Annotated in this window: 58 protein-coding genes and 1 pseudogene (1 of these 59 running past the window's edge); 37 read left to right on the forward strand and 22 right to left on the reverse strand. The window is 46.1% G+C overall.

What is annotated here, in order from left to right:
* Positions 1 to 137: 137 nt before the first annotated feature.
* Positions 138 to 2,186, reverse strand: a complete 2,049-nt coding sequence (locus KB186_RS03065) for an exo-beta-N-acetylmuramidase NamZ domain-containing protein (protein ID WP_232773251.1) — start codon at positions 2,184 to 2,186, stop codon at positions 138 to 140.
* A gap of 223 nt (positions 2,187 to 2,409) precedes the next feature.
* Between KB186_RS03065 and KB186_RS03070 the strand changes: the two genes are divergently transcribed.
* The 7 genes from KB186_RS03070 to KB186_RS03100 all read left to right on the forward strand — a co-directional run bounded on the left by KB186_RS03070 (position 2,410) and on the right by KB186_RS03100 (position 11,030).
* Positions 2,410 to 3,249, forward strand: coding sequence for a copper amine oxidase N-terminal domain-containing protein (locus KB186_RS03070; RefSeq protein WP_330873249.1), 840 nt, complete (start codon positions 2,410 to 2,412; stop codon positions 3,247 to 3,249).
* 57 nt (positions 3,250 to 3,306) lie between these two features.
* Positions 3,307 to 3,930, forward strand: coding sequence for a YhcN/YlaJ family sporulation lipoprotein (locus KB186_RS03075; RefSeq protein ID WP_173609806.1), 624 nt, complete (start codon positions 3,307 to 3,309; stop codon positions 3,928 to 3,930).
* Between the two features lie 122 nt (positions 3,931 to 4,052).
* Positions 4,053 to 7,259, forward strand: coding sequence for an AfsR/SARP family transcriptional regulator (locus tag KB186_RS03080; RefSeq protein ID WP_221867241.1), 3,207 nt, complete (start codon positions 4,053 to 4,055; stop codon positions 7,257 to 7,259).
* Between the two features lie 127 nt (positions 7,260 to 7,386).
* Positions 7,387 to 7,968: a TetR/AcrR family transcriptional regulator gene (locus KB186_RS03085; RefSeq protein WP_173609804.1), complete on the forward strand. Its 582-nt coding sequence runs from the start codon at positions 7,387 to 7,389 to the stop codon at positions 7,966 to 7,968.
* A 28-nt stretch (positions 7,969 to 7,996) separates the two neighbouring features.
* Complete coding sequence (locus KB186_RS03090; RefSeq protein ID WP_221867240.1) at positions 7,997 to 9,187, forward strand: HlyD family secretion protein; 1,191 nt, start codon at positions 7,997 to 7,999, stop codon at positions 9,185 to 9,187.
* Positions 9,177 to 10,361 carry an ABC transporter permease gene (locus KB186_RS03095; RefSeq protein ID WP_232773085.1) on the forward strand — a complete coding sequence of 395 codons (1,185 nt, stop codon included), beginning with the start codon at positions 9,177 to 9,179 and terminating at the stop codon, positions 10,359 to 10,361. Before KB186_RS03090 ends, KB186_RS03095 begins: the two co-directional genes overlap by 11 nt.
* A 156-nt stretch (positions 10,362 to 10,517) precedes the next feature.
* Complete coding sequence (locus KB186_RS03100) at positions 10,518 to 11,030, forward strand: DUF3907 family protein (protein ID WP_221867239.1); 513 nt, start codon at positions 10,518 to 10,520, stop codon at positions 11,028 to 11,030.
* A 99-nt stretch (positions 11,031 to 11,129) separates the two neighbouring features.
* Here the strand turns inward: KB186_RS03100 and KB186_RS03105 are convergent, their stop codons facing one another.
* The gene (locus KB186_RS03105; protein WP_173609800.1) at positions 11,130 to 11,291 is read right to left on the reverse strand and encodes an anti-repressor SinI family protein; all 162 of its coding nucleotides are present in this window, start codon (positions 11,289 to 11,291) and stop codon (positions 11,130 to 11,132) included.
* A 195-nt stretch (positions 11,292 to 11,486) separates the two neighbouring features.
* Positions 11,487 to 11,816 (reverse strand): helix-turn-helix domain-containing protein, encoded by a 330-nt coding sequence (locus KB186_RS03110; protein WP_048032327.1) that lies wholly within the window; start codon positions 11,814 to 11,816, stop codon positions 11,487 to 11,489.
* 783 nt (positions 11,817 to 12,599) lie between these two features.
* Here KB186_RS03110 and KB186_RS28395 point away from each other — a divergent pair.
* From KB186_RS28395 to KB186_RS03150, 9 genes and pseudogenes are all read left to right on the forward strand, one after another.
* Positions 12,600 to 12,737: pseudogene (locus tag KB186_RS28395) on the forward strand (HEAT repeat domain-containing protein); the annotation flags it as partial.
* 93 nt (positions 12,738 to 12,830) lie between these two features.
* The gene (locus tag KB186_RS03115) at positions 12,831 to 13,244 is read left to right on the forward strand and encodes a hypothetical protein (protein ID WP_229088024.1); all 414 of its coding nucleotides are present in this window, start codon (positions 12,831 to 12,833) and stop codon (positions 13,242 to 13,244) included.
* A gap of 22 nt (positions 13,245 to 13,266) precedes the next feature.
* Positions 13,267 to 14,670 carry a glycosyltransferase family 2 protein gene (locus KB186_RS03120; protein WP_173609798.1) on the forward strand — a complete coding sequence of 468 codons (1,404 nt, stop codon included), beginning with the start codon at positions 13,267 to 13,269 and terminating at the stop codon, positions 14,668 to 14,670.
* Between the two features lie 27 nt (positions 14,671 to 14,697).
* Positions 14,698 to 15,501 carry a response regulator transcription factor gene (locus tag KB186_RS03125; protein WP_221867236.1) on the forward strand — a complete coding sequence of 268 codons (804 nt, stop codon included), beginning with the start codon at positions 14,698 to 14,700 and terminating at the stop codon, positions 15,499 to 15,501.
* Between the two features lie 27 nt (positions 15,502 to 15,528).
* Positions 15,529 to 16,890 carry a nucleotide sugar dehydrogenase gene (locus KB186_RS03130; RefSeq protein WP_232773086.1) on the forward strand — a complete coding sequence of 454 codons (1,362 nt, stop codon included), beginning with the start codon at positions 15,529 to 15,531 and terminating at the stop codon, positions 16,888 to 16,890.
* Positions 16,891 to 16,932: 42 nt separating this feature from the next.
* On the forward strand, positions 16,933 to 18,765 hold the full coding sequence (glmS, locus tag KB186_RS03135) for a glutamine--fructose-6-phosphate transaminase (isomerizing) (RefSeq protein ID WP_232773087.1): 1,833 nt from the start codon (positions 16,933 to 16,935) through the stop codon (positions 18,763 to 18,765).
* A 113-nt stretch (positions 18,766 to 18,878) separates the two neighbouring features.
* A complete protein-coding gene (locus KB186_RS03140; protein WP_157966782.1) occupies positions 18,879 to 19,037 on the forward strand; it encodes a YwzD family small protein in 159 nt (52 codons plus the stop codon).
* A 22-nt stretch (positions 19,038 to 19,059) separates the two neighbouring features.
* A complete protein-coding gene (gene glmU / locus KB186_RS03145) occupies positions 19,060 to 20,436 on the forward strand; it encodes a bifunctional UDP-N-acetylglucosamine diphosphorylase/glucosamine-1-phosphate N-acetyltransferase GlmU (protein WP_232773088.1) in 1,377 nt (458 codons plus the stop codon).
* A gap of 90 nt (positions 20,437 to 20,526) precedes the next feature.
* Positions 20,527 to 23,517: a hypothetical protein gene (locus KB186_RS03150; protein ID WP_232773089.1), complete on the forward strand. Its 2,991-nt coding sequence runs from the start codon at positions 20,527 to 20,529 to the stop codon at positions 23,515 to 23,517.
* Positions 23,518 to 23,638: 121 nt separating this feature from the next.
* Here KB186_RS03150 and KB186_RS03155 read toward each other — a convergent pair whose 3' ends face one another.
* From KB186_RS03155 to KB186_RS03175, 5 genes are all read right to left on the reverse strand, one after another.
* Positions 23,639 to 25,039, reverse strand: coding sequence for a S8 family peptidase (locus KB186_RS03155; RefSeq protein WP_173609792.1), 1,401 nt, complete (start codon positions 25,037 to 25,039; stop codon positions 23,639 to 23,641).
* A gap of 85 nt (positions 25,040 to 25,124) precedes the next feature.
* Positions 25,125 to 25,895 carry a Cof-type HAD-IIB family hydrolase gene (locus KB186_RS03160; RefSeq protein WP_173609791.1) on the reverse strand — a complete coding sequence of 257 codons (771 nt, stop codon included), beginning with the start codon at positions 25,893 to 25,895 and terminating at the stop codon, positions 25,125 to 25,127.
* 112 nt (positions 25,896 to 26,007) lie between these two features.
* Positions 26,008 to 27,123: an ABC transporter ATP-binding protein gene (locus KB186_RS03165; RefSeq protein WP_232773090.1), complete on the reverse strand. Its 1,116-nt coding sequence runs from the start codon at positions 27,121 to 27,123 to the stop codon at positions 26,008 to 26,010.
* 112 nt (positions 27,124 to 27,235) lie between these two features.
* Complete coding sequence (locus tag KB186_RS03170) at positions 27,236 to 28,243, reverse strand: PucR family transcriptional regulator (RefSeq protein WP_232773091.1); 1,008 nt, start codon at positions 28,241 to 28,243, stop codon at positions 27,236 to 27,238.
* A 42-nt stretch (positions 28,244 to 28,285) separates the two neighbouring features.
* On the reverse strand, positions 28,286 to 29,185 hold the full coding sequence (locus KB186_RS03175; protein WP_173609847.1) for a metallophosphoesterase: 900 nt from the start codon (positions 29,183 to 29,185) through the stop codon (positions 28,286 to 28,288).
* A gap of 162 nt (positions 29,186 to 29,347) precedes the next feature.
* Between KB186_RS03175 and acsA the strand changes: the two genes are divergently transcribed.
* A complete protein-coding gene (gene acsA, locus KB186_RS03180) occupies positions 29,348 to 31,063 on the forward strand; it encodes an acetate--CoA ligase (RefSeq protein WP_173609789.1) in 1,716 nt (571 codons plus the stop codon).
* Positions 31,064 to 31,130: 67 nt separating this feature from the next.
* Here the strand turns inward: acsA and KB186_RS03185 are convergent, their stop codons facing one another.
* The 3 genes from KB186_RS03185 to KB186_RS03195 form a co-directional block, all read right to left on the reverse strand.
* Entirely contained in the window at positions 31,131 to 32,132 is a 1,002-nt protein-coding gene (locus tag KB186_RS03185; protein ID WP_232773092.1) for a cation diffusion facilitator family transporter, read from the reverse strand.
* A 27-nt stretch (positions 32,133 to 32,159) separates the two neighbouring features.
* Entirely contained in the window at positions 32,160 to 33,200 is a 1,041-nt protein-coding gene (locus KB186_RS03190; RefSeq protein WP_221867228.1) for a flavin-containing monooxygenase, read from the reverse strand.
* Between the two features lie 142 nt (positions 33,201 to 33,342).
* Positions 33,343 to 33,732, reverse strand: coding sequence for an ArsR/SmtB family transcription factor (locus tag KB186_RS03195; protein WP_026133948.1), 390 nt, complete (start codon positions 33,730 to 33,732; stop codon positions 33,343 to 33,345).
* A 253-nt stretch (positions 33,733 to 33,985) separates the two neighbouring features.
* On the opposite strand from KB186_RS03195, the gene KB186_RS03200 reads away from it, so the two are divergent.
* The 6 genes from KB186_RS03200 (at position 33,986) to KB186_RS03225 (ending at position 39,220) form a co-directional block, all read left to right on the forward strand.
* Entirely contained in the window at positions 33,986 to 34,912 is a 927-nt protein-coding gene (locus KB186_RS03200) for a permease (RefSeq protein ID WP_232773252.1), read from the forward strand.
* Positions 34,913 to 34,922: 10 nt separating this feature from the next.
* On the forward strand, positions 34,923 to 35,921 hold the full coding sequence (locus KB186_RS03205; RefSeq protein WP_173609784.1) for a TIGR03943 family putative permease subunit: 999 nt from the start codon (positions 34,923 to 34,925) through the stop codon (positions 35,919 to 35,921).
* 17 nt (positions 35,922 to 35,938) lie between these two features.
* The gene (locus KB186_RS03210; RefSeq protein WP_047068668.1) at positions 35,939 to 36,388 is read left to right on the forward strand and encodes a GNAT family N-acetyltransferase; all 450 of its coding nucleotides are present in this window, start codon (positions 35,939 to 35,941) and stop codon (positions 36,386 to 36,388) included.
* Positions 36,355 to 36,627 (forward strand): alpha/beta hydrolase family protein, encoded by a 273-nt coding sequence (locus tag KB186_RS03215; protein ID WP_232773093.1) that lies wholly within the window; start codon positions 36,355 to 36,357, stop codon positions 36,625 to 36,627. The genes KB186_RS03210 and KB186_RS03215 overlap by 34 nt, the downstream gene beginning before the upstream one ends.
* Before the next feature lie 540 nt (positions 36,628 to 37,167).
* Positions 37,168 to 38,667, forward strand: a complete 1,500-nt coding sequence (locus KB186_RS03220) for an Ig-like domain-containing protein (protein ID WP_221867227.1) — start codon at positions 37,168 to 37,170, stop codon at positions 38,665 to 38,667.
* A gap of 373 nt (positions 38,668 to 39,040) precedes the next feature.
* A complete protein-coding gene (locus tag KB186_RS03225; protein WP_232773094.1) occupies positions 39,041 to 39,220 on the forward strand; it encodes a hypothetical protein in 180 nt (59 codons plus the stop codon).
* 426 nt (positions 39,221 to 39,646) lie between these two features.
* Here KB186_RS03225 and KB186_RS03230 read toward each other — a convergent pair whose 3' ends face one another.
* From KB186_RS03230 to KB186_RS03240, 3 genes are all read right to left on the reverse strand, one after another.
* On the reverse strand, positions 39,647 to 40,051 hold the full coding sequence (locus tag KB186_RS03230) for an SET domain-containing protein (RefSeq protein WP_012685826.1): 405 nt from the start codon (positions 40,049 to 40,051) through the stop codon (positions 39,647 to 39,649).
* A gap of 81 nt (positions 40,052 to 40,132) precedes the next feature.
* Entirely contained in the window at positions 40,133 to 40,780 is a 648-nt protein-coding gene (locus KB186_RS03235) for a response regulator (protein ID WP_173609779.1), read from the reverse strand.
* Complete coding sequence (locus KB186_RS03240; RefSeq protein ID WP_173609778.1) at positions 40,777 to 41,583, reverse strand: sensor histidine kinase; 807 nt, start codon at positions 41,581 to 41,583, stop codon at positions 40,777 to 40,779. Before KB186_RS03240 ends, KB186_RS03235 begins: the two co-directional genes overlap by 4 nt.
* Before the next feature lie 108 nt (positions 41,584 to 41,691).
* Between KB186_RS03240 and thiD the strand changes: the two genes are divergently transcribed.
* Positions 41,692 to 42,486, forward strand: a complete 795-nt coding sequence (gene thiD, locus KB186_RS03245; RefSeq protein WP_232773095.1) for a bifunctional hydroxymethylpyrimidine kinase/phosphomethylpyrimidine kinase — start codon at positions 41,692 to 41,694, stop codon at positions 42,484 to 42,486.
* A 59-nt stretch (positions 42,487 to 42,545) separates the two neighbouring features.
* On the opposite strand, the gene KB186_RS03250 is transcribed toward thiD, so the two are convergent.
* Entirely contained in the window at positions 42,546 to 43,877 is a 1,332-nt protein-coding gene (locus KB186_RS03250) for a DUF4179 domain-containing protein (protein ID WP_173609776.1), read from the reverse strand.
* 5 nt (positions 43,878 to 43,882) lie between these two features.
* Positions 43,883 to 44,428: a sigma-70 family RNA polymerase sigma factor gene (locus KB186_RS03255; RefSeq protein WP_173609846.1), complete on the reverse strand. Its 546-nt coding sequence runs from the start codon at positions 44,426 to 44,428 to the stop codon at positions 43,883 to 43,885.
* 108 nt (positions 44,429 to 44,536) lie between these two features.
* On the opposite strand from KB186_RS03255, the gene KB186_RS28400 reads away from it, so the two are divergent.
* The 4 genes from KB186_RS28400 to KB186_RS03270 all read left to right on the forward strand — a co-directional run bounded on the left by KB186_RS28400 (position 44,537) and on the right by KB186_RS03270 (position 47,443).
* On the forward strand, positions 44,537 to 44,764 hold the full coding sequence (locus KB186_RS28400) for a hypothetical protein (RefSeq protein ID WP_370646644.1): 228 nt from the start codon (positions 44,537 to 44,539) through the stop codon (positions 44,762 to 44,764).
* A 74-nt stretch (positions 44,765 to 44,838) separates the two neighbouring features.
* Positions 44,839 to 45,912: a spore photoproduct lyase gene (gene splB / locus KB186_RS03260; protein WP_232773097.1), complete on the forward strand. Its 1,074-nt coding sequence runs from the start codon at positions 44,839 to 44,841 to the stop codon at positions 45,910 to 45,912.
* Between the two features lie 154 nt (positions 45,913 to 46,066).
* A complete protein-coding gene (locus KB186_RS03265) occupies positions 46,067 to 46,708 on the forward strand; it encodes a deoxynucleoside kinase (RefSeq protein ID WP_221867225.1) in 642 nt (213 codons plus the stop codon).
* Positions 46,709 to 46,750: 42 nt separating this feature from the next.
* Positions 46,751 to 47,443 (forward strand): deoxynucleoside kinase, encoded by a 693-nt coding sequence (locus KB186_RS03270; protein ID WP_232773098.1) that lies wholly within the window; start codon positions 46,751 to 46,753, stop codon positions 47,441 to 47,443.
* Between the two features lie 69 nt (positions 47,444 to 47,512).
* Here the strand turns inward: KB186_RS03270 and KB186_RS03275 are convergent, their stop codons facing one another.
* Together KB186_RS03275 and KB186_RS03280 are read right to left on the reverse strand one after the other, a co-directional pair.
* Entirely contained in the window at positions 47,513 to 48,103 is a 591-nt protein-coding gene (locus tag KB186_RS03275) for a TetR/AcrR family transcriptional regulator (RefSeq protein WP_232773099.1), read from the reverse strand.
* A gap of 33 nt (positions 48,104 to 48,136) precedes the next feature.
* Positions 48,137 to 48,562 (reverse strand): VOC family protein, encoded by a 426-nt coding sequence (locus KB186_RS03280; RefSeq protein WP_232773100.1) that lies wholly within the window; start codon positions 48,560 to 48,562, stop codon positions 48,137 to 48,139.
* A gap of 176 nt (positions 48,563 to 48,738) precedes the next feature.
* Here KB186_RS03280 and KB186_RS03285 point away from each other — a divergent pair, with 176 nt between their 5' ends.
* The 7 genes from KB186_RS03285 to KB186_RS03315 all read left to right on the forward strand — a co-directional run bounded on the left by KB186_RS03285 (position 48,739) and on the right by KB186_RS03315 (position 52,904).
* A complete protein-coding gene (locus KB186_RS03285; RefSeq protein ID WP_221867223.1) occupies positions 48,739 to 49,476 on the forward strand; it encodes a class I SAM-dependent methyltransferase in 738 nt (245 codons plus the stop codon).
* A gap of 76 nt (positions 49,477 to 49,552) precedes the next feature.
* Entirely contained in the window at positions 49,553 to 49,837 is a 285-nt protein-coding gene (locus KB186_RS03290; RefSeq protein ID WP_048032351.1) for a 4a-hydroxytetrahydrobiopterin dehydratase, read from the forward strand.
* Between the two features lie 111 nt (positions 49,838 to 49,948).
* On the forward strand, positions 49,949 to 50,269 hold the full coding sequence (locus KB186_RS03295; protein WP_232773101.1) for a hypothetical protein: 321 nt from the start codon (positions 49,949 to 49,951) through the stop codon (positions 50,267 to 50,269).
* On the forward strand, positions 50,266 to 51,030 hold the full coding sequence (locus tag KB186_RS03300; protein ID WP_173609769.1) for a DUF3109 family protein: 765 nt from the start codon (positions 50,266 to 50,268) through the stop codon (positions 51,028 to 51,030). The genes KB186_RS03295 and KB186_RS03300 overlap by 4 nt, the downstream gene beginning before the upstream one ends.
* A gap of 56 nt (positions 51,031 to 51,086) precedes the next feature.
* On the forward strand, positions 51,087 to 51,596 hold the full coding sequence (locus tag KB186_RS03305) for an acyl-CoA thioesterase (protein WP_173609768.1): 510 nt from the start codon (positions 51,087 to 51,089) through the stop codon (positions 51,594 to 51,596).
* Positions 51,597 to 51,672: 76 nt separating this feature from the next.
* Positions 51,673 to 52,593, forward strand: a complete 921-nt coding sequence (locus tag KB186_RS03310; protein WP_173609767.1) for an aldo/keto reductase — start codon at positions 51,673 to 51,675, stop codon at positions 52,591 to 52,593.
* A 14-nt stretch (positions 52,594 to 52,607) separates the two neighbouring features.
* A complete protein-coding gene (locus tag KB186_RS03315) occupies positions 52,608 to 52,904 on the forward strand; it encodes an RNA polymerase alpha subunit C-terminal domain-containing protein (RefSeq protein ID WP_232773102.1) in 297 nt (98 codons plus the stop codon).
* Between the two features lie 60 nt (positions 52,905 to 52,964).
* On the opposite strand, the gene KB186_RS03320 is transcribed toward KB186_RS03315, so the two are convergent.
* The 3 genes from KB186_RS03320 to KB186_RS03330 form a co-directional block, all read right to left on the reverse strand.
* The gene (locus tag KB186_RS03320) at positions 52,965 to 53,405 is read right to left on the reverse strand and encodes a thiol-disulfide oxidoreductase DCC family protein (RefSeq protein WP_173609765.1); all 441 of its coding nucleotides are present in this window, start codon (positions 53,403 to 53,405) and stop codon (positions 52,965 to 52,967) included.
* A 79-nt stretch (positions 53,406 to 53,484) separates the two neighbouring features.
* Positions 53,485 to 54,999, reverse strand: coding sequence for a histidine ammonia-lyase (gene hutH / locus KB186_RS03325; protein ID WP_232773103.1), 1,515 nt, complete (start codon positions 54,997 to 54,999; stop codon positions 53,485 to 53,487).
* Positions 55,000 to 55,526: 527 nt separating this feature from the next.
* Positions 55,527 to 56,081, reverse strand: coding sequence for a hypothetical protein (locus KB186_RS03330; RefSeq protein ID WP_221867256.1), 555 nt, complete (start codon positions 56,079 to 56,081; stop codon positions 55,527 to 55,529).
* A gap of 86 nt (positions 56,082 to 56,167) precedes the next feature.
* Between KB186_RS03330 and KB186_RS03335 the strand changes: the two genes are divergently transcribed.
* Entirely contained in the window at positions 56,168 to 56,479 is a 312-nt protein-coding gene (locus tag KB186_RS03335) for a hypothetical protein (protein ID WP_221867222.1), read from the forward strand.
* Here KB186_RS03335 and uvsE read toward each other — a convergent pair.
* Positions 56,438 to 57,364, reverse strand: coding sequence for a UV DNA damage repair endonuclease UvsE (uvsE, locus tag KB186_RS03340; RefSeq protein WP_173609761.1), 927 nt, complete (start codon positions 57,362 to 57,364; stop codon positions 56,438 to 56,440). The two genes, KB186_RS03335 and uvsE, sit on opposite strands and share 42 nt — an antisense overlap.
* Positions 57,365 to 57,555: 191 nt before the next feature.
* Here uvsE and KB186_RS03345 point away from each other — a divergent pair, with 191 nt between their 5' ends.
* Positions 57,556 to 57,671, forward strand: partial view of a bifunctional diguanylate cyclase/phosphodiesterase gene (locus tag KB186_RS03345; RefSeq protein WP_232773104.1) — the 5' portion only. Its footprint extends 2,302 nt past the window's final position; only the first 116 of its 2,418 coding nucleotides appear in the window; its start codon is at positions 57,556 to 57,558; its stop codon lies off the right edge, out of view.

The raw sequence follows: 57,671 nt of genomic DNA on the forward strand, positions 1-57,671 counted from the left end.
CTACTGTTAAATGATATTATAAAAATAATAACACATTAACGCGGTGTCGCTTTAAGATTAAGTGAAATAAAAATGGCTGTCGACTTTCTCGACAGCCTGAGCCCGCTCTTTCAGGGAGCGGGCTTTTTGCTGTTTAATTATTTTACATTGGAAACAGTCGGGCGATCGGCTTGAATGACTTCAAAACGATAGCCTTTTTCTTTCAAGTACGAGATGATTCCGGGGAGAGCTTGAGCTGTTGGCGATTTGGTGCTTGAATCATGCATCAAGACAACGATTTCTTTTTGTGACTTTACTTGCTGCTTTATATTTGCCAGTGCTTGCGCGGCTGTGTATTTGTTGCTCCTCGCATCGCCGTTTGTTATATTCCAGTCGATAAACGTATAGCCACGTTGTTTCGCCTCTGCTTTGATCGCATGCATAACTGTTTGTTCCTTGTTATAACGTTTGGGATCTTGATATTTCAAACTGACGGTATTCGTACTGCCACCTGGATAGCGGAATACGGTTGGTTTTATGCCGGTTGCTTTTTCAATCATTTGGCTGCCTTTTTCCACGTCAGCAAAAAAGCTCTCCATATTTTTGTAAACAAGCTGATAATTATGGGAATACGAATGTCCTCCCACCGCATGTCCTTCAGCTACAATCCTTTTGAGAATGGCCTCATGACCAGCTACCTCACGACCCACAATGAAGAAGGTGGCTTTGACCTGATGCGCTTTCAGCGTATCCAAAACGTGCGGAGTTACAGGAGAGGGTCCATCGTCAAAGGTTAAGTAAGCGATCTTCTCAGAAGACTTCGGTGTCTGAGGGATCGGTTTTGTAGCAGGTTCAGGCTTCTTCGTTTGATTGGTGGTTCCTTTGTTATTGCCAGGCTGCGGTGGAGTCGGTGTCTCTGGTTTTGCAGGCTTGGATGGTTTCGGTTGTTCTGGTTGCTTTGGTTGTTCAGGCTGCTTTGGCTGCTTCTGTTGAAGCGGCTGCATCGGAATAAACGGTTCATTGCCATAGATCAAATATTTTTGACGCAGCTCAACAAATTTCTTCAGATCCGCTTCATAGGAAGAAACAATCTCCTGCGGGGATTTGCCTTGTTCGAGAAGCAGAGCGATTTTGTTGGTACCCATTACCTTGTCGAACATGGAGATTTGCATACTCGTACTTTTTGGCATAGGGAATGGTTGTAATTGCTTGGCATATGCCAGCGCGTAAATACCTGTTTTTACCGGGTTAAACTGATATGGATCGTTGATCTGAAGACGTACTCCCCCTGCAGTTCCTTTATTCTCAGGAATAAAGATGACGCCAGGTAGAAGACTTCCATTTAACAGATCAGCGTACTTGTGCGAGTCTAGACCCTCTGCCCCGATCCAAGTGAAATGGTCGCCTTGACGAATGGGGGTACCCTCACCCAAACCAGTTGCCATATATCCGAAAACCGAGGTCAAGCTAGGAATGTGCGGAGAACTCGGAATCCAGGCCAAACCTGTCTGTTGATAAATCATGTTGCGTGTATACCCTTGCATCGGAATGACGGTAAGATCTACACCGATGGTACGGTTGAAAAACAAGGCCAGCTCTCCGATGGTCATGCCATGTGCAAGCGGGAGGGTATCCACTCCAATAAAAGAGCGGTATGGCAGTTCAACTACAGGACCCTCGACAATCGTTCCACCGAGAGGATTCGGTCGATCCAGTACCATTACTTCTTTTCCTTGTTCTTTTGCAGCTGTCATGGCATATTGCAAGGTAGATATGTACGTGTAGGTTCTCGATCCGATATCCTGCAAATCAACGAGAAGAATATCAATGTCCTTCAGCATTTCTGGTGTCGGCTTGCGGGTTGATCCAGACAAGCCGTAGACGGGAATAGCGTAGACGGGATGAACAAAGCTCGTTACTTGTTTTCCTGCGACCGTTTTTCCGTCGAGGCCGTGTTCAGGTGCAAAGAGAGCGGTTAAATGGACGGAGCGATCTCGTCGTAACATGTCGATCGTGCTAACCATTTGACTGTTCTGACCTGTTTGATTCGTAATTAACCCGACTTTTTTGCCTTCAATGAGATGGTGGAACTGATTGAACAGTACATCACTTCCCAATTGGATGGCAGTCGTATTGGCGGAGCTTCCTACTGGAGGAATTAAAGTTAAGATAAGTGCCAGGATGAGGAAAGGGAGAAATTTGTTCATCATTCATTGCCTCTTTCAAGATAAAATACTGTCGCTTCTTGTCTATTGTAACGGTTTTGCAATGCAAGATGGTTGCATTTTTGTAACAATTTGAAATTAGGTCAAAAGGAGCAGAAAAAGGTAACGGAAAAGGGGAGGGGTATTAGGAAGAAATGTTCTTTTGAAAGGGAGTCTACAGGAAAATCTTGAAACAGCCTTCATCCTATAGTAGATTAAGAATCGTGTGAACCTTTTTGGAAATGGAGTGAATGTTTTGCTGAAAAAAGTAACCTCATTACTGCTAGCGATTGCCTTGGTACCGATGGCAGCGTTTTCTGCAGCGGCAGCGACTGCACCTGGAGCACCTAAAGCCGTACAGAATGCTGTTAAGGTGGAGTACAATAAAAAACAAATTGCGTTTCCTGACCAAGCACCTATTATCACCCAAGGGCGGACATTGGTTCCGATTCGTCCGATTGCAGAGAGTCTTGGATTTGAAGTGAAATGGAATGAACAAACGCGTACCGTGACCATCAACAAAGGAAAGGATAATATCAGATTGGTGGTTACTCAAAAAATTGCCAACAAAAATGGACAAACCATCAACCTCGACGTGCCTGCACAGATTGTGAACAAGCGTACTGTAGTACCTGTTCGTTTCATCGCGGAAGCTCTGAGCTACAAGGTTGAATGGGATCCGAAGACACAAACGGTATTGATTGCGGATAATGTGAACCCTAATCAAGTTGGTCAACAGGAAAAGCCAAAAGATCCGACGAAACCAGCAACAGATGAGAAAAAGGCTGAGCAGGTTGATTTGATTGATAAAGGAAGCATTGAAGGAAAAACTGTCAATGTATTAACAATTGGTCTGTACGGTGTAACAGGAAAGGTTGACCCTCAAGCATCGCTCGTGATCGTTATGGAAGATCAGACGTATGAAGTTGACGTAAATTCAGATGGAACTTTCAATTTTGAAATGCATACGAATGACGGTATCCGTACTTTTACGCTAAAAGCAGAAAAAGCGGGTAAAAAAGATGTTTATGAAGGCGAATTTATTTCCAATGATCTAGGGGCTTAAAGTTTGAGTAAGAACACCTCCTGCACATCACACTAAGTGCAAGGAGGTGTTTTTGTTGTGAGACGAATAAGTAGGAGTATCATTGCAGTACTCCTGTTTGCCGGCTTGCTGACAGGGTGTTCGCCTAACAAAGAACAGGGCACCGAAGATCAGAACGGAAATCAGGCCAAATTTGAATCTCTTGGGATTAACTTCCAGAACGATAACGTCGGTAGGGACAAAGGACCGGCAGCCATGATTAGCCAAAAGAGGGTTCATCAGCGAGAACCGCAGCTTGTGACGTCCTTGGAGGGGCATGCGGAAAAGCTGCCCGGTGTAGCTGATATCAAGGTGTTAGCGTACAAGGATAACTTGATTGTAGGTGTGCTGCCAGTCGATACACCAAAGCCTGACGAAGTCAATCCGCGGACGTCGATCCCGTATACGCCTGGAAAAATTGTGCGAGTCGATAATGGACATCCAGATTCGCTGCACAGACGTGTTGTGAATCGGATGAGGTCAAGTTTACAAGCAGAAACACGCTTCAACATTTTGTATGTGTCTACCAATCGCGCTGTTTATGACCGAATCGCAGATTTGCATTCACGAATTTCGAACGGAGAGCACATCAGTGACGAGGAATTTCAAGTCCTGTTAAATGATATTGGATATACTGTTATTGGATATAATTTAGTGGATTGAAAGAGCACCACCTGGACTCCCGGGTGGGCTTTTTGTCGATTAAGGGTCAAACGGCAGGAGAATAGTTAGAAATGGGGAAATAGTCAAAGAAGAGCAGGAGAACGGCAAGGAGTGCACATTGTATGATTCCAATCCACATCCCAATATCCAAAATAACTCCTCCAGGACAGAAGCCGTATGTCTTACGGAGACCTGCATTGGCAAAAAAATTACGATTGTTGAAATATACGCAGCTTTGTCTCATACATGCAGGGACAGGCTACGGCAAAACGACTTCTTTGGCTACATTTTTACATGATGATGCACTGGCTTCGTCCTGGTATACCATTCAGGATGGAGACGATGCCCTTCTTGCATTTGTCATCTGTCTCGTCGAAAGCGTTCGTCAGGTTCATTCTGATTTTGGACAGGTATTGCGAGAGCAACTCAAACGTATCACAGAGCAAAGTCCGGTGCCCTCCCTGGACAGTAAGGTACTGGTTGACTGGTTTGTCGGGGAGTGTGTACAGCTCCAGGCTGACCACATAGTTGTTTTGGACGATTACCAACGAATTGAGAATGGTAGTGAAGTTGATCGTTTTGTTCAACGGTTAGCCGAGGCTCTTCCACAAAAGGTCAAGCTGGTTATTTTAACGCGTTCCCGACCGAAATGGTCCAATCTCGACTTGTTGTCCGCCAGAGGGGAGTGTCTGGAACTTACAACAAATGACCTTTCTTTTACGCTGGAGGAGAGTGAGGCCTTTTATTCAGATCAATACGACATCACACTGTCCGAAGACGATTGGGGCCGAGTCGAAGAAGTGGCGCAAGGCTGGGTGATGGCGCTGCGCACTTTTGGTGAAATGGTAACGAGGGGGCAGACGGTATCAGATAGTCTGCGTGAATTATCCCGATTGCTGCACTTGCTGGAAGTAGAAGTCTGGACACAGTTGGATGCACGTATGCAGGGCTTCTTGTTGGAGGCAGCGGTTCTCGAACAATTCGATTTGGAGGATTGCAAGCAAGTACTTGGGGAAGGATGCATGGAGCACCTGTTGGAAGCCCAGCGTTGTAATCTTTTTCTTCATGTCCAAACAGGATCTCATTATTTCTTTCATCCACTTTTCCAGCGTCTCCTGTCTAGCAAGCTGGCTGCGAATCAAGCGACATATCTGCAGGTCAATCAAAAGGCCGCAGGTTGGTACAGACGTAAAGGGGACGAGGCAAAAGCTTTTGGGCGGTTGCGTCTCGTCGAACAGTGGGAGGTGCTGGGCGAATGGCTGTGCCAAGCATCGGAAAGGTTGCTGCAAGAAGGGAAGCTGGACTTTTTATATGAGTGGATTACGCTGTTACCAGATCACATCAAGTGTGAACAGCATTGGCTGTTGTTTTATCAAGGCGAAGTAGAACGCTATCGCTGTCTATATGCGAAGGCCTTTTCTTCTTATGAGCAATTTTTGAAACAATGTGAACAAAAGCAAGATCAAATCGGATTGTGTCGAGGGCTGGAAGGGCAAGCACGCGTTCATCTCGACAGCGTACAAGGCGTCCGGGCAGAAGAACTGCTTAAAAGAGCGATTCAACTCTTGCCCCCATTTGAACAGGAGAATGAGATGGCGCCGAGGCTGTATCGCTTGTTGGCAGAGATTTATACGAATCGCGGAGATGCCAAACAGGCGTCTGCTTGGTATGAACGGAGTCAGGAATTAGAGCAGCAGACGGAGGTTGAGCTGGAATCGCGCCTATTGTTTCGTACTGGCCGACTACAGTCCTCCATTCAGCTGTTGGAGAGTAAGTGGCAGGTAGAACAGAGGAAGCATCCTCCCTTGACCAGATCGTATCGGGAGACCTCTTTGCTCCTATCTTTTGTGTATGCATTGAATGGCGAATGGGAGCGAGGGTGGGAAGCAGCAGAAACTGCCATACAACTCGGACGTGCAGCGCATTCCCCTTTTGTAGAGGCGAATGGTTATGTTCGAAAAGCCCATGCGGCCCTCATCAGTCAAACATTGCCTACGGACGAGATTCGCCAGCTTTATGAAAAAGGTTTGCAAATCATGGAGGAGCTCCAGTCGACACGGGGAAAGTCAGAAACGCTTCTGGGACTAACCTTGCTTCATGCAAGAGAAAAGGTACTAGACCAAGCGCTTTTATATGGCAACAGGGGGATACAAGAGACAGAGGCAATGCGCGACGACTGGTTAGGCAGTCTTGTACGCATGGCGATTGGAATTGCTTATGCCAAATACGGGAAAGAAGAGGAAGCATGGGCTACCTTTATCGATTGTGCCGACCGACTCAGTCACTGCGGGGACAGCTACAGCGTCGTCATTTGTCAACTGTGGTTGAGCTTCTTGGCTTATCGCAAGAAACAATGGGATTTGTTCGTACCTGCAGTGACGCAAGCGCTGTCCTTGATGAAGTCCGGTGAATATTCATTCCTTTTGCAGAGACCTACTCTACTTACACCGCATGATGTACAGCAGCTTATGCCAATTCTGATTGAGGCAGAGCGCCGCAAGGTATCACCGGATTACGTCTCTCAACTGTTAAATGATTTGGGCTTGCAAAACGTGACTTTCCACCCCGGGTATACCCTTCGTATTCAGACGCTCGGTGCTTTCCGTGTATGGCTGGGAGAGCGGGAACTGAGCGAAAAGGCATGGCAGCGTGGGACGGCCAAGCTGTTGTTTCAGCTTTTATTGACGAAGAGACATCATTTATTAGCCCGGGAAGAAATCATGAACCGGCTATGGCCAGACAGTATTGAAGAAGCGGCAATTCGTGATTTTAAAGTATCGTTGAATGCGTTGAACAAAGCCCTCGAGCCAGATCGTGCGGCCAGAACGGACACATTTTTCATTCAACGCCATGGCAGCTCTTACGGTTTCAATCTGGCATCGGGCTACCATATGGACGTCGAGGAGTTCGAGAAGCTCGTTACACTGGGCTTGGCAGAGTCTGATCCGCGTCAGGGGGCCATCCTTTTGGAAAAAGGGCTTGCGTATTACTTGGGTGATTACATGCCGGAATGCCGTTATGAGGATTGGTGTGTAGAAGAGCGTGAGAGAGTGCAGGCGCTGTTTTTACGCGGAGCAGAGAGGGTAGCCAAAATCATGCTAGAGGACGGGCAATTGGAAAAAACGATCCGCTGGTGTGAGGCGATTTTGCGAGTGGACGATTGCTGGGAGGAGGCGTACCGCTTACTTATGACTGCGTATTATCAGCAAAATAATCGGACACAGGCAATCCGCTGGTATGAAAAATGTGTAGTAAAACTAAAGGAGAACCTCGGTGTCGCACCAATGCCTGCAACTATGGAGACTTACCTTCAAATTATAGAGTCGTAAAAGATCGCCCACAAAGCGATCTTTTTTTGTACATAGAGCAATGGCTGCTTGACAAAACTAGGAAGTATTCGTAATATAATCTTTGTACTGACCAGTCAGTTCAAAAAATCGAAAGGGGACAGGAGTGATGGCACCATCAAAAAAAGATCAAATTGCAAACGGAGCTTTAACCGCATTTGCCCAATTGGGTTATAGCGAAACGACCATGGATGCAATCGCGGAAATGGCACAGGTGGCAAAAGGAACACTCTATTATCACTTTTCCACAAAGGAAGAGCTGTTTTTGTACGTGATAGAAAAAGGCGTGAAGATGCTGATTTACCATGTAGATCATGTGATGCAGAATGAAGAGCTTTCCTTGGAGGATCGCATTCTGAATGTGTTGGATGAGCATCTTCGCTTCTTTTCCGAGAATCAAGATTTGTGTTTCCTGTTGCTGAGTGCCTTTTCAGGAGATGGACAGCGCGACAGGATGGTTGGCAATCTGTTAGGTGGCTATTTCAGCACGATGGAGTCTCACATGCTGGAACTGCAGAAGCAAGGGTATATCCGGGCGGATATCGATATTCGCACACTTGCTTCCTCGTTGTTTGGCATGGTTGGTTTTACTGTACTACGCAAGCAGTTTCGCAAAGAGCCAGTGAACAGTGCCGCAGATAAACAGACGCTTCGTTATATGCTTTCAGGAATGTTTCAAAATAACGTCTAGAGAAACGTAAAACAAGAGGAGAAGACAGATGAACAAACGTGCATGGATCGGTGTAGGTAGCTTTGTAGTCAGCATTGCAGTACTTGGAACTGTATTGTTTGGTTCAAATGTGAGTAGCATGGCTGGTCAGAATACAACGAAATTAGCAGGTGTAATCGAGGGAACAGAGGTAGACCTCTCTTTTAAAATGGGCGGTTCCATCGAACAGCTTTCCTTAAAAGAAGGAGACGAAGTAAAGGCAGGTCAAGTAGTTGCCACGCTAAGCAGCGCGGAAATCCTTGCGAAGAAAGAACAGGCTGAGGCTGCTTACAAGCTCTCACTCGTCAGACTTGATCAGGCAAAAAAAGGAGTATCAGTGACGGATAACTCCAGCAATGCTCAAGTCGACCAAGCAAAAGCAGCAGTAAACTCGGCGCAAGCGCAGCTTGACGCGAACAAAAATGGAGCGCGTTCGGAAGAAATTACGCAGCTCAAAGCGAAATTACAAGCAGCACAAACTGCGAATCAAATTGCCGCGACTAATTTGGAACGAATGAAAAAATTAATGGCGGAAGGCGCCGTTCCACAAGTGAAAGTGGAAGAGGCGCAGATGCAAGCAGATAAAGCTCAAGCGGAGTTTAAAGCAGCAGAAGAGCAGTTGAAAATGGCTCAAACTGGATCGCGCAAAGAGCAAGTCGATGCCGCACAAGCACAACTGGATCAAGCAAAAGCTGCATACAACCAAGCGGTAGCAGGGAGAGGTCAGGTAGGCTTGAAGGAGCTGGATGTTAAATCCGCAGAAGCGAACGTCATGCAGGCAAAAGGTGCACTGGCAGAAATGGAAGCCTATGTGAACAACACCAAGCTGACAGCTCCAGTAGACGGTATTGTAAAATCAGTAGCCGTTCAAAAGGGAGAGCTGGTTTCGCAAGGCTTCACCGTCTTGACGATCCAAACGAAAGCAGACAACTATGTCAAATTTTATGTGAATGAATACATGCTTGCGAATGTGAAAACAGGCGATCAAGTGAAATTGTTTGTCCCAGCCCTGAACAGAGAAGTAGACGCCAAAGTGGTTACTGTAGCTCCTGCTGCTGACTTTGCCGTGAAAAAAGCGACACAAGAACTCGGTGATCGTGACATTCGTTCCTTCCAGGTGAAGCTGCTGGTGTCCGATCCGGAATTGCGTCCAGGTCTGACGGTTGAGTGGCAACTTGAAGGAGCTGGTAATGGTGAATAGTTTCTCTCACCTATTTTGGAGCGAATGGAAAAATCTTTTTGCAAACAAAACCATTCGCAATATTCTCTTTCTCGTTCCGCTAATTTATTTGACGATGTTCGGCTTTCTGTACAGTGAGAAAAAAGTAATGGAGATCACCACTGTGATGGTGGATGCCGATCAAACCGAATTGAGTCGTGAGCTCTATCGCGCCTTTGAGGTCGATCATACATTTCGGATCACGTCAATCGTAGGAACAGAAGAAGAAGCAATGAAGTTGGTTGACAAGGGCGAAGCAAATATCGCCCTGATCATTCCTGCTGGATTAGAAAAGGATGTGAAGGCTGGGAGAGAGGCAGAGGTACTGACTGTTATCGACGGCAGTAACATCATGATTTCGAATACGGCAGTTCGAGCAGCAAATACAGCGATTAAGTCTGTTTCAGCAGGAACCACGCTGAAGAAGATGGAAGCACTCGGCGGCTGGGGAGAAGAAGGGAAAAACATGTTTACGGGTATCGACTATCGATACAGAGTGTTGTACAACCCGACCTTCAGCTACCTGTCCTTCATGGTATTCGGTCTTGCAGGTACAGTGCTTCAACAAGTGTTGTTTCTCGGAATCGTATTGTCGGTTGCCCAACAAAAAGAAGAGGGTACCTGGAAGGATACACTCTCTCGCCATGGCTTCTTCGCGATCACAGCGAGCAAATTGTTGCCGTACTTTCTGGCAGGGACACTCAATATGTTCCTTGCGTTTACTCTGATGTTAAAAGGTTTTGATATCCCTTATTACGGAAGCACGTTTGACCTAATGCTACTGGCTACCATGTTTAACTTGGCGGTATTGGCTATCGGTTATGCCATCTCCTTTGTATCCAGCAGCCAGCTCCAAGCTACACAGATCGGGATGATGATTGCCGTACCTTCTTTCATGCTATCGGGTTATACATGGCCACTGATGTCGATGCCAACAGGGATTGCTGCAATTGCAAAATCTTTGCCACTGACCTATTTCCTGGATGGTGTCAGAGAAATTTTGACGAAGGGCCACGGGCTGTCAACAGTCATGGACGACTTTATGGTTCTCGGCTTCATGACACTCATCGGGTTGTTCGCAGCCTATGTGATTTATTTGTTGCAGATAAGGAAAATGAAGGGGAAAGTTAGAGAACAAACGGCTGTAGAAATATGAGAATTTGGCTGCGCCAGAGCTATGGCGTAGCCTTTTTTTACTTACATGCATCTTGTTTGGCAGTCAGGCTGCATAAAAATAACCCTTGTGTAATAAATAATCCTTCCTTTATACTTATTATAAAAAAGGCAGATTCTTCAACACTAGGGGGACTTTATGTCAGCGACTCATCTAAAGCAATTGTGCGAGGAGACGTACACCAAGTTGAAAAAGGTCAGCATGGAAGTGGAACGTTTTTTGAATCAGGTTACCTTATCTGCTCTAGTATCTGCGTCAGGTGATCCTGAAGAATTTGAAACGTATTACCGTAACTATCTTTCCGACTTGCGCCACCTTTTGGTCTACTGCGAAAATGCATACGAAAGGCTGGGAGTATCACTCCGACGCGCACGATTCCATGAGGAGTTTGCCGAGGAAGTATTGTATCAGGTCTACCATACCTGTATAAATAACTTCTACTATCCAAAAGGTGAGGTCTACGAAGAAGATGGGCGGTTGGCCTATACAGGTCAGGACTGTATCATTTTCCGCAAGCAGGTAGTCCCTGAGTTGCAGGAGTTGACCTTGTCCCTGGCCAGAGTGTTCGAACAGATGCGTAATGATCTTCAATATTATGAGACAGACTACATTGCGAAAAAAAGTATGCAAATAGAAAAAGCACAGGCCTAATAAGCCTGTGTTTTTCTTTGGTTTCCCAATCAGGGATGAACCCTGATGGAAGTCCTATTATTTATAAAAGTGTAGCGTAATGGATAATGGCTGTGTACATTATGCTTCGAAGTACTCACTTTTCTCCTCATCAAAAGAGAGAGGAGAGTTCATGAGAAAAAAACGAATTTCCTCAATGCTTAATCCCATTTTTCGTGCTGTAAGGATTAGATCGATCCATTCCTTATCCAGGAGATCTTTAGGAGACGGAGTGGTTTTCATGTTAGTTCCCCTTTTACCCTCCTTTTGTAAAAACAAATAAAATACCCAAAAAATGGTTGGAAAAAGATAGGTAAAAAGCTTATATCAGAAATGATACTTAATTCAGTTTCATATGTAAATCTAGTATTTGTGACTTTTGTTTTAAATTCATGCAAAAAATAATAAGCCACCACTATTTCAGTGCTGGCAACAATGTTATTTATGTCGATTTAACCGCCATTTATTGTACTCCAAAAATTCCCGAAACTGTTCTTTACTTACCCCGGATTTCATAGCCTCTTCGATCAGCTTGTACCATTCTTCATCAACATTCTCGCTTGAAGGAATATCTTTTTCCTGAAGCAATGTGTCTACTGTCACATTTAATACTAGTGCGATTTTCTCAAGAAATTGAATAGAAGGATTTCGCTGAATGCCGCGCTCGATTGAACTCAGATAAGACTTGGCGACACCAGCGCGTTCAGCTAAATCAGAAAGAGAAAGGCCTTTGTCTATTCTAAGCTGCTGTATACGCGAGCCGATCATGTAATAGCCACCCCTTTAAATCTCTTCGTTTATTATAACGTCAACATAGCTGAAACACAACTTTTTGTGGGACTAGTCCTGTGTCGTTTGGCTCATTTATTCGAATTGAACCTACTGACACTGCTAAAAAATTACCTTTCTACTAGATGAAATGTAGCCCCATTATGGCTAAGTATCTATAATTGTGGTTGTTCTTTATAAGAAACGCGTTGTTCGTTATTAAGGTTGAGCAAAAACGAGATATTCAGACGTTATTCAACAAAATAGTCGATTTTCGCTGTTTTTGGTCTATTTTTAGAGAAAATTGATATTTTACATTCTTTTGCTTGTACAGGATACTAATTTCAAATCGTTCTTTATAAAGAACAAAGCGAACAAAGTGTTCTCTATAAAGAAAGTTTCGAATTTGAACGGCGCTTACTGCTGTCGATTTGAAATGGATAGGGATGCACAGAAAAACGTACAAAAAAAATCGGAGAGGAGAGATCCATTCTGCATGCCAATTTGTCAGAAGCAGTAACGGTAATCTGCCTGCTAATTGTAATAATTATACTATTTTTTATGGGGATCTTGGTGATTAAATCAAGGAACTTGTTGATAGAAAGGAGAACGCGCGTTTACCTGAGACAGTTTCAAGACTACTTCACGTATATCCAGTCTCAGATGGACTCGCCTGAGAGATTGAAACCGCCTTACTGGCAATTAAATCGTTTGGAAATGAGAGTTCTGCAACAAAAACTCATTGAATGGATCGAATCTCTAACAGGAAGCCACCGAGAGAAAATGATTACACTATGTGAGGATACAGGACTCGTCAAGCAAAACCTCCGAAGGCTGTATAGTCGCTTCCATTGGATAAGGATCGATGCAGCGTACTTTCTAGGAGCAATGCGGTCGGAGGAAGCTGTACCAAGACTTCTACAATTGCTACAGACAAAAAAACTCGATCCTACTCATTTTATCATCGCGAGATCTATCGCTAAGTGTGCGAGAAATCTGGAGGATATAAGGAACATGCTGATGCTCCTTGTAAAACATCGAAAAAGCAATCATTACCTTGCCGTTGACATCATGAAAGAGACAGATCTCGATTGCACACCATTATTGCTTGAATGTTTGCGAAGTACGGACAAGGATTTGAATAAAATCGCTTTGATTGGATGGTCTGCTCCTTTAACCGCGGAGATTGCCGATTTGGTATATCGGCAGATCGATTCGGAAGACAAGGAAGTCCGCATCCAGTCAATGAGGTTGCTGTTCAAATATGATGCTGTTTTGGCAACGGCATTGTTCGAGTCCTTGATGAAGACGAACGATATGGAAGTTTGTCAGAATACTGAAATGATTGAGACGTATGCCAGTTACAAAAAGCAAATCAATGAGGATGAGCAGGTGGACAAGAAAAGCCGTTATGTTTATGCCGTGTAACTATACCTGAAAGGAGTTTGACATGAGGGACTTTTTGCAAGCATACGGGATCTTTGCTGTTTATTACGTTATCGTGATTGAGACGCTCTATTTAACGATTCTAAGCCTGTCCATCAAAAATATTTTTTCCATCATCAAAAGCTCCATGTATTCTCGCTTTCAGTCACTCTCTGGATCAGAGTACGTACCACAAATTTCGATTCTCGTTCCCGCTTACAATGAGGAATTGACCATCATTGAAAACGTTCGTTCGCTTCTCGCGCTGGATTATCCCAAGTATGAAGTGGTTGTTATTAATGACGGTTCCAAAGACGAAACGTTGCAAGTTTTGTTACAGGAGTTCCAGTTAACTCGCACAGAGTATGCAGGGGGCTCCAGAGTATTGGAAACCTCCAACGTACGAGGCGTTTATTACAATCCGCAATATCCGAATTTATATCTCATTGATAAGGAAAACGGAGGAAAAGCCGACTCGCTAAACGCGGGGATTAATCTTTCCCATTATCCATTGATTGCTTCCATCGATGCTGATTCCTTATTGGAAAAGGACGCGTTGATCCGCATCGCCAAGGTGTACATGGAAAACCCTGAAGAAACGGTCGCAATCGGCGGCATAGTCCGAATCGCTAACGGCTGTGAAATCGAGGATGGAATGATAAAGAAAGTCAATCTTCCTAACAAAATTTTGCCTATGTTTCAGTGTGTCGAATACTTAAAGGCATTCCTAGGGGGAAGGATCGGTTGGAGCTCAATCAACGGACTGATTATTGTGTCTGGTGCCTTTGGGGTATTTCGAAAAGATTTCGTTGTCAAAGCCGGCGGTTATCGAGGGGGATATCCCGGCGAGGACATGAACATTATCATCAAGCTTCATAAATATATGCTTGAAAATAAACTTCCATATCGAGTGGCTTTTTGCCCTGATGCCGTTTGCTGGACCCAGGCTCCTGATACCTTGAAAATACTTGGAAGCCAGCGAAGAAGATGGGGACGTGGCAACCTTAAAAACATGCTGGAGTACGGTATTTATATAGTAGGCCGTCCCAAGTACAAAGTTGTAGGGCTGATTACATTTCCCTATAACATCATTTTCGAAACGCTCAATCCTTATTTCAGGTTTACTGGTTTTTTGGCTCTGCTGGGATATACATTGATGGACATGACTCAATGGAGAATACTGGCTATCTATGCGCTGCTGAATCTCTTGTTTGGCGTGCTGCTCGGGATCGGTTCTCTTTTTATGGAAGAGCTGGCCTTCAAGCGTTACACAAGATTTCGCGACAACCTCAAGATGTTGGCATTCCTCTTCTTCATGTTTCTTGGATATCAGCAGTTGGGAGTCATTTGGAGATTTCTGGGGCATATCGAGTTTATGCGCAACAATAACACATGGGGAACCATGACGAGAACAAGCTGGAAAACATAGAGAAATAAGGCACAGGAGGGAGATACCATGAGTCAGATTGCAAAAGCGTATTCGTTTCCTTTATTTCAAGCCTTTGAACATGTGCTTACCTTCTATGAGTCGAGTCAGTTGCCATGCGGGATTATTCTGGCTGTCACGAATGGAAGCAGTGAGGAAAAGCTCCAAGATTTGAAAATGTCTTTGGCAAAAGCAGAGGGGTTTACGGATATCCATTGTTTTTACGACAAACAAAGCAGCATTCTGGGAATTCTCCTTGGCGATCAAATGCTAGGCAATACTCATTTCTATTCTCTCTTCATCAAGGAACAGCTACAGACCCAACAACTGTTGGCAGGGCCAGTATTCATCGCCAGCTTCCCTGAACAGGGGGAATCAGCAGCACAAGTTCTAAGTGGTATGGTACAGGAGATTACTGCTGGAAAGGGAAGCGCTGGTGAGATTCACATATACAGCGGTAAAAGATCATCGGAAGAAAAGAGAAGTCTTTTGCTTGTTTCGCAAGATGAAACTGTGAATGAGTTTTTACGCATCTATTTACAAAGAAAAGGTTACTGCGTTTATTTGGCGGACAACGGGAGAGAAGCGTGGGAAAAATACAAACGATTTTTACCGGACGCTGTTATCACCGATGTCAATTTGGCCATTGAAGACGGTTACCAGCTCATCGGCAAGATCAATGCAGTTACGCATGGCACCAAAATCGTGGTGTTAACCCACAAACGGTTGGAAGACGACAAGAAAAGATCATTCGAGCTGGGAGTCTCAGATTATATAGCGAAGCCATTTTCACCAGTGGACCTGGAAGCACGAGTGAGAAGTCTATTGTCTTAAACATAGATAAAAGGGAGGAAGAAAAAAATGAGCTACTTCACAAAATTGAAGCAAAAAATGGAATCAAAAACCGTAAAAGTCGGGGTAATTGGTCTTGGGTACGTTGGTCTTCCCCTCGCTATGGAAATGGCAAAAAGCGGTTTCTCTGTTTACGGCATCGATTTGGACCAACGGAAGGTAGAAACCTTGCTTGCAGGGAGGTCGTATATTCAGGACGTTCCTTGCGATGTGATCCAATCAAGCCTTTCTGCTCAGCGATTCTTCCCGACTACTGATTATCGGGTGCTCAAGGAGCTGGATGCCGTCAGCATATGTGTGCCAACGCCGCTCAGTGAAAATCAAGATCCGGATACGTCCTTCATTAAGGGAGTTGTCCGTGAAATTATTAAATATAAAAAGAAAAACCTTCTGATTACGCTTGAGAGCACAACTTACCCGGGGACGACAGAAGAATTGATTCAATGGGAGTTCGAAAAGCTGGGTCTGACCGTCGGAAAGGATTTCTTTCTTTGCTTCTCTCCTGAGCGAGTAGACCCAGGTAACTATTCCTTCAACACACACAATACGCCAAAAGTAATCGGGGGAACCACGCCGAAGTGCTTGGAGTTGGGGGCCTTGTTGTATAGCAATTTGGTTACGAATGTAGTAACGGTTTCTTCTCCGAAGGTCGCTGAAATGTCTAAATTGCTGGAAAATACATTCCGGAGTGTAAACATTGCCTTTATCAATGAAATGGCTATGATGTGCGACAAAATGGGCATCGATGTGTGGGAGGTTATCAAAGCTGCGTCAACGAAACCGTTTGGCTACATGCCATTTTATCCAGGTCCTGGAATCGGTGGGCATTGCATTCCGCTTGATCCGATGTACCTTTCTTGGAAGGCAAAGGGCTTCCGCTTTCATAGTAAATTCATCGAACTGGCACAATCGATTAACGACAATATGCCAGACTATGTGATCAATAAAACTGCACAGGTACTGAATCTTTATGCCAAATCAATCAAAAACTCGCGGATTCTCATTTTGGGGATGGCCTACAAGCCTGACATTGATGACCTACGTGAATCCCCAGGCTTGCATATATATGAGCTGTTCCTGGAAAACGGGGCACGTGTGGATTACTACGATCCTTATGCACAAAGCTTTGTAGACAAACGCGGGAACACAGTTCGTTCCATTCCGCATGACTTGGAACAAATGAAAAATTACGATTGCATGGTACTCGTTACGAATCATAAGAGCTTTGACTACCAGAAGTTTGCTGACCTGGGTGTAGCTATCATTGATACACGGAATGCTTTTGACAGTATAACGGGTCAACACATTTACAAGCTGGGGAATCCGGCAAGGATGCACGGTGAAGAAGAACGAGTCGTACTCCTGGCTTAACTCGGAAACTGGATGCTCATTACGGAATAGGGAGGCAATCGTATGTGCGGTATCGTGGGATATATTGGTGAGGGGCAAGCGCAAAAAATCCTGACAAATGGTTTGCAGAAGTTGGAGTATCGCGGCTATGACTCGGCTGGTGTCGCAATATTTAACGGTGAAAAAATGGAGATTTGCAAGTCGAAAGGAAGGCTGGCCGTTTTGGAAGAACGGCTCGTCCAATCTCCTATGCGAGGTTGTTTGGGAATCGGACATACGCGTTGGGCCACTCACGGACGTCCATCCGATGAGAACTCACATCCGCATACGGATGAATCGGGAAAGTTTTCTGTTGTCCATAACGGTATTATCGAAAACTATCTGGAAATCAAGCAGGAGCTTTTGGACCATGGTGTCACGTTTACATCCGAGACCGATACAGAAGTCATTGCTCATCTCATTGCTGTACTATACGAAGGCGATCTCGTTACCGCGGTTCGAAATGCAGTACTGCGTATGCGCGGAGCATATGCTCTCGGGGTTATTTGCGAGTACGAACCAGATAAAATGGTGGCAGTCCGATTGGCAAGTCCATTAATTATCGGGGTAGGCAAAGGAGAAAACTTCATTGGCTCCGACATCTCTGCTGTACTTGAGCACACACGCGACATTGTCATCTTAGAAGATGGGGAAATGGCGGTTCTCAAGAAAGACAGTGTTTCTCTCATGAAAGTGGAAACGAGCGAACCGCTTCAACGAGAGTTATTCCGCGTAGATTGGAATGTGGAACAGACGGAGAAGGACGGTTTTGAGCACTTCATGCTAAAAGAAATTTACGAGCAGCCAAATGCATTTCGGAACACGCTGCTCAACCGGATTGACGAGGACGGAAAGCAAATTGTTTTAAAGGATTTTCAACTACATCCAGAACAAATCAATCGGTTTGAGAAAATATTCATCGTAGCGTGCGGAACCGCTTATCATGCAGGGTTGATCGGCAAGAATGTGATCGAAGAACTGGCGAGGATACCGGTAGAGATCGATGTCGCTTCAGAATTCAGATATCGCCGCCCTATTATATCTGAAAAAACGTTGGTCATTGTCGTGAGCCAGTCTGGTGAAACAGCTGATACGCTGGCAGCGTTGCGGGAGAGTCGACGCCTGGGAGCCAAGGTCTTGGCCATCACGAATGTACAGGGCAGCTCCATTGCCCGTGAAGCCGATTACGTACTTGCTACCTTTGCCGGGCCGGAAATTGCTGTCGCTTCAACGAAGGCGTACTCCTCTCAGGTAATCGTTTTTTACCTGCTCGGATTGTATCTAGCTCAGGTGAAGGAGACGCTTACCGAAACAGAGCGGGAATTCATGATTGCCAATCTGCGACAGCTGCCTGAGCAGGCTGAAAAGGCACTCCAACATGCGGATGATATTCGCGTCTATGCCGAGTCTATCCAAAATCATGCCAGCCTGTTCTTTATCGGTCGAGGCATTGATTATGCTGTGGCGTTGGAAGGGTCCTTGAAGCTGAAGGAAATTTCTTACCTTCACTCAGAGGCATACGCTGCAGGGGAATTGAAGCATGGAACGCTGGCTTTGATCGAAGAGGGTACGCCAGTCATTGCCTTGGTGACACAAAAAGAGCTGGAAGAAAAAATGGTTAGCAATATTACAGAAGTGAAGGCCCGAGGTGGGAATGTGTTAGCGATCACATTGGAAGGGAATGTCGAATTGCACCGAAATGTTGACGAAGTGTGCTTTGTGCCTGCGACTTTGCCTGTATTTACCCCCATCCTGTCCGTTATTCCGCTGCAGTTGATCTCGTATTATACTTCTCTGGCATTGGGTAATGATGTAGACAAGCCACGGAATCTTGCCAAAAGTGTAACCGTTGAATAAAAAATATGATTTGGAAGAATCCCGGAACAGCCAGCTTATTGGAGTGAACGGGATTCTTTCCCCATTTTGACTTGTCGGATTTACATTTATTTCCGTAAGGGGCTGAAGTGTCCATGATGGATTCCACTGACCAAACTCTTGATCAAAAAACGTTGATAGAAATCATGCTTCAGGTTTACGAGAAAGGTCAACAGACAACGACAATGGGAACGAGAGATATTGTTGAGGATATTGTCAACAGAGTAAGGCCGTACTTCAAAGAAGCCAAATAAGTCGATCTGATAGGAGGATCACATGACTAGTCGTTATGCAATTGTATTGGCAGCGGGAAAAGGGACACGAATGAGGTCTGCGCGATGCAAAGTGCTCCATGAGGTTTGTGGCAAACCAATGATCCAGCATATTGTCGACAGATTACATGGTCTTGGCATCCATGAGATTATTTTGATTGTAGGGCATGGGTCCGAGCAAGTGAAAAAGCAATTCGGTGCTTCTGTCCGCTATGCTTACCAGTCCGAGCAATTGGGGACTGCCCATGCAGTGATGATGGCGGCTGACCTCCTGCATGACAAACAGGGAACAACGATCGTGTTGAGCGGGGATACACCATTGGTGAGGGAGAAAACACTGGCGCAACTGCTCGAGCAACATGAAACTCAACATGCAGCAGCAACTGTATTAACAGCACGCGTAGACGATCCTACAGGGTACGGGCGATTGATCCGCAACGCAAACGGTCTTGTAGAACGGGTCGTGGAGCACAAGGATGCAACAGCCGAAGAACGGCTCGTATGCGAGATCAATACAGGAATGTATTGTTTCGACAACCAAAAGCTGTTTCAAGCCATATCTCGAGTGAAAAATGATAATGCCCAGAAAGAGTATTACTTGCCTGATGTTTTGAGTATTTTAAACGAGCAAAACGAGCGCATTGGGGCTTTTATGACCGATGATGCGGAAGAGGGGGGCGGCGTGAATGACAGAATCCAGCTGGCTTGCGCCGAGAGATTGCTCCGTATGCGAATCAATGAGCAGCATATGCAAAACGGGGTCACGATCATTGATCCAACCTCCACCTATATTGATGCCGATGTGTGTATCGGACCTGATACGGTTATTCATCCGGGAACGTACCTTCGCGGGAAAACAACGATAGGACCGGCTTGCGTCATCGGACCAAATGCAGACGTAAGTGATTGTATCGTAGGGGATAACGTAGAAATTCGCTACTCAAATGTATGTAATAGCACGATTCGAGATGGAGCTGTGGTTGGTCCTTATGCCTATATTCGTCCAGGTTCAGATGTAGGTGAGGGGGCGAAAGTCGGAGATTTTGTCGAACTGAAAAATTCACGTCTCGGGAAAGGTGCAAAGGTTGCTCATCTCTCGTATATTGGTGATTCTGATATTGGTGAATATGTAAACGTAGGGTGCGGTACAATCACTGTCAACTACGATGGCGTCCACAAGCATAAAACGATCGTTGGTGATCACGCCTTTATTGGTTGCAATGCCAACTTGATCGCTCCAGTTACCATCGGAGAGGGCGCTTATGTAGCCGCAGGCTCTACGATCACAGATGATGTTCCGAACGACGCTTTGGCCATCGCCAGAGAACGTCAGAGCATTAAAGAGCAGTATGCCAAACGGTTGATGACAACCCGCCCATAATCGCAGTCAGTAGGAGGATGTCTTATTTTTACAGCTAGCATAGAACCAGAACAAAATAGATCAAGCAAAAAAAAGCTACTGCTTGGTTTTTTGATCATCATCATACCAGTCATCGCAATCATCGCTTATTTGTATAAGACTCCGCCGATGATCGCGACCTGGATTTGGAATACGCAGCTCATTGTTACAGAAAGAGAAGAAATCATCGCATTTGCCAAGCAACATGACGTCAATCTCATTTATTTGCATATTGACCAAGAAAATGTTGCCCATCAAGATTATCGTTCCTTTATTAAGGAAGCAAATGCATCCGGCATTCGCGTGGATGCTCTTGCGGGAGATCCGGTCTGGTCTCTCGTTTCTAATCGAAAAAGTATTACCACCTTCTTAAACTGGGTTCAGACCTATAATAAATCAGCAGGAGAAGGTGAAAGATTCAGCGGCCTCCATCTCGATATAGAACCTCACGTACTACCCGAATGGAATGAGAATAAAGAAGTAATCAAAAACGAATGGGTAGCCAATATCGAATACTTGTCCGCGGAAATCAAAAAGGACCCAGCGTTGGAGCTAAGTGTCGATATTCCGTTTTGGATGTACGAGCTGTCGCTGGCAGACCAATCGGAAACGGTCAGCAAGTGGCTGGTCAGCACGCTAGATCATGTAACGTTAATGGCCTACCGCGACAGGATAGAGGGACCGAACGGGGTATTGGAAATTGTGAACCCGATCATGAACGAAGCGAACGGTCACAAAAACAAAGTGGTCGTAGGCCTTAACCTGCTGCAAAGCGCAGAGGGAGAAAACACAACCTTTTATGAGGAAGGGCATGGCGGATTGGAGGAGCAGCTGGCCGTTCTCGAAGATAATCTCGAAGAATTTGGAGGCTACGCCGGATACGCCATCCATGATTACGAGAAGTGGAAGGAACTGGTCAAAAAAAGCGAAGCCCAAATGGAAGCAAGCAAAGCGGCAAAACCGATGCCTGTATTCGAAGGTGAAGGCAAGAAGCTGGTTGCCAAAGTAGACGGCGGGGATATTGCCCTCTATAACGGGCAAGGCTGGGAACCCGTGTTTTGGGCGGGAATCAACCTGGGTGCAACGACACCAGGGCACTATCCTGGAGAGCTCTCCCCGACCCGCGAAGATTACTTGCGCTGGTTTTCACAGATGAAAGAAATGAATAACAAAGTCGTCCGCATTTATACAATTCTACCTCCGATTTTTTATGAGTCATTACATGAATTCAACCAAAAGCAGGAAGAGCCGTTGCTCCTACTGCAAGGAATCTGGTCGCCGGATGAAGCGCTCGCGGGTGAAGATCGGAAAGGACGGGATGCATTTACTCCCGAGATAACCAGAGATTTTCGCCAGGAGATTAAAGACGCTGTACAAGCAGTCCATGGAGACGTGACTCTCCCGGAGCGGTACGGTCGTGCCAGCGGTGAATATCGAACAGATGTGTCGGAATACTTGGTAGGGTGGATACTCGGTACCGAGTGGCATCCGTATACGGTACAGGTGACGAATGCAACAAATCTGGACATGCCTCCTTATCAGGGAAAATATATCATAACAACGGAAAAAGCGTCTCCTTTTGAAAGCTGGCTTGCCTCCATGCTTGATTATTTGGCTGAGGAAGAGATGAAATATGGATGGCAGCATCCGGTATCGTTTACAAATTGGCTGACGACCGATCCGCTGTCGCATCCCAACGAGCCGCTGCCGCAAGAGGATATGGTCTCGATTGACCCGATGAATCTGAAAGCCTCGGCGGAATGGACAGCTGGTTACTTTGCCGCATATCATGTCTATCCGTATTACCCGGACTTTTTGCGATATGAGGGAAAGTATCAAACGTACCGGGATTCAAGCGGCAAGATAAATCCGTATGCCGGCTACCTGCGTGATTTGCGTGCCCACCACAAAGGAATCCCATTGTTAGTTGCCGAATATGGCGTACCTAGCTCGCGAGGAATGACTCATTATGGGCCTGCTGGACGGAATCAGGGAATGCATACGGAACAAGAGCAAGGCGAGATGAACGCCGATATGCTGCGCAGTATTTTTGAAGAGGGTTACGATGGTGCACTTTTATTCGCATGGCAGGATGAATGGTTCAAATTTACTTGGAATACGATTGACCTGGAGCTGCCTTGGGAACGGAGGGCAATGTGGAACAATCCGTTAACAAACGAGGAGAAATTTGGCGTCATCGCGGTCGAACCTGGTAATTACGTATCTGACCAGATCATCCTTGATGGGAAAACAGCAGATTGGGAAAAAAGACTTCAGCGTGTCAAACGTGCTTATCCCGGATTTGATCTCTCTGTTTCACACGATGAAGCGTACCTGTATCTCATGCTAAAGAAGAGCGAAGGGGTTTGGGATTTCTCAAAGGACAGGCTGGATATTGGCTTTGATACGCTGAGTGGTGGGAGTCGAACAGCTGATCAAGCACCAGGAATTACATTTTCCCAAGAGATCGAATTTTTATTGCGAATGCAAGGGGAAAGCAATTCTCGCATTTTTGTCAATAGCGCCTATGATCAGCATAGTTGGCTATATGGGTATATCAAGGGAATGCTGCCTTGGGATGAACGTTATGATCAAGCAGATAGGGGCATATTCTTGCCATGGAAGCTGACACTCAACAAAGCATTGTATTTACCGGAAACCAAGAAAAAAATGCCTTTCGAAGAGTTGGAAGTGGGCATCATGAAACCAGGGATTTCCGATCCAGAAGATCCGACGTACAACTCATTGGCGGATTGGTATGCAAAAGGCAATGTTTTGGAAATACGTATTCCTTGGATGTTTCTGGGGTATACTGACCCGAGTAGCAAACAGGTTTGGAAATACCCGTATGAGGCGAATGGAATCGTTCCAACCGAAAGTAAAGGGGTTGGTGTGGAAGTATTTGCACATTCCAATCAAAAGCCATTCTCTCGGGAAGCTTCCAAACCACTCTTGTACCAATGGGACAAATGGGATTTGCCAACGTACCATGAACGAAAAAAGCTGAGCTTTGAGATTTTGCGCAAGGCGTACAAAGCATATGGTATGCCAAGGCATGAGTAACGAAAAAGGTGGTTAGATGCCACCTTTTTCTATTCGAATCGCTCCGAAATGTATATAAAAAGGCGTACAAACCTTAAACGGGGACGTACGCCTTTTTGTTCACCGAAATTTATTACTGCATTTATTGTGCCCCAAAACGCAGACGTTGGAAAAACTTGGTAAGTAAGCCGCCAATTGTTTTTGGAGGCTGTTCCGTTTTGACTTGCTCGACCGGTTGGGCTTGGCGAAGGGCTTGGTTCACGTTAATGATACCGTACCCGTACAACTGGTCGTGACCTGGAGCTCCGAGGTCAGTTGCGGAATGTCTAATGAGATTCATCACGTCTCGGGTGTTCATGTCGGGATGAATGGAACGGATGAGCGAAGCGAGTGCAGCGACGTGAGGACATGCCATCGAAGTACCGGATAGCGAGGCATAGTCGCTATAAATGTACGTGCTCGGAATATCGACCCCGGGAGCAGATACATCTACATAATCGCCAAAGTTGGAAAAATCGGCGCGTTCCTTGCGGTGATCGACAGCGGCAACGGCCAGGACTTCATCATAGGCTGCAGGAAAGCTAGGTTGATCACTTGCGTCGTTTCCGGAAGCCGCGACCAACACGACATTCCTTTCAAAGGCGTAGCGACAAGCTTCCCGTAGAGCGGCTGAGGAGGTATAGTTGCCTACGCTCAAGTTGATGACATCCGCTCCGTTATCAGTCGCCCAATAAATACCTTGTGCGATGTCTACAGCTGATCCCGAGCCGTCTGCGCCAATGGCTTTGACCGGCATAATCTTGCTATTCCAGGACATCCCGGCAATGCCATCTCTGTTATTCGTTTTCGCCGCTATGACACCTGATACATGGGTTCCATGACCATTATCATCCTCGGGTTTGTTACTGCCATCCAAAACGTTATAGCCTTTGACCAGCTTACCGGCAAATTCCGGATGCTTCATATCCACACCTGTATCGACGACTGCAACGATGACATCACTGCTACCTTCACTGACGTCCCAGCTTTGCTCCATGCCGATCAGAGGAAGATTCCACTGGTATTCCTTGTAGTACGTATCGTTTGGTTTCACGTTCGGGAGTAAAAGGTAATTTGGCTCGGCAAATACGGAGTCAGGATGTTCAGCCAGTTTTTTCATGAGCTGCTTGGTAGTCATGCTCTTTGATTTGATAATGAGAAATTTGTCAAAGTCGCGCTTGATCTTGGCATCCAACGAAGAAACGAGCTCATCAATTTTTTCTTGCTTGGGTCGAGGGGAAAAGCGCACGACAACTTCATTTTCTACATAATGACTGCGATCACGCTGGTTATGATGAAGCGTTTGGATATGGCTTTTTGTCTCCAGGTCACGACGAATGTCTTTCACTTGTTCAATGTAGTTAATGCGGGGAATTCTCGCTTGAACGGATGTCACGCGGGGATGAGGTTCGCGCATTTCCTGCTCTGCATTCTGATTCATCCGATACGGGACAACTACGAGACCGACCAAGGCAATAGCGGCAACAAAAGGCCAGACGCGCAAAAAAACTCACTCCCTCCAGTGCTATTATCTATATCGTGCACATGAAGGGAGTGATTATGAAGGAAATAGCTTACAATTGGCGTGACTAGATTAATCCAAGCTTTGCTAAACCATGTTGAATACCATTGTCGTTTACGTGGAGCGTAATCATATTGGCGAACGGCTTCAATTCTTCATGAGCATTTCCCATCGCTACTCCCATACCAACATAGGAGAGCATCTCTTTGTCGTTCAATCCATCTCCAAAGGCAACAGCATCCGCAGGAGTGAGTCCAAAATGTTTCAAGACGGCTTCAATTCCTTTTGCCTTGGAGCCGTTTGGGGGCAAAATATCCATGCAGTGTTCATGCCAACGAATGTAAGTAACGTCACGGAATTCTCCTGTGTACCTTGCTTCATCTGGACCACAGTATAGAAATGCTTGATAAATCGGCGTTTCCTCCCAGTAGCGATGGCGATACGCTGGGTATTCCAGTCCCAACCAATCAAAAGACTCGATGATATGTGGGTGGTCCATCGTATTGGCATAGAAGTGATCTGCGCTCAAAAATACCATCGGATGGGAATAACCCTCAGCCATTTGTTCGAGCTGTGCCAATGTTTCTGTAGCAATTGGCGTGTGATGAATGATCTTTCCTTCACTCTTCACATACGACCCGTTAAAGCCCACGAATGTCTCAATGCCCAGTTGCTCAGCGATTGGCATCAAATGATAAGGAGCTCGTCCTGTTGCGATCGCGACATGGACACCGTTTTGTTTTAATGTCTGTATGGCGTCCACCGTTGTTTGTGGAATGATGTGATCGGTGTTCAGTAAGGTTCCGTCAATGTCAAAAAAGACGATTTGATAAGCCACTTCTTATCCGCTCCTCTCCACGCTCTCTCTCTAGGTGTTCTCTCTATAAAAAGTTTTGCACAAAAAAATAGGAAAAGGAATGCCGGTTGGGACACTCCTTTTCATTTCGCTATTAGAATACAGCTACTTCTGTCTCGCTGTCAAATACATGACATTTGGCAAGATCCATCGCTAGTTTTACCTTCATCTTTGGTTTGAGCGCTTCACGAGAATCCACACGCGCTACCATCTGGGTATCTCCGATATTGTGGAAATAAACATACAATTCGGAACCCATGTTTTCTACGACTTCCACTTCTGCTTCCAGTGAGCTCTCAAATGGATTTGCTTCCATAAAAGAGGCGTCGCTGTAAATGTCCTCGGGGCGAATCCCAAAAATAACCTGCTTATTTACATAACCTTTTTCCCGTAAAGTCTTGGCTTTATCTTCCGGGAAGCGTACATGAATATTTTGGGCATCAAAATAGAGTGCTCTGTCTTTCTCGGAAAGATTCCCTTTCACAAAGTTCATCGCAGGGGAGCCGATAAAGCTTGCTACGAACAGATTGACTGGATGATTGTAGATTTCAGTCGGGGTTGCCACCTGTTGGATGAGGCCGTCCTTCATGACGACGATCCGGTCTCCCATAGTCATGGCTTCCGTTTGATCGTGCGTCACATAAATGATTGTGGTATTCAAGCGTTGATGCAGTTTCAAAATTTCCGTGCGCATTTGTACACGTAGCTTCGCATCGAGGTTGGACAACGGTTCATCCATCAAAAATACTTGCGGTTCACGCACGATAGCACGGCCCAGTGCGACACGCTGTCTTTGTCCCCCGGACAGCGCTTTTGGCTTGCGGTCTAGCAAATGCGAAATATCGAGAATTCGAGCTGCATCTTGAATGCGCTTATCAATATCGGATTTGGAGAATTTGCGCAATTTCAGACCGAAAGCCATATTTTCATATACATTCATATGCGGATAGAGTGCATAGCTTTGAAAAACCATGGCGATGTCGCGATCTTTGGGAGCCACATCGTTGACACGGCGATCGCCTATGTATAAATCACCTTCCGAAATCTCTTCCAGACCCGCAATCATGCGCAGCGTGGTAGATTTTCCACAACCAGATGGTCCGACTAGAACGAGGAATTCGCGATCTTGAATTTCCAAGTGAAAATCGTCTACTGCCGTAACGTTGTTTCCATATCGTTTATAAATGTGGGAAAGACTTACCTTTGCCATGAAAAAGGCACCTCCTCGGGTTTGTGAAGAGAGAGAATTCTTGGATGACTGTAATGGTAGGGTACCAATTCATTTGCAAGTTGGATACGGACATTATATACAAAATGTTTTGTTAATTTTGACGAAAGAGAAGGTAGAGCTGGAGCATGACGGCATCAGGAAACAATCGCGGGTCTAATCCGGTTTGTTCCGTCAGCTTGTCCAATCGATACAACAGTGTATTCCGGTGAAGGAAGAGCTGTCGTGCTGTATCGCTTACATTCAACTGTCTGGCGAACAAGGTATCTAATGTTTCCAATTGTTCATCTGTCATGTGCGGAACGGTTATGACAGCGGTTAGCTCGTTGGCGATTGCGGCTGCTATTTCTTTGGGGAGAGAAGCCGCCCATCGTTCCAATGGATAAGACCAATCTCCAGCAACCATCATTTGTGGTCGATAGGTTTGAAGGGCACGGGCCAGTGATAATTGCTGTAAAAGAGTGTCGCCCAATGCTAGTGGACTCGCGATTGGCGATCCAACAACAAGGCGAACGGGTTCCATCCATTCCATCGAAATCAGATCATGCAGCCCAGATGCCCACTCCAAAAGCTCTGAAGCCGTTTTTTGGTGATCGAGCATGGAGACAGGGATGATGAGAAGGGCATGTGTTTGCGTTAGCGGAATGAAATCAGGTGCTCCTTCAAAAAAATCATTCAGCAAGGGCTGCAAGGAATCCCATTCTCCCTTTTGATCCGGTCTGCATCGCTCTAATAAAAAGGAGACGCGAGCTTCTTTCCACGGCCATTTTGCTTCCAGCTGAGCAGGAATTGCAACAGGGGAACCGGAGACAATGCCCGAAAGCCAATTGGATATCTGTTTTGGGAGGGGAAGCGTTGTTGGGTCATCCATATGAGGAAAAATCAGATCCAGCAACGCCCGGGCTGAAGCATGCCAAGATGCCGTTTCGATAAGAATCAATGTCATTACACCGTTACTCGAATGGAGGGCAACTGGTTCCCAACCTTTTTGTACCCAATCCTGCTGGGCTTGTGCAGCTTCCGTTTGTGAGACTTGTACATATTCGATAGGTAAATTCGTCGTTTGTCGGATGTGCTCGACATCTCTCTTCCATTTTTCCACAAGGTGACCCCCATCTCGACACGAAAGTAAGGCTATTATACCTTAGTCGAGGGCAAGCGTGGCAGCAGTTTCTTGTAGGGCCGGAGCTGGAGCGGCTATCACGCTGAATGGAGCATCACTGCCCAATACATGCAAGGTTATCTCGGGACGGGAACGCAGGCGGATGTTTACCCCTGTTTGCCCCAGGCCCTCACTGATGTAAAAGGGTCGACCATCCATCTCATGAAGACCTTTCACGATATTTAGCTTCGGCAATTTCCCCATCTTTACGAGATGAAAGGGACGAGGCCAATGGATCTGACCTCCGTGAAAATGCCCTGACAACAAATAATCGTAAGCATACTCCTTCATGTGCAAAACTATATTAGGATCATGAGTCAAGACGAGCCTTGCTCCTGTCTCGGGAACACCGAAGAAAGACTTGGCCAGGTTGCTATGGCGCGTACTGAAATCATCCACACCGATAAGGTGCAGGGGTTGCCCTTTGTGATAGATCGTTTCATTTTCGTTGACAAGAACATGACAGCCAATTCGTTCCAACTCAGATTTTAACTGTGCAAGCTTGAAAGGGGTAAGCACGTAGTCGTGATTGCCAAAAACTACATAAGTTCCGAGTGTTGGCTGTAATTGCTGGAGACATTGCACAAAAGCAACTGCCTTCGGAATGTTTTTGTCGCGGTCGAGCAAGTCTCCGGTGATCGCAATCAGGTCTACCTGACGCTGCGAGAAGTCATCGACAATGCGCTGGGGCAATACAGATAAGTTTTCCATGTGCAAATCAGACAGATGCAAGATCGAAATCGGTTCAAAATCATGCGGTTGTTGAAGATGCCGTGATTTTTGCAAGGGTATTGCTACTTCTTTTATTTGAACATCAAATGTATTGCGATAGGCTCGAAAAAGCAACAAGGCGATAGCGCCAAGTAAAATAAACCAGATCATCAAGGTCAGCCATCTCCTTTACGATAAGCGTACCGTCAATTATACAAGAAAAAGTTCGCAATCGAATAAGTAGGTTCTGGCAGGAGGAATTACGCAAAAAATGTAGAAATATTATGAATGTTGCGTAGTGAGAAAAACGATGTAGAGTAGGAGAGTGAAGACATGAACGTAGAGAAAATTCCAGCAACGGAAGGCCCTTATAATCTGGAAAATTATGACGAAGCATATGCGAATTTTGATTGGGCGGATGTGGAGAAGCAATTCTCTTGGTATGAGACCGGGAAAGTGAACATGGTGTACGAAGCCATTGATCGACATCTCGCTACTGATCGGAAAGACAAAATTGCTTTGATGTACAGCAATGCAACGAGAGACGAGACTTATACGTTTGCGCAATTAAGCGAATTATCCAATAAATTCGGGAATGTTTTGCGGAATTTGGGCATTGTAAAAGGGGACCGCGTTTTCGTCTTTATGCCGCGTTCGCCGGAGCTTTATGTAAGCGTTTTAGGCACGATCAAGATTGGCGCGATTGTAGGGCCGCTGTTCGAAGCGTTCATGGAAGCAGCAGTGCGTGATCGTTTGGAAAATAGCGAAGCCGTTGCGATCGTTACGACGCCTGCACTCTTGCCGCGCATTCCCGTAAGCGACCTGCCTGCCCTAAAACACGTGATTGTTGTAGGTGCAGAAGAGGAGCTAAAAGAAGGTCACATCCGCTTTGAAAAAGCAATGGAAGAAGCCTCCACCGAGCTGGAAATCGAATGGGTCGATCGTGAGGATGGAATGATCCTGCACTATACCTCAGGCTCAACCGGTAAGCCAAAGGGTGTCCTGCATGTCCACAATGCCATGATCCAGCATTATCAAACTGGGAAATGGATTCTCGACCTGCAAGAGGATGATATTTATTGGTGCACAGCAGACCCAGGCTGGGTAACGGGTACTTCCTATGGCATTTTTTCGCCTTGGTTGAATGGAGCGACGATTGTTGTACGTGGCGGACGTTTCACTCCCGAAGATTGGTATAAAGTCATTGAGAAAAACAAAGTATCGATCTGGTTCAGTGCTCCGACTACGTTCCGCATGTTTATGGGGGCAGGGGATGAACTCGTCAAGCAATTTGACCTGTCCAGCCTGCGTCACGTCCTGAGCGTTGGCGAACCACTCAATCCTGAAGTTGTTCATTGGGGCATGCGCGTGTTCAATCAACGCATTCATGACAACTGGTGGATGACGGAGACAGGTGCCCAACTAATTTCTAACTATCGCTGTATGGCGATCAAGCCTGGATCGATGGGTAAGCCGTTCCCAGGTATTTATGCAGCGATTATTGACGATCGAGGAAATGAGCTGCCGCCGAATCGTATGGGGAACCTGGCAATTCGTGCGGGCTGGCCGGCCATGATGAGACAAATCTGGAACAACCCGGCGAAGTACGAAGAATACTTCAGCATCCCGGGCTGGTATGTATCCGGGGATTCTGCCTACAAGGATGAAGAAGGCTACTTCTGGTTCCAAGGCCGTATTGATGATGTGATCAATACTTCCGGTGAGCGAGTCGGTCCGTTTGAAGTAGAGAGCAAGCTGGTGGAGCATCCAGCAGTAGCCGAAGCAGGCGTCATCGGCAAACCGGATCCGGTTCGTGGTGAAATTATCAAAGCATTCATCGCGCTGCGAGCTGGGTATGAGCCAAGTGAAGCGTTGATGGAAGAAATTCGCAAGTTTGTGAAAGAAGGACTGGCTGCACATGCTGCTCCTCGTGAAATCGAATTCCGCGACAAGCTGCCAAAAACACGTTCCGGAAAAATCATGCGCCGCGTCTTGAAAGCGTGGGAATTAGGTCTACCGACTGGTGACCTGTCTACAATGGAAGATTAATCACAGGAAAACCATCTCTCGAAAATGTCGGGAGATGGTTTTCTTTTTTTAGGAATGGCTATGTTGTCTAATGATCATGAGGATGGTCGTGGTCATGGTTGTGCTCATGGTTATGATCGTGATCGTGGGAATCGGCTGTTGCCTGGCAATGTAAGTCACCATGTAGAGTAGAGGAGTTCTCAATCTGGATGGTAGCGTGTGTAATGCCGAATTCTTTTTCCAAAAGGACCAGTGCGTCATTTAATACAGGGTAGCTGGGCAAATCGTCTTGAACAACCAAATGGCATGTCAGGGAATCAAATCCGGAAGTAACCGTCCAAATGTGCAGGTCATGCACTCTGATAACTCCAGGCAGTTGACTGAGTCGCTCTTCCACTTTTGTTGTATCCAGTCGTGAAGGGGCGCCTTCCAGCAAAATATTGACAGATTCTTTCGTTACGCGCCATGCGCTCAGCATGATTAGGACAGCCACGACGATACTGATAATTGGGTCGGCGATGTACCAGCCAAAAGCCCACATCAGGATACCACCAGCGATTGCGCCGACAGAACCGAGAAGATCGCCGAGAACGTGGAGATAGGCACTGCGTACATTGACGTTATTTTTGGTATCGCCACGCATGAGTACAATGGCTGCAGCAATATTTGCCAAGAGTCCGACTGTGGCGATGATGATCATGGAGCCACTGGCAACCTCAGGCGGATTCCACATGCGTTGGAACCCTTCCCAGAAAATGAACAAGGATATCAGTACAAGTGTCACACCATTGGTCAGGGCAGCCAAGATTTCAAAACGTTTCAACCCGAATGTTCTCTTTGCAGAAGGTGGTCGTGCAGCGAAATGCACAGCGATTAAGCTCAAAAGAAGCGCTAATGCATCGCTTAACATATGCCCAGCATCAGAGAGCAACGCCAAACTATTGGTGAGGAAGCCCCCGATGGTTTCTACAACCAAAAATACAGCAATGATGAGGAAAGAAATGAGAAGAGCTCGTTTACTGGCTCCTTTTCCATGGTGATGGTGATCGTGACCATGACCATCTCCATGATCGTGATGATGAAAGCCCATGATAGAATCCTCCTTATAGAAAAGAATTTATAGATATTCCACTAGATAAAGGGCGTCTTTTCCTACACCACCCATAAGCGCTGACGCTCTCGTATGCTGCCAGGGAAGTCCGAGAAAGGATAGGCCAGGTACTTTTGTGATACCCCGAAGATGAATGGGTCTGCCTTTCGAATCCAGCACATCTGGAATACTCAACCAATCGTAGTTTGGTCGAAAGCCAGTGGCCCACAATACGTTATTGACTGTTGCCTCTGTTCCATCTGCAAAATAAACGGTACGCCCATTAACCTGTACGGCTCGAGAAACCAACCGCAATGCTCCTGAGCGAGAGAGCTCGCGCACCTGCTTTTTATAGCCGAATATTGGATCGGGTGAGCTGCGCATTTTCTTGCCGATCCAGGTAGAGTAGGGAGCATCGAGTAATCCAAGTGTCTTCATGTAATCAAATATAGGTTTTCCAAATAGGAAGTTTGGCAAGTAAGAGCGTGATTCTCCCTGTGAAAAAATAACAGGTCGATGAGCGGCGAGTTCTACCGCAATCTGTGCTCCAGAGTTGCCGCTGCCAACGACAAGGACCGGGCCGTCGATGAGCTGGCTCTCATTCTTGTACTGCGAAGTGTGCAGTTGATGAACGGTGTGGTCCAAGCTGTTCGCAATACCTGGGATAAACGGTGTATGAAATGGCCCTGTTGCAATGACGACTTGCTTCGCGAAGAGCAGACGGTCTTGTGTCCGCACTTGGAAGCGGAAACCAATTTTGCTGAGTTCCATGACAGTCGTACCCAGCATGACAGGCAATTCGAAATGTTTGGCGTACAATTCTAGGTAGTCTGCTGCTTCATCCTTGTTCGGGAGCGTATTCCGCTCTCCGGGAAACGCAAGACCAGGTAGTTGATTATGTTTACGTGGTGTAAAAAGCACCAGTGAATCGTAGCGTTGCCGCCAACTGTCCCCGATCCGTTGGTTTTGCTCCACGATGACAAAACGACGATTTTTACGCTTGAGCGCATATCCGAGCGCAAGTCCTGCCTGCCCTCCGCCAATTACGATGACGTCATAATCATTCATGAGTAGTGCCTTCTTTCTGGTAAGGATTACCTACATCATATCACATTCATTATCATATTCAAGTAATTGTTTGAATGTTTTTTTGAAAATCAGCAAAAAAGGCCGCCACATTGGTGACGGACCTGTTTAAAATCCAGTGGATTTACGGTTTTGATTGTTTCAATTCGGCAGCATGTTCAATTCCACACATGATTAAATGGCGGACATGATCATCATCGAGTGAGTAATAGACGAGCTTGCCACTTTTTCGATAACGGGCGAGACCCATGTTTTTTAACAGTCGCAGATGGTGAGAGGTATTGGGGATCGAACTATTGATAGTTGCTGCGACATCACAAACGCATAGTTCTCCTTCAAGCGCCAGCGCGTAAATGATTTTTGCTCGGGTATCGTCTGCGAGAGCCTTGAAGAGAGGGGCGACACCTTCCGTCTCCATCATCCTGGGCCGAAGCCGGTTTACTTTTTCTTCATCAATCGTCTGGACTTCACAAACCTCGAGATCAGTGGGAATGCGCTGAATGTCTTCGCTCACTTCATTCACCCCAAACCGTACCATTTTCCACCATTATAAGACGGATACAGGGGGAAGGGAAGGCTGGACAACCTGTTCTTCTTGTAAAAAAAGTAAAGGAGAAGAAGGAATAAAAGGTGTCTTTATCTAAATAGGAATGATACCTATTTGTAAATGGAGAGGAGAGAATTCCCGCTTGATTCTGAAGATTCGCCAATTCCTGGTTGAAATAATCGGGGCGCTCCTGCTTGGACTAAGTGTCGTTTGGTTAACAATGAGCACGGACAGCAGCTTGTTTTCCGGTTGGAGCATAGAGTGGTCCCCTTTGTGGCTTGATGTGAAAACCTTTTTCCTTAGTATTTGGCTGGAAGCAATCCCGTTTGTCCTCCTGGGTGTATTCTTTTCTGCGTTTATCCAGACGTTTGTGACAGAAGAGCAGGTGAGGCGTTGGACACCGAAGCATCCACTCGTTGCCCTGCCGTTTGCCGGGTTGCTCGGATTTTTGTTCCCCGTATGTGAATGTGCCATCATCCCTGTGGTTCGTCGTTTAATCCAAAAAGGGATGCCCTTGTCAGTCGGGATTGTTTTCTTATTGGCAGGACCGATTGTGAATCCCGTTGTTTTGTCATCGACCTATGTCGCTTTCACTCGTCAGCCGGAAATGGCTCTCTACCGGGGCATTGCGGGATTCGTTGTTGCACTTATTGTGGGCATGCTTGTCTTCTTGTTTGTCAAAAAAAATCCGATACGGCTTGGCATGGAAGCACAAATCAGTCATGAAGCCGACCATGTAAAAGCGACGGGTGGAAAGCTGTCCTCGACGTTTGCCCACGCGGTAGATGAATTTTTTGACATGGGAAAATATTTGTTGTTTGGTGCGTTTATCAGTGCGCTTTTACAGGTGTACATCAGCAGGGATACGCTTATGGACATCGGTCAAACGCCGCTCACCTCCCATTTGGTCATGATGGGGATGGCGTATTTGTTTTCGCTTTGTTCAGAAGCAGATGCGTTTATCGCTGCTTCCTTTGCCAATACGTTTTCAAGCAGCTCGTTGCTTGCATTTTTGGTTTTCGGCCCCATGCTCGATTTAAAAACGACGTTGATGCTATTTGGAACATTCCGTTTTGGTTTTGTTATCAAGCTGGTCGTGGCTATTACGCTTTTAGTGATTTGCGTCACCATGCTCATACCGATATAAGGAGGAGAATATGGATCAGAACAAATTGAAGCGTCATCATATCATGCGCAGTTTGATTTTGGCGGGCATTACAGCGTTGTTGGCCTATTTGATCCTGTCGGAAACACTCAGTCACTATCTCGCACCGCGATTGCACATGTTCAGCTATGTCACGCTCGTCATCCTGGCCCTGTTGACCATTGTCAGCATACGGCAAATTTTTGTAGGCAGTAGCGTTTACGATTGCGATTGTGAGGAGCAACACAAAGTTCCGCGTACACCTATCGGCTCCCTTTTGGTTTATGGATTGTTTGTACTCCCCATCGTAATGGGATTTGTCATGCCGGATAAAATTCTTGGCAGTGATGTCGCACAGAAGCGGGGGATCACGCTGCTCAGCAATGATGTACGAAAGCTGGCGGATGTTACGGCGAACGCGAATGTGAATGCGAACGCAGAAGAAAATGTGAAGCAGAAAGCAGAAGGAAAAGAAGATGCCGAACAAAGCGTAGAACCACAGCCAGAGGCAACCAATCAAGTAGCAATACCCCCGGTTCAAGCAACAGACGACGAACAATTGCGACAGCGATTCTCGAACGAGGGATTTGGTGACTTTTACACGGATATCGCCGTCTTTTTACATAAACAGCCAGTAATCGAACTCAATGACAAGGTGTTCCTGGACGGACTCACCACGATGGAGCTATATGCAAAAGAATTTGCTGGAAAAGAGCTTGAGACAATGGGATTTGTATATCGGCAGCCTGACTTTACCAAGCAGCAGTTTGTCGTAGCGCGTTTTTCCGTCACCTGCTGTACAGCAGATTCCAGTGTTTATGGTGTTCTGGTGGAAAAAGAGGACGCGAACAAATGGAAAAAGGATAGCTGGGTAAAAGTACGCGGAAAGCTTGAGTTGCGTCAGGTAGACGGGTACGACATGCTTGTTCTCAAAGCCTCTCAAGTAGAAGCCGTTTCCGCACCCAAAGATCCTTATGTGTATTACAGCTTTGAATCAGCACCAGACAGTTAAAATGCGGGGGAACCGAAATGATCGTGCGACTAGATTTACAGGATGAACAAACGGTACAAAAACTTTGGAACATGCAGCAAAGAGCGTATCGTGTAGAGGCGGAGATAATCGGTACAGAAGATATTCCTCCCCTGCGAGAATCGGTAGAACAACTAAGAGCATGTGGAGAAACGTTTTATGGCTACATAGAGGGAGGCGAGCTGGCTGGGGCTGTATCTTTTTTGATCGAAGGAGATACATTGGATATTCACCGAATGATTGTAGATCCTATTCATTTTCGCAAGGGAATCGCGAGTCAATTGCTCGCCTCTGTCCACGAGCATGGCAGCAGCAAGATCATCGTCGCGACTGGCTCTTTGAACGAACCGGCCGTTCGGTTGTATGGGAGACATGGTTTTACCTTGACGGATAAAAAAGAAGTGAAGCCCGGTTTGTGGCTATCTTTTTTCGAGAAAAGGATAAAGTAAGTCCCCGCACATCCACTGCTATAGAGTATGTTCGTCCGGATGCTCCGCCCATATTGATTATGCATGGTGATGCAGATGATGTAGTGCCCTATGAACAAAGCGTTGAATTTTTTAATGCATTACGTAGAGCTGGAAACAATGCAAGTATGTATAAAATTAAGGGAGCAGGGCACAACGGTTTCACACAACAGCAAACAATGGAAGTTGTTAAAGCTTTTTTCGACGAACATTTAAAATAAGAGATAGTGACCTAATAGAGAAGGATCTCATAAAAAAGGATAGTCCCGTGAGCTAGCGAGGGGTTGGCGATATGCTTTTCTTCTTCAACTCAAAACTAAATGACTGGAATTTTGGCTCCTTTTTAGTCACTAAAAAAACTCCCTAGTACTGCAATGGGGAAGAAGAGAGTTTTAGAGTCGGTCCGATAATTATTGGTGCCTTCGGGGGAGTTATGGGTTGCGTCCTAAATAGTTAGGTTAGACAACATGGTGGAATTTTATTTATGCAATGTTCCGCGGACGATAGGAGCGGAATCAGGAGAAGATCTAGGCCATTTTCCTAGGTCTTTTGTATTCGTCGAAATCCCGTTTGTATGCGTAATCCCCTCCAGTAGTCACTAAGTAGGAAGAAGCAGGAAAAAGGTTTAACGAAGACTTGCTTTCCGATTTATTGCCTAGGAATAAGGTTACTGTACAAGATTGTCATGCTCATGCTCTTATATAAGTAGGAATAGGTTGGAAAAACATTTCCAATATCGCTAAAAATGGAGTGTGGAAAACATGAGAACAAGGGAAAAGAATCATTTCCGTTGCCGGCGGTTCTTGATCCGGATGGTTGGCTTCTCGTTGGCGGCATCGCTTTGTCTGATCGGACAAGCTTCCGCTGCCGATGATGAGATCCAACTGAAGTGGGAACAGCGTTATACGAAAGAGGAGACGCGGGAGTTAGTCCAAAAGGTCGTCCCGACGAAAGATGGAGGCGGGCTGGTATGGGCAAACGGGACGAACAGTGATTATCGCATACTCCCCCCTTTGCTGGTGAAAGCAGATGGAACGGGTCAGGAAGAATGGTCAAAGCGCATGCCGGAAGAGTTCTTTATCGCCGACGTGGAGCAGGCGAAAGAAGGCGGATATCTAGTGATGGGAGCGCTGCGCTCGGAGCCGGACAAGCTGCAGTTGATCAAATTGAGTGAAACCGGAGATGAGGAGTGGACGAAAGCAATTGAGGTAGAGGGAGGGGCGATGATACCGGACAGATACGTCCTGCTGTACAGTGATTTCGCCGAAACATTCGACGGTGGTGTGGTCGCAGTAGGCCACAAATACCTCGAAGAGAGTGGACAGTACCTATACAATATCGTGAAGATCACAGCATCAGGTGAAATCGAATGGGATAAGCCGTTGAGCAACTCGGCTCATCGGGTTTTTGTTACCAAAAGCGGGGAAATGTTTGTCCAAGGCAGTGTGTTCTCCGGCGATGCTCACCTGTACGTGGCAAAGCTGTCCGAAGAAGCGGACAAGCTTTGGGAACATACCTACGAACAGAAGGGTTCAATCACAATCAAATCAGTCCTCCCATCGACCGATGGCGGGCTTCTCGTCACCGGATACACCAACCGCTTCAACTCTGACCCGGGTTTCGATGACATCGTTGCGTGGCATATCGATTCGGAGGGGAAAGTTGTTTGGCAGAAGCTTTACGATACCGAAGTGGGAAGTGGAGAAGTGTCGGACGGAGAAAGAGGCTTATTGTTGTCCGAGACAGCGGATGATGGCTACATGCTGATCGGGCTGATGGATTCGATAAACGCTGACCCTTCCAAATGGAATTTCAAGAAGTTGGATCACTCTGGCGACCTTTTGTGGGAGAGAACGATCTCGTTCCCGCAAATACGCGTTGCTAATGCGGTTCCCCAGGGAAATGACCAGTACTTGTTATTGGGCGAATATTGGGAAAAAAGCACAACAATGGCGGACAAGCGAGACATCTATCTGATCAAATACGGCAAAACAAAAACCATCGTCTCCCTTGAGCCGCAAATGCAAATGCACAAACTGAAACTGGATAAAGGCGATACAGAAGAACTTAAGGTTACGGCTGTTTATGATGACGATACTAAAGAAGATCTGACGAACGGGGTTCAATGGACCTCTTCCAACGAAGAAATGGCCGTGGTTGACGAGAATGGACGAGTTACGGCCAAAGAGAAGGGAAAAGTGCAAATCATCGCAACCTTTCAAGGAAAAAAAGCAGTATTCTCGGTCCAGGTGAAAGGGTAGATACTCAAATTGCGTCAATAGATAACGTACTTAACCTCCTGTCAAAGAGATAGGAGGTTCTTCCCATTAACATCGTCGAAAGATGTCCCAACCAGCCTCAAACATGTTTCTACAAGAAGGGTTGAACAGTTTAGCGTACGAGGTCAATGTTACCCCGGCTACGTAATCGTAGAACCATATTAAAAATGATAAACCAGTAAAAATTGGCTGACCTCATAATACGAACGGGCAGGATAGCATAATTATTAATTCGGTAAGCGGAGTTGATGAGGTGATATTGTTTTAAGAAAAATGAAACAATCAGGTAGGGGTCAACGTAAAAGGTATCATTCTTGTTTTACAGCCAAAGATCTTGTACACGGAGGATTAAATTGTGAGAAAACAATGGGGTGGCAAAATCGCTATTGTATTAGGGATGGTACTGTTTGTTCTGCAATATTATTTTCAGACCTTTGGATATAACTATATTTTAATAGGGCTAGGGGTGATTCTCTGCCTGATGGGAGGGTTCCTGGTTTCGGGCGATTCTCCCAAAAAGGAAACAAAGATGTGATCCTGTCAACCTTTCCCGGCAAAGCGTCGGTGAACGATACCACAACAATGTTTATTCTTTTCTACATGGACATTAGCAATTTAATGCTAGTGTCTTTTTGTATTGATTACGATTCATCATAATCCTTGTGTAATGTAGACTTCTCATTCCGTAGACAGTTTTTAAAGGTTAAGATGTGATTGGACTGGATATAGATTACTATGATTTTCAAGAGAATCCAGATGCAATGAATATAGAAGCAAAGAAGAGTATATTCAAATGGAACGTAGGGGAATTAACAAGACTATGCAATAGATACCTTTCCACGAGAAGGCGAAAGCCCGCCCAAATAGCTTGGGAAGGGATAGAGTTGCACAAAACAACCCGGATAACGGGCACTTTCCCAAGTGTCTGTTTCCGGGTTTTCTTTCTTTTTACAGTATAAGCTTATTTGGTATCGTCTGTTTCTTTCTGTTGGTCTTCGTAAAACCAGAGAGGATCATCGCAATCCTCATCACCATTGTAGTTGATTAAGATTTCTTCACCCGCTTGAATGTCCGTATACGCATAAAAATCAAACGTGTGGTTGTCGAAATTAATCTCATACGTGGCATTTGGCGTGTAGGAATGATTAAATAGCATACCATACCCTAACAAGAAGGCCGTGTGATTAGCACCGTACTCAAATGCATAATCCGCGAGCAAGGTTTTCTCAATATGCTCATGCTCTTCGTTCAAATAAGGCAGCACGGGCGCTTCATGAATCAGGTCGCCTTTTCGGATATCTTGCGTTGCAAATACACCTCTATTTAATTCTCCATTGCTTAGTTTGGAGGTCTTGACTTCGATCATGCGGATCACCTGCATTTCTTATGTCTGTGGAAAACGTATCTTTCTAAGGATGACAGTTGATCGAGCAGAAAGCAATGTTTTTTATTTGATAACCAAATGATGGCGAACCGCGTAAGCAGCGAGCTGGACGCGATTAGCCAATTGCAGCTTCTCGAGAATGTTTTTCAGGTGGTTTTTCACTGTGTTTTCTGCGATGATCAGCGCTTCGCTTATTTCCCGATTCGTTTTTCCTGCTCCCACATACATGACAATCTCTCTCTCTCGCGGGGTCAGAACAGCAGGGACCATTTCATCTGTGGTTTCTTCTTGACGGAAGCGGTACATGAGTCGTGTTGCCATTTCGCGAGTCAATTCACTGTCCTCGCCGAGCAAGGCATGCAAGTAGTTAATCCAGTCGTCAGGCTCTAAATTTTTCAGCAAGTAACCTTGGGCACCGAACTGAATGGCAGTGATCAGGTCAGCAACGTCATCGGAGACGCTGAGAATGACTACCTTGATGTGCGGGTATGCTTTCTTGACCTCGCGGGTCGCTTCGAGTCCGCTCCATTTCGGCATGTTGATGTCCATGAGCACAAGATCCGGTTGTATTTGTCCGCATAAGAGAAAGGCTTCCTCACCATTTTGTGCTTCTCCGATGACTTCAAAAGAGGGATCTGGATCAAGGAGGCTGCGAATGGCCATACGAGCCATCGGGTGGTCGTCGGCGATCAATACACGGTAAGCGTTCATAGTGTTTTTCCTCCTGAATAAGAAGATAAGCGGATGATCGTGCCGCCTGCCGGTCGCACCTGAATGTCGAGGTAGGCGTTCAACTGGCGTGCTCGCTCGCGCATCATGGACAAACCGTATTTTTTCGTATCGGGAGAAGGGTTGGAAATCCCAATGCCATCGTCCTCAACGGCGAGAATCCAGCCAGTTGTTTCATCTGTCGTGAGGTGAATCCACGAATGCTTGGCCTGAGAATGCTTGCGAATGTTGGCAAAAGCTTCCTGGATGATCCCAAACAGTTGTACTTCTGCGGTGGGAGTAAAAAAGCCGTCTTTGACGTGCAATTCGCTAGCAACGTCGATTCCTGATAAAGCGCTCCATTGGGCCAACCATTTCTCAAGGCGTTGATCCAGACTGCCTTCTTCTGGCAATGAGCGCAAGTTAAAGATGGCTTGGCGTACATGATTGTCGATGGCAGATACAGCGACCCGTGCATCGTCCAATTGTCCCTGCTTCAGCTTTACGTTGAGGAAGAACAAAGACTGTGCAATCCCGTCGTGTAATTCGCGGGCAAGGCGTTCCCGTTCTTCATAAACAGCGCGACGGGCTTGTTCCTCGACGATTCGTGCATTCATTTGTTTAAGTGTGTGAAACATCCAGGTAGCAAATAAAAAAGAGAGAAAGAGCGTCAAGAGGGTAATGTACACATTTCCAGCTTCCATAGACATATAAGGCAGCAGAAAGTCGTGACGGATGAATTCAAAACCCCCGATGATGATGGTTGGAATCAAAAAGGTCAACCAATAAAAGATTCGATAGGACATGCAGATGCCTCCTTGCATGACTGTTGGCAAACATTCCTTAAGTATACCGAATGGGACGAGCGGATGGTATACTCAGGTGAGAAAAGGTGGAAAGCAGGAGGGAATATCATGAGCACGATTGCGAAAGCATTGACGATAGCGGGTTCAGATAGCGGTGGGGGAGCTGGGATTCAGGCAGATCTGAAAACCTTTCATCAACTCGGTGTGTACGGGATGAGTGCGATCACCGCAATCACTGCACAAAATACATTGGGTGTAGCAGGTGTTTATCCGTTGCCGACAGAGGCAGTTGCCCAGCAAATGCATGAGGTGTTGCGTGATCTTGGCGCTGACGCGGCGAAAACGGGCATGCTGTTTCACGCAGATATCATTCGTGTTGTTGCGGAAGAGATCAAAGCATTTGGCCTGAAAAAGCTGGTGGTAGACCCGGTGATGATTGCCAAGGGAGGGTCAAAACTACTGTTGGATGAGGCGATCGTTGCATTGAAAACAGAGTTGTTGCCGTTGGCGGAAGTCGTCACACCTAACTTGCCGGAAGCAGAATGCTTGACTGGCATGAGAATCGAGACGACAGATGAGATGCGCGAAGGGGCAAAAGCGATACATGCGTTGGGCGCTCGCAATGTCCTGATGAAGGGTGGACATATGCAAGGGGACGTTGTCGTTGATATTTTGTTCGATGGTACCGCATTCCATGAAATATCCCATGAGCGTATTCATACACGCCATACGCACGGTACAGGTTGTACATTCTCCGCGGCTCTTACAGCAGAGTTAGCCAAACATACACCGCTCATCACTGCGGTAGAAAAAGCAAATCGCTTTATTTTCGAAGCAATTAAGACAGCACCCCAATTGGGTGGCGGGCATGGGCCGACCAACCACTGGGCGGTTGTAGACTAAGTTTATCAAAAGAATGCCCCACAGCGATTCCGTACAAGCAATCGCTGATGGGGTATTTTTTATTTGACTTCTACAGAAAAAGTACCTTGAAGACGTTCAGGATAGCTGGACAGAGGAAAGGAATAGGAAGTAGGGGTGCCTTTGTTTGTTTTTCGCTTGAATAAAATAGAATAGTTTTGAATCGATTCATCATTTGTGGAGTAGTTGCTTCCTTGCACATAATCATATTCATTTCCAAGGTCGTCAGTCAGGTCATACCCTAAGGATATATGAGAGTGTTTATCTTGAAGCGGAACCTTCAAAGAAAAGTCCATACCCACCACATCATCGACTTGACGCAGTGCTGTTAATTTTAAGCGATCATTCGGCACGTTTGTTAATGTGCCTGTCTTCGCGTCGATTACGATTCGCAATTTATCTTTGTCTAGGGCACGAATGCTATCGGCTTTGAGAATTAGCTTTTCGGGCTCTACAAAATAAATACTTTCCAGATTGTATATCCTCCCATTTTCACCGTTGTCACGAACAGGAACGCCATTTCCCCAAAAAGCGAATGTTTCTCCTTTTTCATCTTCGAGCCTCAGCTTATCAAAATCAAATACGTGCTTTTGGTTAGCTGGATCAAAGCGAATGCTCACTTCTGTCTGAGTAGGAAAGACCGCGATTTGTTCAATCGTGAAACGCTGACCGTCGATCATGACTTCCTTCATCACCGGGTACACTTTTTTGTCAAAGGTCTTAAATTTGTTTTTATCTACAGCAAAGTCGATCAAGAGAGGAGTCTTTTGTTCGAGATTATCGATTGCAAGTGTGACTTTTGCAGTCATTGCATCGGGTATTTCAGTGGCTTCATTGATGACAATATCAATACGATCCTGAATCACAGGCTCTTCTCTCCCCATGCTTGACCAAGATACACCATGCTCCCATTCCTTTCCCGTTTTGTCTAACAACTCGATCTTGTGCAGGGCTACTTCTTTATCCGTAAATGGATGCTTTACAGTATAGAAGAGGACCATCCGTTTTTCGTCGGCCAAAACTTGATCGATGGTAAACGTCACATCTTCCCTTGAACCACTGGCGCCAATATTTTGAACGAGGTTGTGTTCTGCTGCCTTTTGCAAGCCTTTATCGTCCCGAAGAAAATCAACGATCTTTTCCATCCAGGGAATCGAGCTGACATATGCGGCAACAGCGGGTGAAAGGCGAACGGAAAAAATAAACACGAAAATGAACAAACAAGCAACCAGACTAGAACCAACGCGTACCCAGCGTTTGCGGCTCCGATTTTGACGCAGCTCTTTTGCTTGTTCCATCCCTCTTCGAATGTATTGATCAATCTCAGCGGGAACAATGAATGGACTCGCATTCTTTTTTTCATTTTCACTCATAAAGCTCACCAGCCTTTCCCGAGATCTTTGCGCAGTGCACCCAGAGCCTTGTGCAGCCATGTTTTGATGGTGCCTTCCGGATGACCGAGTACCTCAGCAATGTCGCGTATTGTCCGATCTTCGAAATATTTCAAAATAATGATGTGCCGATAATTTGGACTGAGACGAGCGAGAGCCGCTTCAATTTGGATACGCTCGACATTTTGGTCGTCCATCGGAGTACTTGCAAGACTTTCGACGTCATCCTCCATAGGATCCAATATGATCCGTTTTCGGCGCTTTTGCTCATCCAGACAAATATGAATAAGGATGCGGGTCAGCCAAGTACGAAAATACGCAGGCTGTTTCAATCGTGCCAGCTTGAGATAGGAACGGCACGTCGCTTCCTGAATGGCCTCTAATGCATCTGTCTCGTTACGAAGAAAGGCGTAGGCGATTTTATACAGTTGTTCTTTATGAAGGCTGACGAGTTGAAAAAAGGCATCATCATCCCCATTTTTTGCGCGTGAAACGAGCAGTTCCAGATTCACTTTTTCCCCCTCCTCTACCATTAGACGGCCAAGAGGCAAAAACGGTTTTCCTAAAATGTCAGCAACTCTCTTTTGTTTTGAACCAATCACCCGTCCACTGCTTACTGTAAAAGAAAGAAGTGTGTAAGGATGGGGTGCAGGTGTATGTGGATCAAATGGGTTACGATTCATGAATCGTATGGTCTCCCACGGATTGCTCAGGAATGTCGGCGTTATTTAGAAATGAAAGGAATTCGAGTCAGGCTTTTATCCAGGCAGACCAAAAAAGCAGGACATGTCTATACGCTCCAAGTCCCGCAAACTCAAGAGGAGCAAGCAAAGACGCTAATACGCGATTTTAAGAACACCCTAAAATAAAAGGCGCAGCCATACTTCCCCTCACGTTCAGTCGAGTGGCACGGGCATACTAGGTGAAGGGGGGAATGATGGCTATGGGAACAACCCTTTTGAAAAGACCTGAAAAAACGGAGCAGAAAGGCAGCAAGCTGTTTGTTCCGGATTATATTTTCGTGGAGCCACATGCATTGAATTATCCACTTGGTCAAGAGTTGTATCGCCGTTTTCAGGCGGAAGGGATTCCGATGCAGATGACGACAAGCCATAATCAGGTTCGTGGCATTCCTGGTGATACAGAAGTGGAGAAATATCGCAATGCGAAGCGGACGTTGGTCATTGGTGTACGCAAAACATTGAAGTTCGAGACTTCCAAGCCTTCCGCAGAATATGCCATTCCATTGGCAACAGGATGTGCTGCCCACTGTCACTATTGCTATTTGAACACCAATATCGGGACTAAGCCGTATGTTCGGGTGTACGTTAATACAGATGAGATTCTGGCACAGGCCGAAAAGTATATCCAAGAACGCCCGGGAGAAATCACTCGTTTTGAGGCAGCTTGTACATCTGATCCGGTAAGTATTGAGCATCTTACAGGCAATCTGAAACGAGCAATTGAGTTTATGGGCCAGCAGGAGTTTGGGCGGTTGCGCTTCGTGACGAAGTTTCACCATGTGGATTCCTTGCTGGATGCCAAGCACAACAAGCATACCCGATTTCGTTTCAGCATGAATGCCGACTATGTCATCAAAAATTTTGAGCCAGGTACCTCCAGCTTTCATCAGCGACTGGAGGCAGCAGGGAAGGTAGCCAAGGCAGGTTATCCGCTGGGCTTTATTTTAGCGCCTTTGTATTGGTTTGACGGATGGGAAGCAGGGTATACCGATTTGTTGGAAAGGCTGCGTTCGCAGTTGGTTCCCGAAGCGATGGAGGATTTGACGTTTGAGCTAATCCAGCACCGTTTTACCAAGATCGCGAAAAGCTTGATCCTCCAGCGTTATCCGAAAACGAAGCTGGAGATGAAGGAAGAAGAGCGCAAGTACAAATGGGGGAAATACGGGAAAGGGAAGTATGTCTATCCCGACATCCAAGCAAAGGCCTTGCAGGCCCATTTGGAAAGTGAAATTGCTCGATTGTTTCCACAGGCTCGGGTTGAATATTTTACGTAAGAACCAGACTGCTCTTGATGAAGAGCAGTTTTTCTTTTAGAAAGATGAGCACCAAATGATACCAAACGACACAATGCGAATGTTTTCGACAAACGCTTACATACATGCTAGAATATGGAGTGCTCTCATTTTCTTGAAAGGAATCGAAGCATACATGAAGTCCATATTGATTACCGTTGAGGGACCTATTGGTATTGGGAAAACCTCTTTATCGCGGGAACTAAGCCGTGCATGCAACTTGCAGCTACTGGAAGAGATCGTCTACGAAAACCCGTTCCTGGGTAAATTTTATGAAAATATTGCCGAATGGAGCTTTCAACTCGAGATGTTTTTCCTCTGCAATCGTTACAAGCAGTTGCAGGATATTCATTCACAGTTCCTGAATCAAGGTATTTCCGTTGTTTCTGATTACAATATTTTCAAAAATACGATTTTTGCCAAGCGGACGCTACAAGGAGAAAACCTGCCAAAGTACCTCAAAATTTATGATATCCTAACAGAGGATTTGCCTCAGGCGCATTTAGTGATCTACATGACAGCTTCGATTGAGACCGTGATGAAGCGGATTGCGATGCGTGATCGCGAAATGGAGCGCAGCATGGATGTCACCTATATGGAGAACCTGATTGCTGATTACAACGAGTTTATGGAAGCGTTTGAAAAGCATCATCCGGATACGCCTGTCATCAAATTCGATTGTGACGATTTGGATTTCGTACATCGACCAGAAGATTTGAAGGTTGTACTGGATCGAATTGTGCCACGAATTCAAGAGTTGATGGGACAAGAAGGATAGGGAACAAAGGAAAAGTAAGCATGGGGATAAGGAGTTGCGTACATGTCGAGGTTTCAAAACAGCACGCTTCGTGAAAAATACGGGATACCAAACAACGCAGTAATTACGATCGGCGGGACAGTAGGGGTAGGAAAATCCACCTTTACACATGCCTTGGCAGATCAGCTCGGATTTCGCGTATCTGTAGAAAAGGTTGACAATAACCCGTATTTGGGCCGTTACTATAATGATTTATCGCGATGGGGTTTCCATTTGCAAATTTTCTTTTTGGCAGAACGCTTCAAGGAACAAAAACGGATGTTTGATTATGGCGGCGGTTTTGTCCAAGATCGCTCCATCTATGAGGATACCGGGATTTTTGCCCGCATGCTGTACGAGCAAGGCAACATGACAGAAGAAGATTACCGCACTTATACAGAACTTTTTGAAGCGATGGTCATGACGCCTTACTTCCCGCATCCGGACATTTTGATCTACTTAGAGGGCAGCTTCGATGATATTGTTGGTCGCGTAAAAGAGCGCGGGCGTCCGATGGAACAACAAACGCCGGTGGATTACTGGCAGGATTTGTTTGGTCGCTATGATAGCTGGATTGCCTCCTTTACTTCCTGTCCGATTTTGCGGGTCAATATCAACGAATACGACGTTGTGGATGACCCATCTTCGGTAGAGAGCATTATTGCGCGGGCTGCTGAAAAAATTCGGATCGGACGAGCTACCCGCTTTTCATCATAAAACCCTTTACAATAACAGATCACCCCTGCATTTTGCCCGGAAAGAGGCGGAAGCAGGGGTGCTTTGCTTTTATTGGGTGCGATATCCTTCCAAGAGCAAGGTCAATGCTGCAGAAATTTCCTCAAGGGACTTCTCATGATCAGGCGTCTCCGAAATCCAGAGGACGGCTTCGTTCATCGCACCAGACAGCAAATGCGTCAGAGCGTCGATGGAAACGGGACGTAGGTACCCCTGCTCTTGCATCGTTTGAAGCTGCTCCCTGAGATGCCGCATGGAGTTTTCCTCGTCCATTCGGCGCCACGTTTCCCACCCGATGACAGAAGGGCCATCGATAAGCAAAATCCGCTTGTTGCGATGTTCGACGGCCGAGGAGACAAAGGCCAGGCACCCCAAGATCAATTGTTGCCAAGGCTCTTCACTTTTCGCAGCTTCAGCTTCTACGCGCTCTCCGATTTCTTGTTGGACAGAAGCCATTACTGCCTCAAACAACCCTTCTTTGTTACCAAAATGATGGTACAGTGCGCCCCGGGTCACCCCGGCTTGTTTTACGATGTCTTCCATGGCGGCATCCGCATAGCCTTGCCTAGAGAACACCTCTCTTGCTATTTCGATCAGTTTTTGCATCGTCTGCTGTTTTTGCTCTGCTTTGGACATCTTCATGCTTTACAATCTCCTTACTTGTTTCATGCCAGATTAGACAGGGTCAACATAGCTGTCAGCAAATGCTTCAGAAGGCGGGATTACTTTTATGATATCAAGTAAAATGCCGTTTGGATCGGATGTGATAAAATGCCGCTGACCGAAATCTTCGTCTTTAATGTCAAGATGGAGAGGAAGACCTGCTTTCACAATAAGTCTCTCGTATTCAGCGTCAACATCATCGACTTCGAAATTAAGGATAAGACCACCATCAACTGGCTTTCGGAAACCCTGTGGAATCGTGTTGTGTGAAGGATCCAAGATGGCTAGCTCAAATGCCGGAGTACTGCTCTTATTTTGCAGGCTCACATACCAGTCTGCTTCGAATACAATTTCAAAACCAAAGTACTCTCGATAAAACTTCGAGCTAGCCTCAACTTGTTTTGTCAAGATGACAGGATAAAAGCTGTTCACTTTCATTACGGATCTCTCCTTCACGATTGGATGAGGTTAATTTTACATACATACAGTATGTATGTAAAGTGTTTTCACAATTTTTTCAACAAAGCTTCCTACACTTTGCCACACGCAAATCGGCAACGGATAAACCCCGCTGTGGTATAATAAGAACATCTTGGAATTAAAGGGGCTCAGACATGGCAGAAGAATGGTTTGAACGCAGCTTTCGCGAAGATTATGTGCTTGTGTATCGTCATAGGGACGATTCGGCAGCAGATGGAGAGATCGCTAATCTGTTGGAAAGATTGCCGGTAAAGGACACAGGACGCGTACTTGATCTTTGCTGCGGGAGCGGGCGTCATTCGCGTGCGCTGGCTCGCCGGGGGTATGAAGTAGTTGGTGTGGATTTGTCGCCTGTTCTTTTACAGTTGGCCGAGGAACAAAACACCTATCCACAGCTAAGTTTTGCCCGCTGTGACATGCGCGACATTCCGTTTCGCGAAGAATTTGATATCGTGGTGAATTTGTTTACCAGCTTCGGTTATTTCTCCACAGATGAAGAAAATGCTAACGTTATTCGTAACATGGCACAAGCACTCAAAAAAAATGGTGAAGTGGTCATCGATTTCTTAAATGCAGCGTACGTCATCGATAATCTCGTGCCTCACTCTACCAAGGAAGTCAGTGGGATGTTGATTAAAGAAGAGCGCTGGATCCAGGATGGATTTGTGAAAAAGCGGATACTGATTTCCGACGAGTCATCGAATGAACCGCGTGAGTATATGGAGCAGGTTCGCTTGTTTTCTGCCCAGCAAATGATTGCGATGCTGACAGAAGCGGGATTCGAAAAAATTCAAGTATTTGGAAACTATCTGTTTGAAGAATATGTGGCGCATGAATCACCGCGTATGATTTTTTATGCTGTGAAGCAATAGGGTGCGGATAACCTGTACGTCTCGTGAATATGATGGTGTAACAACCATTTATCGGGTAAAAGGGGGCATTGCTACAATGAGCAAGCTGTCTTTGGAACAGGTCAAATTGTATCTGAGCAAAGTACCTGGCTGGAAGCTGGTAGAAGACCGAATGGCACTATCACGCACGTACCACTGTCGTGACTTTTCCACTGCGGTCAGTTTCGTCAACCGTGTGGCGGAGATGCTTGAGCATGACAATCAGCATGTGGAAATTCATCTGGCAGGTGGGACAGTCACGTTTACGTTAGCCACCCGTGAGGCAAAAGGTTTAACCGGCAAAGATTTTGCATTAGCCCAGACCATTAGCAAAGTAAGCTGAAAGGCAGAAGAGAAATAACCGCTTCCCATAGCGAAGCGGTGTTTCTTTTTGGCTTTTTAAGAGTTACTTTGTTATGATGGGCAGTATGAACCATTTCGGAGGGATTACAAGATGGACATTCAACAACATGAGCAATTGATTCAACTGTTGGCGGAGTATAAAAATCAAAAGGCTTCCGTGACTTTTACCCAATGGGATACCGATAGGGAAGAAGAGGAAGAGGTAACACAATTTCAAGCTCAGCTTTTGGAAACCAAGCTGACTGACAATGAATTTGAAGAAAAAGATCTCCTCCTTGTGTTTACGACAGCAGAGGGCGAAGAACTGGAAATCCTGATGGAGATTCCGGGTGATGAAGTAGATTTGGCTAGCTATGAGGAAGGGCATTTGCGTATTTTTGGAACAGAAGCGGAGATTGTTTTGCAAAAATGAAAACGAAGCGAGCTTTTCGTTATGTAGGCACGCCCGATCCTATGTCTGATAAAGAGGCGTACCACTGCGAAAAATATATAAAGAAAAACAAGCATTCGTTGGTGAGAGCGGGACAATATTTGGTTGATGTAACAGCCCTCCATGCTTTGTTTCACTTGGACTGTTGGAATTGCAGGACGGTTCATCGTGAGACCTGTTGTGAGGGTGGACAACCTTACGCCGTAGAAGAATGGCAGATTCCAATCATGGAGGGGGAAATCCCCTCTATCTCTGCTGGACTCGAGGATGAGGCTGAACGCAATCATTGGCTTCTTTATGGAGTTTGGGATCGCAATGAACCTCAAGGAACTATTCGCATGCGGCATGGCAATTGCCTTTTTTATCAAGAAAACAATGGGCGTTACGGGTGTGCGATCCATGCTTATGCGGAGCAGGCTGGTCGTGAAGTAGAGCCTATTAAGCCATTTAGCTGTCAACTGTATCCAATCGATTTGATTGATACAGGGGAGGGGATTCTGTTAACAGCAGTTACCAATGAAACGTCCTCCTTTTCCAGATGGGGTACGGATTATTTGGAGCAGTTTTATTGTGCCAGTCCGGCTCGCCGAAAGCTTGCCACGCACATAGATGACAAGCTGTTTGCATTAGAAGGCTATCGACCAGCCTATGAGTGGAATCTCCCTTTGTTACGTTATATCTTGCAAGATGATGCCGAGCGAATAGAAGGCATACTTGCGAGTAGCTATCAATTGGAACGTTGAATGCCTTGTGATATGATGATGTATGCATCAAGTAGATTGATAAAGGAGCAACAGCGATGAACGTCAAGACAACTCAAGAATCTCGTACAATTCAGGCATCACTGGTTCAGCCATCCGATACGAATTACCATGGGACTATTTTTGGTGGTACGATGATGGCTTATATAGATGAGGTAGCTGCAATCGCTGCGATGCGACATTCGCGTCGCCCTGTTGTGACAGCATCGATTGACTCGATTGACTTTCTTGCTCCCGTCAAAATGGGACATTCCATTTGCCTCGAAGCGTTTGTTTCGTCAACGGGCAAAACGTCCATGGAAATTTTCGTAAAGGTTATCTCAGAAAATCTCCAGACTGGCAATCGCATTTTGACCGCGACATCTTTTCTCACCTTTGTTGCCTTAGATGAAGATGGAAATCCGACTGAGGTGCCAGCCATTGTCCCTGAAACAGAGGAAGAAGAGCGATTGATGGCCACTGCGGATGAGCGCAAAAAAATGCGCAAAGAACGAAAAGGGAATCTGCAAGATTTCGTGAGCCAATTGAACATCGAGAAAAACATATAAATTCTTTTAGTCTTCACCCTGAACGAACATTCGTTCAGGGAATTCTCGTTTATTTATGAGGAGGAGGAATCGGGCAATGAAGTACCGCAGACTAGGAAAAACGGATCTGAACGTATCCGTGATCGGTGTAGGTACCTGGCAATTTGGCGGGGAGTGGGGCATGGATTTCTCCCAAGAAGCTGTTGACCAGATTCTCGACAAAGCAAAAGATCTCGGCATCAACTTGATTGATACAGCGGAATGCTACGGAGATCATCTGTCCGAACAGCTTATCGGAGGATATTTGAAAAAAAGCCGCCGGGAAGACTGGATTGTGGCGACGAAATTCGGGCATCATTTTCATGACAAATTTTCTCGAACCAATCATTACGGTGCAGTTGAAGTACAGCAGCAGTTGGAAAAATCGCTGCAAGCCTTGCAGACCGACTATATTGACTTGTACCAATTCCACTCGGGACCTGACGAGGCTTTTGACAATGATGACTTGTGGACCTACCTCGACAAACAGGTGCAGGCAGGAACGATCCGTCATCTCGGTCTCTCCATAGCGAAAAACGACAACATGCATCAAACATCAGCTGCTTCTTCGGTACATGCAAAAGCAATCCAAGTAGTTTACAATCGTCTGGATCAAAAGCCGGAAGAAAGTGTTTTTGCTTCTTGCCAGCAGCAAGACCTGGGTGTATTGGCTCGCGTTCCGTTGGCGAGTGGTTATTTGAGCGGAAAGTATAAGCCGGGTTCTGTATTCAGTGGAAATGATGTTCGACATCGACACGATCAGGAGCATGTCAACAAGCTGTTGCTCCAGGTAGAAGAAATCAAGAAAAATGAAGTTCCAGAAGGAATGGATATGGCGCAGTGGGCATTGGCGTGGTGCCTCAAGCATCCGGCTGTCACGACCGTGATCCCGGGCAGCAAGAGCCCAGCACAAGTAGAGGCAAATGCCAAAGCGGCTGACTATGTAAGCGATGAGCATCCACAAGCGATGTCGAAATAAAAAGGATACGTGCCATGACAACTTCCAAAAAAACGGAAAGAACGTGCGCGAATGGTCATTCATACATGAAAAGCACAGATTGTCCGACTTGTCCAATCTGTGAGCAAGAACGCAAACCGGACATGGGATTTCTTTCTCTGCTCTCGGCACCAGCAAGAAGGGAATTGGAACACAATGGAATCACTACCTTGGAACAGCTCGCAAGCTACAGCGAAAAAGAGGTTCTGAAATTTCATGGGATGGGGCCAGCATCTATGCCGAAACTTCGGACAGTATTGAAGGAAAAGGGATTGTCATTTAAGAACGAATGATTGAACACAGCGAATAAAAAAGGAGGAGCCGCGAGAGGACAGCGGCTTCTCCTTTTTCATTTAATCCAAAAAGCGGGATCTGATCTGCGGGGTAGGTAGCATGCATTGCTCTGCTTTACCCATCCATCGATAGCGATTTCTCGCGACCCAATCATAAATCGGATTGCGGACAGGTCTAGGGATGAGTCGAGCTATGTTTGACAGCAGAGGCCATCCGCCTTGAAGCTTGCGGCCAACGTGCAAGATCGCATCCGATTTCGTATATAGCTGTCCGTTGGCGATAAAGACAACGGATGACATGTCTTTTTCCTGATAGTTGTAATGAGACAAAATTTCCTGCGCTCTCTGTGACTGCAAGGAAGCAAAATGAATGTGTCCATGCGGATCACGCTTCAAAATAAACTGCACAGCACCGTGGCACAGATGACAAACCCCATCAAACAGCAACAGATACGCAGGATGGTCCAGTTCTCTGCCTGCTTTCATGAGACAGCCCTCCATACTTCAAGTGGTTTGTTCTACATGCTTATCCTTAGCTCCATCATAACAGAGAAAGACAATGGTTCCTATACACGAACAATTATTCCGTCACAAACGCGAGTGTCCCTTGCTGGATCAACTCTTCTGCCTTTACGAGATCAGGATGCATTTCGCGGTCTTCATGCAGGCGGGGAATCACCCGGCGCAACTCTTCATAGGCTCGTGCTGTACCTGTTCCAAGATCTCCCGAACCAAAATCGATAGCTTGTGCTGCTGCCAAATATTCAATGGCAAGCACCTTGGTGACATTAGATACGATCGTGCGAAGCTTGCGAGCAGAAGTTGTACCCATGCTGACATGGTCCTCCTGATTGGCAGATGACGGGATCGAATCGACAGATGCCGGATGGCAGAGCACTTTGTTTTCAGAAACAATGGAAGCGGCTACATATTGCGTAATCATAAATCCAGAATGGAGTCCTCCATTTTCGGTTAGGAATCCGGGAAGACCGCTTAGCTGTGGATTGACGAGACGTTCTGTCCTTCTTTCGGAAATATTTGCCAGTTCAGCTATGGCAATGGCAAGAAAATCTGCTGCGAATGCCATTGGCTGACCATGGAAATTTCCGCCGGAGATGACGTCGCCAGTTTCCGTAAAAAGGATAGGGTTATCGGTGACGCTATTGCATTCACGAGTAACTGTGGTCCATACATACTCCAGTGTATCACGAGTTGCACCGTGTACTTGCGGGAGGCAACGAAGGCTGTAAGGATCTTGTACACGCAGTTCACCCTGCGCAGTTGTACGTTTGCTGCCGGATAAGTGCTGGAGTAATCGCTTGGCCGATTCCTTCTGTCCTGGATGCGGGCGGACGAGATGGAGTTGAGGATCAAAGGCTTTTGGAATTCCACGTAGCGCTTCAATCGTCATCGCCGCAATCAATTCCGCGCTTTCAAGCAGAACTCGCGAATCATACAAGGCCAGGCAAAGCTGTGCGGTCATCGCCTGTGTACCGTTAATCAGAGCCAGACCTTCTTTTGCCTCAAGTCGAATAGGGGAGAGACCCACTTCGTTCAGTGCTTCTTTGCCAGAAAGCCGCTTGCCATTGACGAGTGCTTCACCTTTGCCGAGCATGACCAGAACCATATGAGCGAGAGGGGCCAGGTCGCCACTGGCACCAAGGGAACCTTGTTGAGGTATAATCGGATGAACCCCTCGATTGCATAGTTCTACTAGCTGAAGTAATGTTTCTTCTCGAATTCCTGAATACCCCTTTGCCAACGCATTGATGCGCAAAGCCATCATCGCACGAACAACTTCAACGGCATAAGGGTCGCCCATCCCGCAAGCATGACTCATAATCAAATTTTCTTGCAGTTTGCTTACGTCCTCACCGTGGATCATGACATCAGAGAATTTTCCGAAGCCGGTGGTGATTCCGTATACGACTTCCTGTTGCGATACCATTCTCTCCACCATAGCCCGTGAAGCACGAACACGATGCAATGCTTCTTCGGTCAATTGGATGTAGGTGGCGCTCCTTGCAATGGAAACGACATCTTCGATACGCAATTGATCCCCGTCTACTTTTACAATGTTTGCTTGCTGATTCATCTGTAATTTCCTCCTTTAGCAGAGCAGAGAACGAAAAGAGCGAGGGGTTAGGATATCATATCCTAACCCCTCGCTCGAGAGCATGTATGTGATTGGATGAAAACGTGTAAGCCTGCATTCGTCGCGGCATACGTTCTTCCTCACTTTCGTTCATGTGCAACTGTCTGATTATTTAAGCTATTGCTATCATTGTATCAAATGCCTACGTGCAGTCAAGATGATCTTGTCACGGCGACTTCCCTAAGGAGCAAAAAAAGGGCTTAGTCCATTTTTTGAAACTGGGCGAGAGTCGTCTCTCGAGTTGGATAAATGTCATACCATGTACTGTGTTATTTCATCCGAAAGGACGTGTAGAATTCCGTGGAAAAGCGACGTAAGATGCCGCCAATGCCTACCGCACTCCCAAGGCGTCCTAAAGAAATGCCGAAACCGCCTTCTTCAGCTATGCCATTGCCCTCCCCATCGATGCCGTCACCTATGATGCCTTCTCCTGAAAAACCCAAGTCGGAAAGTCCGATCAATCCGAATCATTCTATCCCAGCGCGCCCAATGCCGCAAAAGCCGATTATGCCTGCTCCCAATTTGGCTAACCCGAACGTGCCAAACGTAATGCCGCCAAATCGGATGCCAGCAAACCCAATGCCACCAAATAGTAAGCCGTCGAATCCAATGCCGCCAAATCTAATGCCACCGAACCGAATGCCGGCAAACCCCATGCCTAACGCTTCACCGAATGTAAGGCCAAATGAGAGCCCAAACATAAGGCCAAATGTAAGACCCAATGTGCGGCCGAATGAAAGTCCAAACATGAGACCAAACGTGCGACCAAATGAGAGTCCAAACATGCGGCCAAATGTAAGACCGAACGTAAGGCCAAACGAAAGTCCAAATATGCGGCCAAATGTTGGACCGAATGTAAGGCCGAATGTAAGGCCGAATGTAAGGCCGAATGTAAGGCCGAATGAAAGTCCAAATATGATGCCAAATGTAAGACCGAACATCAGACCGAATATCAGACCGAATATCAGACCGAACATCAGACCCAATATAATCAGGCCGAATACGCGACCGAATGAGAACATAGGAAGGGAACTGGAGCTGTACCTGTTCAAATTCCAGTTCCATATGGATCGGATGGAATATTTCCGCCACAAATGCGAGGAGCATCGTGAAAATCGCCGCAAATACATGGATTACCGCAGACATTACAAGCATCATGAACGGAGAATGCATCATTATCATGACCGGTGCCAATTATGGAATGACGGTAGCAGTTCCTTTGGCCGAGGTTCATCATCTTCGGGTGGCAGTAGCTCCTCCTCCGGATACAATTATCAACATAGACGGGGTAGACGAGGGCGTGGGTGTGATTGCGGATGTTCATTTTGAAGCGCATGAGGAAGGACGCCAGCTAATTAAGCGGCGTCCTTTTCCATATTCATTTCGTAAATGCCTCAACAGCGACTCCTTTTTTCTTTAATTCGCGTCTTAAAGTAAGGAGGGCATCATCTTTGTTTTTACATTCCAATATGATGTCCACATTGTAATTCGCGAGTGCACTGACAAAAGTTAGGAACGCCTCAGGGTCAATATTGTCTGCATGAGCGCGAAAGTCTTTTTCTGACTTTGGCGAGGACATGTGCATCTTCGGAGTGCGCTCTCCCCAGGTTTGAATAATCCTTGGAAGGTATTCCGTCCAATCTTCGCCTTCAGAATGGCAGTTGTGGTGGTGAATATCGAGCACCATCGGCACACCGATCCGTTCGCACAGCTCCAGTACCTCGCGCATGGTAAAAGACATGTCATCGTTTTCCACGACTAAACGACGTTTGACGTTTTCAGGAAGCAGCTCGAAGTTGGATGCAAAACGGTCGAGAGAAGAGGCTTTATCTTCGTATACGCCTCCCACATGTGTCACCAAGACGGAATTATCGTCGAGCCCCAGTAAATCAAACACTTTTGCATGGTAGGAGAAATCGGCAATCGTCGATTCCAGCACAGAAGGCTTGTCGCTGTTCAATATGCTGTAATGGCCAGGATGAGCTGTCAAACGAATGCCATGATTGCGGATATAATTCCCTGCCTTTTGGAAGTCCCATGCGAATTCTTTTGCCCAATCCCATTCAGCTGCTACTGGATGGGTCGCCAGTGGAACAAATTCAGAAGGAAGTCGATACAAAAAGATCTGATTTTCTACATTATAAGCAAGCAAATCCATTAAATTGAAAAAGTTTGCCTGCATAACTTGCCGCAGCTTTTTTAACCGGGCTTGGGGATCTAATTTATTTACTTGGGCAACCGTCGTTTTTTTGTTTGGATTGTTTTTGGTCTTGACACTGATGCAGGCATAGCCCATACGGATCAAAGATAATCTCCCTCCTTTGCAACAGCATTCCTTTGTAGTATCTCCAAAACGGGAACGTCGTCGGCTTCTTGCCAGGGAATTATAAAACGGATAAGATGGGAGAATGTCACAGGTATGCCGATAAACTTTCCTTGAAAACGCCGGCGTTCCTTGTGAGTAGACTTCGGTAAAGGTTTTTGAAGGAGAATGCAATGAATAGTCTTGACCAATCCTATAGTATGACTCTGGTTTTTCTCTCCTATTTTATTTCAGCAATGGCGTCATACACAGCATTAGATCTAGGCGCACGTCTCCATTATGCGAAAAG

The sequence above is a fragment of the Brevibacillus sp. AF8 genome (assembly GCF_021270385.1).
In the GTDB taxonomy this organism is placed as follows: Bacteria; Bacillota; Bacilli; order Brevibacillales; family Brevibacillaceae; genus Brevibacillus.

Coding starts and splice junctions, on each gene's coding strand:
- KB186_RS03300 (WP_173609769.1), top strand. CDS start 50,266: ATGAAAACGAAGCGAGCTTTTCGTTATGTAGGCACGCCCGATCCTATG.
- KB186_RS03100 (WP_221867239.1), top strand. CDS start 10,518: ATGTCAGCGACTCATCTAAAGCAATTGTGCGAGGAGACGTACACCAAG.
- KB186_RS03090 (WP_221867240.1), top strand. CDS start 7,997: ATGAACAAACGTGCATGGATCGGTGTAGGTAGCTTTGTAGTCAGCATT.
- KB186_RS03125 (WP_221867236.1), top strand. CDS start 14,698: ATGAGTCAGATTGCAAAAGCGTATTCGTTTCCTTTATTTCAAGCCTTT.
- KB186_RS03285 (WP_221867223.1), top strand. CDS start 48,739: ATGGCAGAAGAATGGTTTGAACGCAGCTTTCGCGAAGATTATGTGCTT.
- KB186_RS03210 (WP_047068668.1), top strand. CDS start 35,939: ATGATCGTGCGACTAGATTTACAGGATGAACAAACGGTACAAAAACTT.
- KB186_RS03250 (WP_173609776.1), bottom strand. CDS start 43,877: ATGAGTGAAAATGAAAAAAAGAATGCGAGTCCATTCATTGTTCCCGCT.
- KB186_RS28400 (WP_370646644.1), top strand. CDS start 44,537: ATGGGGTGCAGGTGTATGTGGATCAAATGGGTTACGATTCATGAATCG.
- KB186_RS03120 (WP_173609798.1), top strand. CDS start 13,267: ATGAGGGACTTTTTGCAAGCATACGGGATCTTTGCTGTTTATTACGTT.
- KB186_RS03275 (WP_232773099.1), bottom strand. CDS start 48,103: ATGAAGATGTCCAAAGCAGAGCAAAAACAGCAGACGATGCAAAAACTG.
- KB186_RS03095 (WP_232773085.1), top strand. CDS start 9,177: ATGGTGAATAGTTTCTCTCACCTATTTTGGAGCGAATGGAAAAATCTT.
- KB186_RS03315 (WP_232773102.1), top strand. CDS start 52,608: ATGACAACTTCCAAAAAAACGGAAAGAACGTGCGCGAATGGTCATTCA.
- KB186_RS03330 (WP_221867256.1), bottom strand. CDS start 56,081: ATGTTCTCATTCGGTCGCGTATTCGGCCTGATTATATTGGGTCTGATG.
- KB186_RS03085 (WP_173609804.1), top strand. CDS start 7,387: ATGGCACCATCAAAAAAAGATCAAATTGCAAACGGAGCTTTAACCGCA.
- KB186_RS03220 (WP_221867227.1), top strand. CDS start 37,168: ATGAGAACAAGGGAAAAGAATCATTTCCGTTGCCGGCGGTTCTTGATC.
- glmS (WP_232773087.1), top strand. CDS start 16,933: ATGTGCGGTATCGTGGGATATATTGGTGAGGGGCAAGCGCAAAAAATC.
- KB186_RS03305 (WP_173609768.1), top strand. CDS start 51,087: ATGAACGTCAAGACAACTCAAGAATCTCGTACAATTCAGGCATCACTG.
- KB186_RS03185 (WP_232773092.1), bottom strand. CDS start 32,132: ATGGGCTTTCATCATCACGATCATGGAGATGGTCATGGTCACGATCAC.
- KB186_RS03190 (WP_221867228.1), bottom strand. CDS start 33,200: ATGAATGATTATGACGTCATCGTAATTGGCGGAGGGCAGGCAGGACTT.
- KB186_RS03230 (WP_012685826.1), bottom strand. CDS start 40,051: ATGATCGAAGTCAAGACCTCCAAACTAAGCAATGGAGAATTAAATAGA.
- KB186_RS03165 (WP_232773090.1), bottom strand. CDS start 27,123: ATGGCAAAGGTAAGTCTTTCCCACATTTATAAACGATATGGAAACAAC.
- glmU (WP_232773088.1), top strand. CDS start 19,060: ATGACTAGTCGTTATGCAATTGTATTGGCAGCGGGAAAAGGGACACGA.
- KB186_RS03240 (WP_173609778.1), bottom strand. CDS start 41,583: ATGTCCTATCGAATCTTTTATTGGTTGACCTTTTTGATTCCAACCATC.
- KB186_RS03265 (WP_221867225.1), top strand. CDS start 46,067: ATGAAGTCCATATTGATTACCGTTGAGGGACCTATTGGTATTGGGAAA.
- KB186_RS03200 (WP_232773252.1), top strand. CDS start 33,986: ATGAGCACGGACAGCAGCTTGTTTTCCGGTTGGAGCATAGAGTGGTCC.
- KB186_RS03130 (WP_232773086.1), top strand. CDS start 15,529: ATGAGCTACTTCACAAAATTGAAGCAAAAAATGGAATCAAAAACCGTA.
- splB (WP_232773097.1), top strand. CDS start 44,839: ATGGGAACAACCCTTTTGAAAAGACCTGAAAAAACGGAGCAGAAAGGC.
- KB186_RS03290 (WP_048032351.1), top strand. CDS start 49,553: ATGAGCAAGCTGTCTTTGGAACAGGTCAAATTGTATCTGAGCAAAGTA.
- KB186_RS03320 (WP_173609765.1), bottom strand. CDS start 53,405: ATGGAGGGCTGTCTCATGAAAGCAGGCAGAGAACTGGACCATCCTGCG.
- KB186_RS03175 (WP_173609847.1), bottom strand. CDS start 29,185: ATGATCTGGTTTATTTTACTTGGCGCTATCGCCTTGTTGCTTTTTCGA.
- KB186_RS03110 (WP_048032327.1), bottom strand. CDS start 11,816: ATGATCGGCTCGCGTATACAGCAGCTTAGAATAGACAAAGGCCTTTCT.
- KB186_RS03140 (WP_157966782.1), top strand. CDS start 18,879: ATGATGGATTCCACTGACCAAACTCTTGATCAAAAAACGTTGATAGAA.
- KB186_RS03295 (WP_232773101.1), top strand. CDS start 49,949: ATGGACATTCAACAACATGAGCAATTGATTCAACTGTTGGCGGAGTAT.
- thiD (WP_232773095.1), top strand. CDS start 41,692: ATGAGCACGATTGCGAAAGCATTGACGATAGCGGGTTCAGATAGCGGT.
- KB186_RS03065 (WP_232773251.1), bottom strand. CDS start 2,186: ATGAACAAATTTCTCCCTTTCCTCATCCTGGCACTTATCTTAACTTTA.
- KB186_RS03280 (WP_232773100.1), bottom strand. CDS start 48,562: ATGAAAGTGAACAGCTTTTATCCTGTCATCTTGACAAAACAAGTTGAG.
- KB186_RS03105 (WP_173609800.1), bottom strand. CDS start 11,291: ATGAAAACCACTCCGTCTCCTAAAGATCTCCTGGATAAGGAATGGATC.
- KB186_RS03235 (WP_173609779.1), bottom strand. CDS start 40,780: ATGAACGCTTACCGTGTATTGATCGCCGACGACCACCCGATGGCTCGT.
- KB186_RS03310 (WP_173609767.1), top strand. CDS start 51,673: ATGAAGTACCGCAGACTAGGAAAAACGGATCTGAACGTATCCGTGATC.
- KB186_RS03255 (WP_173609846.1), bottom strand. CDS start 44,428: ATGGTAGAGGAGGGGGAAAAAGTGAATCTGGAACTGCTCGTTTCACGC.
- KB186_RS03115 (WP_229088024.1), top strand. CDS start 12,831: ATGCTGATGCTCCTTGTAAAACATCGAAAAAGCAATCATTACCTTGCC.
- acsA (WP_173609789.1), top strand. CDS start 29,348: ATGAACGTAGAGAAAATTCCAGCAACGGAAGGCCCTTATAATCTGGAA.
- KB186_RS03270 (WP_232773098.1), top strand. CDS start 46,751: ATGTCGAGGTTTCAAAACAGCACGCTTCGTGAAAAATACGGGATACCA.
- KB186_RS03080 (WP_221867241.1), top strand. CDS start 4,053: ATGATTCCAATCCACATCCCAATATCCAAAATAACTCCTCCAGGACAG.
- hutH (WP_232773103.1), bottom strand. CDS start 54,999: ATGAATCAGCAAGCAAACATTGTAAAAGTAGACGGGGATCAATTGCGT.
- KB186_RS03205 (WP_173609784.1), top strand. CDS start 34,923: ATGGATCAGAACAAATTGAAGCGTCATCATATCATGCGCAGTTTGATT.